Origin of the sequence: Streptosporangium sp. NPDC006930 (assembly GCF_040635605.1) — a bacterium.
Classification (GTDB): Bacteria; Actinomycetota; Actinomycetes; order Streptosporangiales; family Streptosporangiaceae; genus Streptosporangium.
This window is the reverse complement of record NZ_JBEYID010000034.1, coordinates 1-56781: the sequence shown is the minus strand read 5'-3', so window position 1 is coordinate 56781 and position 56781 is coordinate 1. Positions and strand designations below refer to the sequence as shown.

The following is a 56781-nucleotide window of genomic DNA, read 5'->3' as shown; positions in this document are numbered from 1 at the left end:
AGCGCCCGCACGCCAAGCCCGACCGCACCGAGCAGCTGCGCGTCCTGGAACGGCTGAACACCGCCGAGGCGTTCGAGACGTTCCTGCAGACGAAGTTCGTCGGGCAGAAGCGCTTCTCGCTGGAGGGCGGCGAGTCACTGATCCCGCTGCTCGACTCGGTGCTGAGCTCCGCGGCCGAGGAGCGGCTCGACGAGGCCGTGATCGGCATGGCCCACCGCGGGCGCCTCAACGTGCTCGCCAACATCGTCGGCAAGTCGTACGGGCAGATCTTCGGCGAGTTCGAGGGCAACATCGACCCGCGCAGCGCCCACGGCTCCGGTGACGTGAAGTACCACCTGGGCGCCGGCGGCGACTTCGTCTCGCCCGACGGCTCCAAGCTCAAGACCTCGGTCGTGGCCAACCCCTCCCACCTGGAGACGGTCGACCCGGTCCTGGAGGGTGTGGTCCGCGCCAAGCAGGACCTCCTGGAGCGCGGCGAGGAGGGCTTCACCGTCCTGCCGGTGCTCGTCCACGGCGACGCGGCCTTCGCGGGCCAGGGTGTGGTGGCCGAGACGCTCAACCTGTCGCAGCTGCGGGGCTACCGCACCGGCGGCACCGTGCACATCGTGGTCAACAACCAGGTCGGCTTCACCACCAGCCCGGCCAGCTCGCGCTCCAGCGTGTACGCCACCGACGTGGCCCGGATGATCCAGGCCCCGATCTTCCACGTCAACGGCGACGACCCCGAGGCCGTGGTCAGGGTCGGCAGGCTCGCGTTCGAGTACCGCCAGACGTTCCGCAAGGACGTGGTGATCGACCTCATCTGCTACCGGCGTCGCGGCCACAACGAGTCCGACAACCCGGGCTTCACCCAGCCGCTGATGTACGACCTGATCGATGCCAAGCGCTCCACCCGCAAGCTCTACACCGAGGCGCTGATCGGCCGGGGCGACATCACGGTGGAGGAGGCCGAGGGCGCGCTCCGCGACTACCAGGCCAAGCTGGAGAACGCCTTCGCCGAGACCCGCGCGGCGGCCAAGGACCCGACGGGCGAGTTCTCCCGTCCGGTCGACATGGAGACCGTCCCCTGGTCGCACGAGGACGTCAAGACGGCCGTCTCCGAGGAGGTCGTCAAGCGGATCGTGGAGACCCAGCTCAACATGCCCGAGGGCTTCACCGTCCACCCGCGCCTGCTGCCGGTGCTGCAGCGTCGCGGGCAGATGGTCGCCGAGGACCGCATCGACTGGGGGATGGGCGAGACCCTCGCCTTCGGCTCGCTGCTGATCGACGGCCACCCGGTCCGCCTCGTCGGCCAGGACTCGCGGCGCGGCACGTTCACCCAGCGGCACGCCGTGCTGGTCGACCGTGTCACGGGCGAGGAGCACACCCCGCTCAAGACGTTCAACCAGGGCACCACGAAGTTCTACGTCTACGACTCCCTGCTGAGCGAGTACGCCGCGCTCGGCTTCGAGTACGGCTACAGCGTGGAGCGGCCCGAGGCGCTGGTCGCCTGGGAGGCGCAGTTCGGCGACTTCGTCAACGGCGCCCAGTCGATCATCGACGAGTACATCACCTCGGGTGAGCAGAAGTGGGGCCAGCGCTCCGGCGTCGTCCTGCTGCTGCCGCACGGCTACGAGGGGCAGGGCCCCGACCACTCCTCGGCCCGCATCGAGCGCTTCCTGCAGATGTGCGCCCAGGACAACATGACCGTGGCCCAGCCCACGCTCCCGGCCAACTACTTCCACCTGCTGCGCTGGCAGACGCTGTCGAACCGGCACCGTCCGCTGGTGGTGTTCACGCCCAAGTCGCTGCTGCGGCACAAGGCGGCGATCTCGGCGGTGAGCGACTTCACCTCGGGGTCGTTCCGGCCGGTGCTCGGCGACACCACGGCTCCCCCGGCCGACGTCCGCAAGGTCGTGCTGGTCTCCGGCAAGCTCTACTACGACCTCGCGGCGGCCCGCGACAAGCAGGGCCGCAACGACGTGGCGATCGTCCGCCTCGAGCGGCTCTACCCGTTCCCCGGCGACCCGCTGGAGGCCGAGCTGAGCCGCTACTCCGCCGACATCAAGCTGGTGTGGGCGCAGGACGAGCCGCTCAACATGGGTCCGTGGCCCTTCCTGGGACTGAAGATGGCCGAGAATCCGGGTGTCTTCGGCGGGCGTTCGATCAAGCGGGTCTCCCGCAAGGCCAACTCCTCCCCGGCGACCGGCTCGCACTCCACCCACGAGGTCGAGCTGCAGCAGATGCTCGGCGAGATCTTCGACTAGGCGACCGACGGGTCCCAGACAGGCATCACCACGGAAGTCCCCCGCAGGAGCCCTTGCGGGGGACTTCCCCGTTGTCGCGGGCGTCACCGCGAGGGTGAACCACGGCGTCATCAGCGTCACTGAAGGAGAACGTGATGTATTTCACCGATCGGGGCATCGAGGAGCTGGTCGCGCGCCGGGGTGAGGAGGAGGTCACCGTGGTGTGGCTCGCCGAACGCCTGCGCGAGTTCGTGGATCTGAACCCCGACTTCGAGACGCCGGTGGAACGGCTCGCCACCTGGCTGGCGCGGCTGGACGACGAGGACGACTGACAAAAACACGATATATCTTGACCTTCCGGTGGACGCGACATATCGTGTTCACCAGAAGGAGGTCACGCACATGCGGCAGTGGACGATCGAGAAACCAGAGCAGCTCACCTTCGACTCCGTGAGAAAACTCAACGTGCGGATCGTGGCGGGAAAGCTGGCGGTGCTGGCCAGCGACGGCCCTCCCACACTTGAGGTCACCGAGGTCGACAGCCCTCCGTTGCTCGTCACCCACGACGACGACGGCACGCTCACCGTCACCTACAAGGACCTCACCTGGGACGGTCTGCTGGGCTGGCTTCGCCCCGGGCGCCGCAGGGCCACGCTGGCACTGACCGTGCCGAAGAACTGCCCGGTCAACGTGGGCGTGGTCTCCGCGTCCGCGGTCGTCGCCGGGTTCGAGGACCGCACCTCGGTCAGAAGCGTCTCCGGCGAGATCGTGCTCGACGGGGTGAGCGGCGAGATCAACGCCGACACCGTCTCCGGTGCCGTGGAGAGCCGCGGGCTGGTCGGAGACCTCTCGTTCAAGAGCGTCTCCGGCGAGCTGACCGTCGCCCAGGGCACACCCCGGCGGCTGAGCGTCACCACCATCTCCGGCAAAATCACCGCCGATCTAGAGCTCCCGCCGACCGGCCACGTCACGATGAACAGCGTCTCCGGCGACATCGTGCTCCGGCTCCCGTACACGGTCGAGACCGATGTCAAGATCCGTTCCACCTCGGGCAGGCTCGACACCGGCTTCGCCGAACTCGACCACTCCGTCCAGCCCGGCGCGAAGACACTGGGCGGCCGGATCGGCGGCGGCATGGCCTCACTCACGGCCAACACCGTCTCCGCCGACGTCACCCTCCTGAAGGGATCACAGGCATGAGCCCGGTCTTCGGTCACGGAAGGCTCCGGCTCTACCTCCTGAAGCTGCTGGAGGAGAGCCCCCGTCACGGCTACGAGGTGATCCGGCTTCTCCAGGACCGCTTCCTCGGCGTCTACTCACCCTCCCCCGGCACGATCTACCCGCGCCTCGCCCGTCTGGAGGAGGAGGGCCTCGTCACCCACGAGGTCGTGGACGGCAAGAAGGTCTTCACCATCAGCGACCGGGGCCGTGCCGAGCTCAACGGGCGGCTCGACGAGCTCGCCGACCTGGAGCAGGAGATCTCCGACTCCGTCCGCGACATCGCCCGCGAGGTGAAGGAGGACGTACGCGACACGGTCAAGTCGCTGCGCGAGGAGCTCACCCAGATGGCGCGCGACGTACGCCAGGGCTCCGAGCAGGACTCGCGCAAGGTCTGGCGCGAGCAGAAGACGGAGTGGCAGCGCCAGAAGCAGGAGTGGCAGCGCCAGACCGACGCGTGGAAGGACGAGTGGAAGCGCGTCTGGGCCGACGGCTTCGCCGGCGAGGGGTCACGCGCGGGAGACGCCCGGCTCGGGCAGATGCTGGCCGATTTCGTCGAGGAGGTCCGCAGGGACGCGGCGTCCGCGCAGGTCAGCGAGGAAACCCTCGCGACCGCCCAGGACGCCCTGTACGACGCGGCCCGCCGCATCCGCGAAACGCTCCGATGACCTGCGGCGGTGCCCCGTACGGCACCCGCCGGTCGTGACGTGCGGCGCCCGACGGTCTCCATAAGATGGCGGCCCCGGAGCCGGTGAGCCCCCGGCCGCCGGACTCGCCGGCCCGTGGGCCCAGCCGGCCAGGGGACAGGCCGCGCCCAGGGTTCCCCGGGTCGCCCCACGGGGCCGGGCGACCCGTGCGGCCGCCCGGACGACCCACGGGATCGGCCGGGCTCATCCCGGCAGGGTGAAGACGACCTTTCCGAACAGCTCGCCCTCGTACATCGCCGCGAAGCCCTCGCGCGCCTCGGCCATCGGCAGGACGCGGTCGATCAGCGGGCGAGTGCCGGTCTGCTCCAGGAAGCGGGCCAGCCTGCCCAGCTGGTCGCGGGTGCCCATGGTGGAGCCGATCACGGAGAGCTGCAGGAAGAAAACACGGTTCAGGTCGGCCGGAGGGACCGCGCCGCTGGTCGCGCCGGAGACCACGATCCGGCCGCCGGGGCGCAGCGCCTTCAGTGAGTGCCCCCAGGTGGCCTGACCGACGGTCTCCATCACCGCGTCGACCCGCTCGGGCAGCCGGGCACCGCTCTCGAACGCCTGGTCGGCGCCCAGTTCCAGAGCCCGCGCCCGCTTGCTCTCCGAGCGGCTGGTCACCCAGACCCGGTATCCCCCGGCCCGGCCCAGCAGGATCAGCGCGGTGGCCACTCCGCCGCCCGCGCCCTGGACCAGCACGGTCGAGCCCGGCTCAAGGCCCGCCTTGTCGAACAGCATGCGGAAGGCGGTCAGCCAGGCCGTCGGCAGGCAGGCGGCCTCCTCGAAGCTGAGCCCGGCGGGCTTGGGCACGAGGTTGCGCCGGGGCACGGTGACCCGCTCGGCGAAGGTGCCGTCGTACTTCTCCGAGAGCAGGGAGCGCTTCGGGTCGAGTGTCTCGTCGGCCCCGCTGCCGATCACCGAGTGCACGATGACCTCGTTGCCGTCCTCGTCCAGCCCGGCGGCGTCGGCGCCGAGCACCATCGGGAGTTGCTCCTCGCGGAGCCCCACCCCCCGCAGACTGAACAGGTCGTGATGGTTGAGCGAGGCGGCTCTCACCGTGACGGTGGCCCACCCGTCGGGAACCTTGGGTTCCGGGCGCTCACCGAGCGTGAGACCGTCGAGAGGATTGTCGGGATCGATCCGCGTGGCGGTTACAGCGAACATGGCCGCACCCTACGCCGTCCGCGTTGGGTCCACCGCGAACGGGGTGTCCTACGCCGTCCGTCTGATGGTTATGCCGGCCATTGTCCGCTCGACGTGTCCCTGCTCCCCCGAGGCCGCGACGTACACGCCGTCCTGGCAGGTCTCGGCGGAGAAGCGACGCCGCCGCTCGATGACGGAGAGTTCGATCGACGCGACGTCGCAGCCGGGGATCGGAGCCAGCACCAGCAGCGTCTCCCTGGCCCCGCCGAACCACAGCTGCGGCCCCAGCGGCTCACCGCGAAGGGTCTCCCCTCGCCCGGCCAGCCGCAGCGGGGGCCTGGCGTCGAGCACGAGGTAGCCGCCCTTGGTCACCCTGCCGCGCAGGTTGCGCGCCCAGAGCATCCGCTGTTCGAAGGGCATGCCGTTCTTGAGATCGCGCAGCGCCACGAACCACGGGTCGAACGCGAACAGCAGCACCTCCCCCTCGGCCGCGCTCATGGGAGGCCAGAGCGTGACCCCCTTGACCAGCCGCCGGATCATCGGTCGTCCCTGGGAGACCCCCGACGGGCCTCCCGAGGGCACGTTCAGTTGCCGGTAAGGACCGGTGTCGCCGTCGAGCCGGCCCGACATCGCGGGCCGCACCCCCAGCTTGGCGAGTCCCACCTCCACCGGGTAGCTCACCTCCGCCGCCGAACCGTCGGGGAAGACCACGTCGATGATCTCCCTGCCGCCCTCCTGGCGAAACCGCGGGTGAAGCACGTTCGGGACCTGCTCCGCGACGACGCCCGCCCGCGTGGGCACCGACTGCGGCGGGGGCGGCGGAACCACGTCCGGCTCCCGGCCCGTCAGCAGGTTCCACGCCACGAGTGCGACCAGCGCCGCGCCGGCGATCCAGCGCCACGGACCCCCCTGGGACCTCGCCTCGATGATGTCGTGCTGCCCACCGGCCACGTCTTCGGCCGCCTCCTGCGGAAGGTACGGTTCTCGGCCCCATCTTCGGGGCCCGGCGGTCTCGGCACCCGTGTCAGTACCGTCACGAATCAGAGTCGATACCCACGGGGAAGGTGCCGCCGCACCGCCGGGTCACCCGGCCCGCCGCGTCCGGCGCCCCGACGTCTGTGTTCCGGTGCCCGATGCACGACCTCCGAGCCCGTGTTGCGGGGGCCGATACACGAGAGCGGGACTTCGACGTCCGAGCCTGTGCTCCGAGGTCCGATGCACGAGGGCCGGGGGCCGTGTTCCGGGGTCCGTGGTGCGACATCCGTGTCGCGGGACCCGTGTTCCAATATCGCTCTCGCGCCCGCGAGAACCCTGTACCGTCTCCCGGAAAATGACCATGAGAAGCCGTGACACAGCACCAAGAAGGTCACTTCGCTCCACGGCCGGAAGATACCGGAGTTACTTGAGAAGCTCTCGGTAATCGCTGTTACCGATGGTGCCGGCGATGTCCTAGCGACCACCACACAGCCATGGTGAGCTGCGGAAATGCCTATTCGTTAAGTTATAACAAATAGCTATTTAAATAACGAGACAGCATCGGATGGAACCGACCGAGACTTTTTCCCGTCAATTCCTGCCGAGTGCTCGATCCAGTCAGTAACGTTCCGATCGTTTTCCCGGCGAGGAGAAGTCCCGTCTCCCCGCTGAGAACGAAAGGAGCTTCATGAATTCCCGAGCACGGCGCCTCACGATCCCCCTCACCGGTGTTCTCATGATCGCCGGAGTGATCGGCGCCACCACCGGTGCCAACGCCGGTACGGCCCCCAAGGACGTGGTCAGTTCCGCCGCCTCCGAGACGGCAGGCGAGGCCACCGCCTTCTGGTCGCCCGAGCGCATGCGCAAGGCCACCGACGCCACCGGCGACGTCGACCTGAGCGTCAAGGGCGGCAGGTCCTCCAACGCCGCGGGCCCCGACGGCCCCGGCGGGTCGGTCCCGCCGATCGGCGCGGAGGGCGCCAAGTCCGCCAAGAGCAAGCAGGTGAACCTGCCCAACACCGTCGGGCGCATCTTCTTCACCCTGCCCGGCGCCAACCCTGCGGATCCGAAGAGCTGGAAGTACTGCTCAGGCAGTTCGGTCCAGGGCAAGTACCGCAACGTGGTCGCCACCTCCGCGCACTGCGTCTACGACGTGAAGACCAACCAGTTCTACGACAACTGGATCTTCATCCCGTCCTACTGGGACGGCAACCAGGCGTGGGACGGCAAGAACCCCTACGGCATCTACGCGGCCAAGTGGTTCAACGCGCACGACGACTTCGTGGTGAAGGAGGACTACGACTACGACTACGCCTTCGTCAACGTCCACTCCGGGTTCAAGGTGAACTGGGAAAAGGACAAGGACGGCAAGTGGCAGCCGATCATCAAGAACGTCGGCCGTCTCGGCGACAACGTCGGCGGGCAGGGCTTCGCCTGGAACCAGAAGGTGAAGAACTCCGTCTTCTCCTTCGGCTACCCGGCCGGCCTGCACCCCGACGGCGACAAGCCCTTCTCCGGCCGCACGATGAAGTGGTGCTACGGCACGACCGGCGCCATGCCGGCCGCGCCGAAGTACAACGTCCAGGAGCACGTCGGCTTCAAGTGCGCCTTCACCTCGGGCGCGAGCGGCGGCCCCTGGCTCTACAAGTACAAGAACTCCAGCCGGACCGGCTACCTGGTCGGCGTGAACAGCATCGCCTGGGACACCGACAAGAACGACCGGTACGACAAGATCTCCTCGCCGTATTTCAACGGCGACACCTACAAGGTCTACAAGACCGCGGCCAACCGCTGGACCAGCTGACTCGCGCGCTCCGGCCGGCTGTAAGGCCATTCGGCCGGCCGGAGTGAACGAGGAGGACCCGTCCCGTACGGGTGGCGGCCGACCACGAACCCGGTCTCCGGATCGCTTCGGGGAAGGCCGCCACTTCGCCCGGGAACGTTCTATGCACGCACCGACCTCCCAAGGTTGTCCGTGAAGGCGAAGAGGGGGCCGGTGGCGGCCCGCATCGAGCAGAGGCTGCCGTAGATGCGTTCGAACCGGATGAAGCGACCGTTCCATACCCCGGTGGCGGTCACCGTGACCGGGTCGTACTCCAACGTGCAGGCCACCCCCGGCCTCGGCCTGAGCTTGCCGGGATCGCCCAGCACGTCGGTGAGCAACGCGCACGCGTGGACCGCGTCGGGATGGGTGCCGCCGAGCCGATCGCACAGCAGCAGGGCGTGGCCCAGCGCGGGCAGAGGCTTCTCTCCCCGCGCGAGGCTCAGCACGAGCACCTTGCCGCTACGCGAGGGCATTTCCCCGGGAAACGGTCTCACCGGTGCGGGCATGATCTGGGCGGGCTCGCCCGGATGGAGCGGGAGCGGTCTCCTCACCTGCGGTCCTCGGTCATCGGGCCGCACCTGCGGCCCGGGAACGGGGTCGCGAGGGGGCGGTGTGGACGCTGCGGCCGTACCCGAGAAGTGGAGAAGACCGGCGAGAGCAAGGCAAAGAAGACGCCGCATGAGATCTCCCGAGGACGTGTGACGCGGATGCCGGCTCAGCCTGCCCTCTCCCGCACTCGTGAGACGGCCACCAGCCCCGGTGTTTCCCCAGTTCATACGGTCACATGACCCGCGGCGGGGGCCCCGATCAAGATGAAGTAGATCAGACGGTCCCTGCGGGTTCCCGGTTCCATAGATTTTGTAACAAAAATATAACGGTCCAACTGACTGCCCGTTTTATAGCTTTTTAACCCATCTTTACCGAGTACGGTCACCTCTTGTCTCTTTACGCATGCGTGGGTTGCCGTCCCGAGCGACGACCCATGACAAAGAAGGAGCTTCATTGAACTCCCGAGCCAAGCGCCTCATCCTCCCCGTGGGCGGTGCCCTCGCTGCCGCCACGATGATCGGCGCCACCCTCCCCGCCACCGCACAGGCGAGCACGGCCAACCCCGACATCAAGTCGTCGGCCCTCACCCCCTCCGGTAACGCGAAGGCCATCGCGGGCTACTGGACGGCATCGAAGCTCAAGTCCGCGGCGACCTACACCGCCGACTCCACCGTCTCCGCCAAGCTGACCAAGACGGGCGCCGCCAAGGCCGCCGCCGACGGCAAGCCCGGCGTCGTCGCCCCCACCGGTGAGGGCGGCAAGAGCGCCGGCAAGTCGCGGAACGTGAACCTCCCCATCACCGTCGGCAAGGTCTTCTTCGTCGACGACAAGGGCAAGGAGCGTTGGTGCTCCGGTAGCGCCGTGCAGTCGAAGTTCCGCAACCTGGTCGCCACCGCGGCCCACTGCGTCTACGACACCGACACGAACAAGCCGTACGGCAACTTCGTGTTCATCCCCGGCTACTACCAGGGCAAGGCTCCCTGGGGCATCTACGTCGGCGCCAAGGTCAACACCCACGACGACTTCACGGTCTACGAGGACTACGACTACGACTACGCCTTCGTCAACGTCTACAACGGCATCAAGCAGCAGCCCGAGAAGGAGGTCGACTACAAGACCTTCAAGGCGCACATGGACAAGGGCGGCGTCGGCCGTGAGTCCGCCACCACGGTCGACTTCGAGGCCTACGACAAGTGGACCCAGAAGGGCGGCCTGGGCAAGGTCGAGAACGTCTCCTCCGACGACGAGGTCGGCCCCCAGTACAAGGGTGCCCTCGCCGTCGCCACCGAGACGGACAAGTGGACCTGGGAGAAGGTCGCCGGCGAGGTCTACGGCCTGAAGAACGACAAGGTCACGCTCAAGGGCAGGGACCTGCCGCAGTCCGACTGGCCCAAGGCCGGCTCCAAGCTCGAGACCCGCGTCGACCACGTCACCAAGACCGAGTACGACGCCTACAAGGGTCTTGGCTACCGGAAGATCGATTCCAAGGGCAACTACACCATCACGTACTACTTCGTGGTGAAGTACATCAAGAAGACTGCGTCCGTGAAGTACGTGATCTACCGTCACTACATCTCGACGGTGGCCGACGCGGGCCGTCTCGGCGACAACGTCGGCGGCCAGGGCTTCAGCTGGAACCAGAAGCTGGGCAAGAAGGTCTTCACGTTCGGCTACCCGACCTCGGCCCACCTCGACGGCAACAAGCCGTACTCCGGTCACACCCAGAAGTGGTGCTACGGCACGACCACCGCCGCGCCCGTCGTGGCGGCCTACAAGGCCGAGGAGCACCAGGCGATCAAGTGCGCCTTCACCCCGGGCGCGAGCGGCGGACCCTTCCTGCTGCAGTACAAGAACGCCAAGCGGACCGGTTACCTCAACGGTGTCGTGAGCCTCACGATCGACAGTGACGGCAACAAGCGCTACGACCGCGTCACCACCCCGTACTTCAACGGTGAGACGTACGGCATCTACAAGCACGCCGCCAACCTCTGGACCGGGAAGCTTCCCGCCTAGGCACAGGCTTCGTGAACGAGAAGGGGCCCGGTGCACATCGGGCCCCTTTTTCCACCTTCACGGGGTGCTTATACACCGTCAGGCACACTGATCAGATAACAGAGTAAGAGCGGATCGGTCCAACGAACTGCCCAAAACCAAGTTGATCTGGAAAAATCACCCCTTACGTCCCTGGTAGTCACCAGAAACTCCTCGGTCCCCGGAAAGGATCCCCCCCATGTCCTCCCGCGCTCGGCGGCTCACGGCCACACTCGGCGGGCTGGTCGCCGCCTGTGTGACCGCGACGTTCGCGTTCGCCGGGAGCGCGGCGGCCGCCCCGCTGTACGGGGCTCCCAACGGGATCACCTCGATCACGCTGACCAAGAGCAGCGCCGACATGAAGCGGATCGCGGAGTACTGGAGCCCTGCCAGGCTCAAGCAGGCGATGGACAACGTGCCGGCCGCGCCCGGCAATCCTCCCTCCTCCGCCTCTCCCCCTTCCGCGTCCCCCTCCTCCAGCGGCCCCTCGGGGAGCGCCACGCCGGGAAGCGCCACCGCCGCCGCGGCATCCGGCGGCGGGGAGAGCAGCGCGGCCACCGGCGGGAAGAGCTCCACCACGTCCGGGAAGGCCGCGCCGGTCGTCAAGCCCACTCTCCCGAAGAAGCGGGTCCCGTCCTCCGGCGGCTCGCCGGTGACCGTGGGCAAGGTGTTCTTCCGGATCGGCGCCAAGGACTACTGGTGCTCCGCCTCCTCCGTGGCGGCGGCCAACCGTAATCTGGTCGCGACGGCCGGGCACTGCGCCTACGACGCCAAGACGGGCAGCCAGGCCGAATACTGGATCTTCATCCCCGGCTACGACAAGGGCAACACCCCGTACGGGATCTACGTCGGCCACTCGCTCAACCTGCACGAGGACTTCGTCGGCCAAGGTGACTACGACTACGACTACGCGTTCGTCACCGTGCACGACGGCTTCAAGTGGAAGGCCGGCAAGACGTCCGGCACCTACGAGATGGAGAGCGTCGGGAGCCTGGAGGACAACGTCGGCGGGCAGGGCATGGTGACCAACCGCGGCACCGGCCTGTCCACGGTCGCCTTCGGCTATCCCGCCGCCCCGCACCCCGACGGCTACCGGCCCTACGACGGTCAACGGCTGAAGTGGTGCGACGGACGCACCATCAAGGTGAAGGCCCCCACCCGCCTGGTCGAGCAGGGCATCGCCCTGACCTGTGGTTTCACCAACGGCGCGAGCGGCGGCCCCTGGCTGATCTCCTACCGCAACGGCCTCGGCTACCTCAACGGCGTCAACAGCTTCGCCTGGGACGTCAACACCGACCGCAGGTTCGACAGGATCTCCTCGCCGTACTTCATCGCGTCGACCTACGTCGTCTACCACTGGGCCGCGACCCAGCAGGCGCCCCGACCATAACGCCGCCTTAAGAGAGACTTAAGAGACCCTTATGCGGGGTTTGCTCCGCCGATCGCTGCATAGGTTGCTTGTCGTCCCGCAGTTCCCGGACGTCCGGGAACGTTGCAGCGCAAGGAGCTCGTCTTTTGAAGCACTCTCTTCTCCCCCTCGGTGGCGCCGCAGCCGCCACCGCCCTGCTGACCACCACCCTGGTCGGCACCGCCCAGGCGGCCCCCGACTGGGCGACCGACCCGATGGCGAGGAACAACGCCTCGGCGATCTCGGTCATCAACTTCTGGGCGGCCTCGAACTTCGCCGCCCTCAAGAAGGCGACGGTCTACAACCCCGACCCCGGGGCGCCGAAGATGAAGGTCGGCGGCGGCTTCTCCCCCGACGGCAGGCCCGGCAGCGTCGGTCCGACCGGCTCGCAGAAGGGCACCCCGTCGACCGCCAAGAACGTCAACCTGCCCAGGACCATCGGCAAGGTGTTCTTCGTCGTCAACGGCGAGTACCGCTGGTGCTCGGCCACCTCGATCCAGGGCAGGTACCGCAACCTCGTCGCCACGGCCGGCCACTGCGTCTACGACCCGGGCAGCAACAGCGACACCCTCGACAAGTGGGTCTTCGTCCCCGGCTACTACCAGGGCAAGACCCCCTGGGGCATCTACGTCGGCAAGTCGGCGTGGACGCACTACGACTTCGCCAACTACGAGGACTACGACAAGGACTACGCCTTCGTCACGGTCTACAACGGCGTCGCCTTCAACGGGGTCAGGCAGGTCACCAAGCGTGAGTACAACGGGTTCAGCGGACCCAAGTGGTCACGTGGCTCGCGATACCACATCCTGCTGTCGAAGGACGTCGGCCGTCTCGGCGACAACGTCGGTGGCCAGGGTTTCACCTGGAACCAGAGGACCGGCAAGACCGTCTACGCCTTCGGCTACCCCACCGCCCCGCACCCCGACGGCAACAAGCCCTACAGCGGCGTGACGCCCAAGTACGTGTACGGCAAGACGTCGGGCAAGGAGTACGTCTCCGCGGCGCACAAGGTCGAGGAGCACGTCGGCCTCAAGGGCGCCCTCACCCCGGGCGCCGACGGCGGACCGTGGATCTCGCAGTACAGCAGCTCCACGCGCCTGGGGCTCGTCAACGGCGTCACCAGCCTGTTCGGCGACCAGGACCAGAACGACCGCTACGACCTCATCACCTCGCCGTACTTCGACGGCGAGACCGCCGACATCTACCGCAAGGCCGCCAACGTGTGGTCCGGCAGGATCGTCGGCCCGAACGGCGAGCTCTACAGGTGACTCGTATCTCCTGAGGGGCTCTCACCCTCCTGACCATTCGCGGGACCCGGCGCGCAGCGCCGGGTCCCGCACCCGTTTTCCGGGGCCGAAAAGCGTTTCCCGGGGGGATCCGGAAGTTTCTCCGACCGGATGTGAGCGCGTTAGACGTGCCCACCCCGAAATCGGTGCCACCGATCCAGTGTGATCTGCATCACATGTCGATCATGACTCACCTCGACAGGTCGATCACCCCCCATCAGTCACTTTCGCCTCACGATCACCCCTACCTGCGGAAACAGTCTGATCCCACCTCAACCGCAACATCAGCATCAGAGGCGTCTAAACATCACGAAACGGTCTCGGCCCGCCAGGTCCGCCTCTTCCCCCTCGAACCGGCTTCCGGTGTTCAAGATCTGCGCTGTATGTTTCTGGCAATCCCTTTACTGAGGTTTGGGACGCAAGAGGCGTTCCACATCAGACCAAGGAGTTTCCCTTGAAGCGCATCCTCCTCCCCGCCGGTGGCGCCGTTCTGGCCACCGGTCTGCTCGCCGCCGGTCTGGCCGGCACCGCCAACGCCGCCCCGGACTGGGCCTACGACACCATGGCCAAGGACGCTCCGGCCGCGGTCGACGTCGCCAAGTTCTGGCTCGCGGCCAACGGCGTCACGAACAACCTGGCCAAGGCCACCCCCTACACCTGGGAGACCAAGGCCACGCCGAAGCTGAACGCCGGTGGCGGCTACGTCGCCGACGGCAAGCCCGGCGAGGTCAAGCCGACCGGTGAAGAGAAGAAGGCCGCCGCGAAGGTCAAGAACATCAACCTGCCGAAGTCCATCGGCAAGGTGTTCTTCGTTGACTCCAAGGGCGCGCTGAAGTGGTGCTCGGCCACCTCGATCCAGTCGCAGTACCGCAACCTGGTCGCCACGGCCGGCCACTGCGTCTACGACGACAAGGCCGACGCCAGCGTCATGGACAACTGGGTCTTCGTCCCCGGCTACTACCAGGGCAAGACCCCGTGGGGCATCTACGTCGGTAAGACGGCGTACACGCACTACGACTTCGCCAACTACGAGGACTACGACCGCGACTACGCGTTCGTGACCGTGTACAACGGTGTCCAGATCGGTGGCGGCACCGCCAAGGAAGTCAGCCAGAAGGACTACGAGGCCTCCACCGGCGCGAAGTTCGCCAAGGACGTCGCGATCTCCGAGGCGGAGTACAAGAAGACCGTCGACCTGCACGGTGGCGAGACCGCCGCCGCGTGGGCCAAGGCCGAGACCGTCAAGGACCCGGTCGGCCCGAACTACCCCGGCGCCGTTCTGACGCTGCAGGAAGTCTCCAAGGACGACTACGACAAGGCCCCCAGCGCTCACGGCACCAACGGTGCCAAGGCTCACTGGGCGACCAAGGTCGAGCACGTCACCAAGGCTCAGTACGACGCCTACAGCGGCCCCGGCTACCGCAAGATCGATGGCAAGGGCAACTACACCATCACCCACTACTACCTCAAGTTCTGGGTGAAGAAGACCGACATCAAGTCGTACTACAAGACGGTCTTCTACGTCATCGACGGCTTCATCAAGGACACCGGCAAGCTCGGTGACAACGTCGGTGGCCAGGGCTTCACCTGGAACCAGAAGCCGCAGCAGACGGTGTTCGTGTTCGGCTACCCGGCCGACGCGCACCCCGACGGCAACAAGGCCTACACCGGTGTCACGCCGAAGTGGACCTACGGCAAGACCAACGCGCAGAAGTACGTGCAGGCTGCCACGAAGGTTGAGGAGCACGTTGGCCTCAAGAGCTCCTTCACCCCCGGCGCCGACGGTGGCCCCTGGCTCGCCAAGTACAGCAACGCCAAGCGCCTGGGCTACGTCAACGGTGTCACCAGCCTCTTCGGTGACCAGGACAGCAACGGTCGCTACGACCTCATCACCTCGCCGTACTTCGACGGTGAGACCGCGGCCATCTACAAGAAGGCCGCCGCGGTGTGGTCGGGCTCGATCGTCAAGTAGTAGTAGCTCCCTGACGATCACCCGGGCCTGAGGGTCCAAACCTCAGACCCACAGCAACACCAGCTCCACCCAAAGCATCACCCGAGGGGGCCCGGCACCAGCCGGGCCCCCTCGGCCATTCCCCACCGGGATGCGTCGCGGAATCGGCGACCGTTCCACACATACGTCGAAGGGCCCGGCATGTGCCGGGCCCTTCGACGTTGTCGGGATGCCGTCCAGTCGCGGGTGTCGTCCATCGGAATTCCTGGCGGTGCCGGGTCCGACGGGTTCCCGGAGATCGCGGATGTTCCCTCGCGACGTCTCACGCGTCCTTGGACGGTGATCATCCCGCCTCCATGCCGCCAGATCGCGTTCTCAGACGGGACCAGATCCTCCAAGCCGGAAATCCCGTCCTGCGGCCAAGGTCCGACAGCGAAAGGATCAAGCCCTCACGGGAGGCGCGAGAAGGGAGGGGTTTTCCGCATGCGTTTCGCGTGCCGTCCGGCCCGCCCGAGAGCCCGGATCCCGAATCGACGGCTCTTTAGACGCGGTTCCCGCGGAATCGGTGCCATCAGATTGATGTGATCTGCGTCACATATGCTTGGTAACGGAATGTGTCCGATCAGTCACAACACATCCGTCACTTCAACAACAAGATTACGACCATCTGCACAAACCTATAGATCTCCAGCATTGGCTTCACGGGAGTCCAAACATCACAGAATGGCATCGAAACGATCAAGGAAGTCTTTGATCCCCAAACCGGCTTCCGGTGTTCAAGATCGGCGCTGTATGTTTCTGGCAATCCCTTTACTGACGCATGGGACGCAAGAGGCGTTCCACATCAGACCAAGGAGTTTCCCTTGAAGCGCATTCTCCTCCCCGCCGGTGGCGCCGTTCTGGCCACCGGTCTGCTGGCCGCTGGTCTGGCCGGCACCGCCAACGCCGCCCCGGACTGGGCCTACGACACCATGGCCAAGGACGCTCCGGCCGCGGTCGACGTCGCCGAGTTCTGGCTCGCGGCGAACGGTCACACGAACAACCTGGCCAAGGCCACCCCCTACACCTGGGAGACCAAGGCCACGCCGAAGCTGAACGCCGGTGGCGGCTACGTCGCCGACGGCAAGCCCGGCGAGGTCAAGCCGACCGGTGAAGAGAAGAAGGCCGCCGCGAAGGTCAAGAACATCAACCTGCCGAAGTCCATCGGCAAGGTGTTCTTCGTTGACTCCAAGGGCGCGCTGAAGTGGTGCTCGGCCACCTCGATCCAGTCGCAGTACCGCAACCTGGTCGCCACGGCCGGTCACTGCGTCTACGACGACAAGGCCGACGCCAGCGTCATGGACAACTGGGTCTTCGTCCCCGGCTACTACCAGGGCAAGACCCCGTGGGGCATCTACGTCGGTAAGACGGCGTACACGCACTACGACTTCGCCAACTACGAGGACTACGACCGCGACTACGCGTTCGTGACCGTGTACAACGGTGTCCAGATCGGTGGCGGAACCGGCAAGGCCGTGTCCAAGGACGAGTACGACAAGTTCACTGGTCCCAAGGTCGTCAAGACCAGCGAGATCACCAAGGCCCAGTACGAGGAGTGCAAGGACTTCAACGGGAAGGAGACCTCCGACTGCTACGCCAAGGAGGAGTCCTCCCAGGTCCTTGTCGGCCCGGACTGGAAGGAAAAGATCGACGGCGTTTGGTACAAGGCCGTCAAGGTTCAGGACGAGGTCACCAAGGCTCAGTACGACGCCGCCCCCAGCGGTGAGGGCCAGGGCTACAAGGACTACTTCGTCACTGAGCACGTCACCAAGGCCGTCTACGACGCCTACACCGGCCCCGGCTACCGCAAGATCGATGGCGTGGGCAACTACACCATCACCCACTACTACCTCGAGAAGTGGGTGAAGGAGTCCAAGACCACGAAGTACCTCAAGGACACCTTCATCATCGTCGAGGGCTTCATCAAGGACACCGGCAAGCTCGGTGACAACGTCGGTGGCCAGGGCTTCACCTGGAACCAGAAGCCGCAGCAGACGGTGTTCGTGTTCGGCTACCCGGCCGACGCGCACCCCGACGGCAACAAGGCCTACACCGGTGTCACGCCGAAGTGGACCTACGGCAAGACCAACGCGCAGAAGTACGTGCAGGCTGCCACGAAGGTTGAGGAGCACGTTGGCCTCAAGAGCTCCTTCACCCCCGGCGCCGACGGTGGCCCCTGGCTCGCCAAGTACAGCAACGCCAAGCGTCTGGGCTACGTCAACGGTGTCACCAGCCTCTTCGGTGACCAGGACAGCAACGGTCGCTACGACCTCATCACCTCGCCGTACTTCGACGGTGAGACCGCGGCCATCTACAAGAAGGCCGCCGCGGTGTGGTCGGGCTCGATCGTCAAGTAGTAGTAGCTCCCTGACGATCACCCGGGCCTGAGGGTCCAAACCTCAGACCCACAGCAACACCAGCTCCACCCAAAGCATCACCCGAGGGGGGCCCGGCACCAGCCGGGCCCCCCTCGGCCATTCCCCCACCGAATCCGGTCTTCTCGCAGAAGGCTCCCCGAGCGTGCAGACGACAGCCGGCCTCTGAGAGAACGCCCCTCCCTCTTCACGAGAACCTCCTCACGAGGGCCGCGCCAAAGGGACGGCGCTCAGTGAAGAGAAGATCGAGCTCAGGCGGAGTCGAGCTCCCCCACCCGCTCGTTCAGCTCCACCACCGGCCGCTCGGCGGCGTAAGGCTCCAGCCTGCGCCGCAGGTCGGCGACGTACGACCGCGTCCTGGCCGATTCCAGGCCCTTCGCCAGCTCCAGCGCCTCCACCGCGACAGAACAGGCCTCCTCCAGCTCCCCCGAGGCGAGCAGCCCGGCCGAGAGCAGCGACAGGTTGAACATCCGCCCGCGTACGTAACGCCCGTCCATCTCCAGCGAGCGTCTCGCGTGCCCTACCGTGCCCGGCCCGTCGCCCAGGTCGCGGAAGCAGTGCGCGACCTTCGCCGCCAGGTAGGCCTCGTCGAAGTAGGCGATCCAGTCGGGCTCGTGGCCGGCCCTGCGCCGGTCGAAGGAGAGTTCGGCCTCGTGGAGGGAGCTCGCGCACGCCGCGCGGTCGTCCAGTGCCGCGTGCGCGTGGGCCTCCAGCACGTGCGTCTCGGCGAGCAGCGCGAAGATCCCTGCCCGCCGGGCCGAGAGTTGCGCCGCCCTGGCCAGGTCGAGCGCGTGAGCGGGCTGTCCTATGTATATGGCCTGGTGGCTCATCCCCGCGAGGATCTCACCGCCGAGCCCGTGGTCGCCCGCCCCGCGCGCCAGGCGCAGCGCCTGGATCAGGTAGCGCTGGGCCAGGCCGTGCTGCTCCAGGTCGTAGGCCATCCATCCGGCCAGCCGGGTCAGCTCGGCGGCGGCCGACGCCAGCGCCTTTCCGGTGTTCTCGGCGTACGAGCCGTCGGCGAGGAGCGGCGCGACCGACGTGTCTAGATATTTCACGACGGCGGGCCGAACCCTCCCGCCGCCGAACCTGTTGTCCAGCTCCCCGAAAGACCGGGTGACCTCCCGGATCGCCGCGATGTCGTCCATGCCGACGCGCCGGTTGCCCTGCCCCTCGGGGCGGCCCTCCAACGGAAGGGTGAGCCAGCGCACCGCCCCGGCGGACCCGGCCCCGATCGCGAAGGTGGAGTCGAGCAAGAACCTGCGTCTCTCCACGTCCCCGCGCCACAGTGCTGTCACGGTCGAGATTCCCTCCTGCCACGTGTGGTCGAACTCCTGCCCGAGGTCGAGCGGCGTCAGAACGGCCGACAGGCCGAGATCCTCGGGGCTCATGGCCCTGCCGAGCCGGAGCGCGAAGATCTCGGCGAGCAGCCCCGTGACCGGGTCCCTCGGCCGCTGGCCCGCGATCCAGCGCAGCACGGAACTGTGGTCGTACCTCAGACCGGACAGGCCACGAGCCGCGCCGAGATCGTTGAGCCGGCGTGCCAGTCCTTTGTGGGTGAAGCCCGCCTCGGCGATGAGCCTCTGGAGTAGTCGGTTGGGCTCGCGTTCCATAGCTCCCCTCACCGCGAGAACCGCTTGGATGCCGACAACGCGCGCGATCCGGCCGTGCGCGCAGCGGCCACCTGATGCACACCTTACGCACATAGGTAACTGAGAGCTCTTTTTATAGCACGATCCGTGACGAACGTCGGGGTTTCCGGAAAGCACGGACGCCCCTCGCCGTTCGGGCGAGGGGCGTCGGTGATCGCGCTGCCTGTGAGGTGTCCCGTGGAGCCGAGCGACCCCTCCGACGAGGTGCCCCCGGAGGCGGGCGACCTCTCCGATCCGGGAACCGTTCCGGGAACCGTTCGTGACCTGTGCGGTGTCTCCTAGAGGCGGGCGACCCCGTCGGCACGGGCCTGCGCGGCGACAGCGGCGACGACCGCCGGAGCCACGCGCTCGTCGAACGGGCTGGGAATCACGTAGTCGGAAGAGAGGTCGTCGTCCTCGACCACCCCGGCGAGCGCCTCGGCCGCGGCGACCTTCATGTTCTCGGTGATCGTGGTGGCGCGCACGTCGAGCGCCCCGCGGAAGACGCCGGGGAAGGCGAGCACGTTGTTGATCTGGTTGGGGAAGTCGGAGCGGCCGGTCGCGACCACCTGCGCGTACTTGCGCGCGATCTCCGGCCGCACCTCGGGAGTGGGGTTGGACAGCGCGAAGACGATCGACCCCGAGGCCATCGACGCGATCGCCTCCTCCGAGACCGTCGAGCCCGACAGTCCGACGAACACGTCGGCCCCCGCGAGCGCCTGCTCGGTGGAACCGCGCAGGCCCGACCGGTTGCTGTCGCGCGCCAGGGCCTCCTTCACCGGGTTGAGCCCGTCGCGGCCCTCGTGGATGAGCCCCTTGGAGTCGGCGACCGCGATGTCGCCGATGCCGGCGTTGAGGAGAATCCTGCTCACCGCGATCCCGGAGGCGCCGGCTCCGGCGACCACGACCCGCAGGTCTCCCAGCGAGCGGCCGGTCAGCCGTGCGGCGTTCTTCAGCGCGGCCAGCGCGACGATCGCGGTGCCGTGCTGGTCGTCGTGGAAGACGGGGATGTCGAGGATCTCGCGCAGGCGCGACTCGACCTCGAAGCAGCGGGGCGCGCTGATGTCCTCGAGGTTGATCCCCCCGAAGGAGGGGGCGAGCCGGACGATCGTCTCGACCAGCGCGTCCACGTTGGTGCAGTCGAGGCAGATGGGCACCGCGTCGACGTCCGCGAACTGCTTGAACAGCAGCGCCTTGCCCTCCATCACCGGCATGGCGGCGGCGGGCCCGATGTCTCCGAGGCCGAGCACCGCGGTGCCGTCGGAGACCACTGCGACCACGTTGGAGATCCAGGTGTAGTCCTTGGCCAGCTCGGGCTCGTCGGCGATCGCGCTGCAGACCCTGGCCACACCCGGCGTGTAGGCGAGTGCCAGGTCGTCGGCGTCACGGACCGGGACGGTGGAGCGGACCTCCAGCTTGCCGCCGCGGTGCAGGGCGAAGGCCGGATCCAGATCGAGGGCATCGAGAGATTCGAGAGAGACGGAGGATGGCATGACGGCCACAGCGACCCCTGTAGTTCATGTCAGACAGACGGATGTTTCCTTCGGAGGCGGCCGGAGGAGCCGTCCCGGGCTTCTGTAGCCGCTCGGGGCCTGCTCACTGGGCACGGTCGCCAGGAGGGGTACGGGGGTCACCCGTTGCTCGATTGTGCCACATGTTGAGACTGCCTCCACTGGAGGAAGTCCACTCACTTTCGCCGTCCGGGTGTTAGCCTCACCACATCGTGTAATACTCGAAATCCATGCCGCCTCTTACATTGACGGATCCCCAGATGGACCTCACCTCCTACGCGGAGCTGGCCGTACTACTGATCAACAGCCCCGACCGGCTCACCGGCCTCGAAGGGCTGCGTCTGCTTCTGGAAGAGGGCGGCCGCTACCGGCCGGGCTGCCGAATCACCAGGAGTGATCTGGAGGCCCTGCGCGACCTGCGCGAGGAATTGCTGATCGTGTTCGAGACCGCGGAGGCCGGCGACGAGGAGGCGGTGGTCGACCGGCTCAACTCGCTGCTCATCCACCACCCGGTCCAGCCGCAGATCTCCGGTCACGACGGCGAGCGCTGGCACCTGCACCTCACCGAGGGAGGCCGGATGGCCGACCAGTACGCGGTGGGAGCGGTGATGGGACTCGCCACCATGATCACCGACCTCGGCGTCGACCGGCTCGGCCTCTGCCAGGCGCCGCCCTGCCGCAGGGCCTATCTCGACACCTCCTCCAACCGGTCGCGCCGCTACTGCTCCGAGCGGTGTGCCAGCCGGGCCAACGTCGCCGCCTACCGTGCCCGCCAGAAGGTCGTCAGGTAGAGCTACCTGGCCCGCCAGAGGCCCGGCCAGTAGCGCAGCACCACCCGGCCGACGATCGACGACGCGGGCAGCGCCCCGAAGTCCCAGCTGTCGCGCCGCCCCGGCGCGCGCTGATTGTCGCTCTCCAGCCACCACCCGCCGTCCGCCTCCCACGCGGCGCGCTTGACGATGAGCACGGCGGGGTCGGACGGCAGCCGGGCGACGACCAGGTCACCGGGCCGCACGACCGCGCCGCGCCGCACCCAGAGCCAGTCTCCCGGTCGCAACGCGGGCAACATCGACTCACCCGCGACACGGACTCTCATCGAGCGTAACCCCCTCCCACGCGGGCATTCGGAGACGAGTAAGGTCGTTAACCGGACCATTCTGAACCTGGCATCAAGGAAGGATTTCCGATGCTCGCACGACTTATGCGCCCCAAGCACATCGCCTCCGCGCACTGCGACCTGCCCTGCGGTGTGTACGACCCGGCCCAGGCCCGCATCGAGGCCGAGTCCGTCAAGGCCATCATGGAGAAGTACGCAGGAAACGAGGACCCGGTCTTCCGCTCCCGCGCGCTCACCATCAAGGAGGAGCGGGCCGAGCTGGTCAAGCACCACCTGTGGGTGCTGTGGACCGACTACTTCAAGCCCCCGCACCTGGAGACCTACCCGCAGCTGCACCAGCTGTTCTGGGAGGCCACCAAGCTCGCGGGCGCGGCCGGCGGCAAGGGCACGGTCGACGTCGCCAAGGCCGACGAGCTCCTCGGCAAGATCGACGACATCTCCAAGATCTTCTGGGAGACCAAGGCCGCTTAAAACCCTCACAACGATGTTGTGAGAGGGCACCGGTGATCCGGATCGAGGAAACGTCCCCGGGACACCCCTTGATCCGGATCGGGGCCCGCGAGGAGGCGTCATCGCCGTCACGGCGTCCGGGTCGCGACGCCCGGTCGTCCAGCAGGCCGAACACCGGCGCGCCGGCGCGTCCGGTCACCGCCCAGGACCGCGATGCGCCAGGGCCGTCATTAAAAACAGTGCCCTTTTTGCGTATCTTCAGGGGCTCTTGATGGTGGCAAATCGCCCCGATCGCGAGTCCAAGCGGGCCAACCACCGTCTCAGGGCTGTAGGTTGCAGTCAGCGACTCTGCGAGGAGGAACGTGACCGAACACACCGAGGCGCCCGCGGTCGGCATGGGCGGGATCCGTGACGTGGTGAGCGTCCGGCTGCCGGCGACGAGCGCCTATCTGTCCGTGCTGCGTACGGCGACAGCCGCACTCGCCGTACGGCTGGACTTCACGCTGGACGAGATCGAGGATCTTCGGATCGCGGTCGACGAGGCGTGTGCGATGCTGCTGACCCAGGCTGTTCCCGGCACAGATCTGACCGCCGAGTTCGAGCTCACCGGGCAGCTGATGAAAGTGCGGGTCGAGGTCAGCACAGTGGGGAGCACGCCTCCGAAGCGCGACGACTTCGCGTGGATGGTGCTCACCGCCCTGGCTGACGATGTGGATGCCGTAACCGACTCCCCCGACCGTATGGCGATCGTCCTCCGCAAGCGCCGAGGCGCGGCGAGGCCGGCGTGACGGAAAGGACTCGTGCCATGGCCGCCAGCGACCACGCGGTGCCCGACCGGGTGCGTGCGCGCCTGCTCTTCGCGGAACTGGTGGAGTTGACCTCCGACGACCCGCGGCGTCAGCGCATTCGCGACGAGCTCGTCGAGCTCCACCTTCCCCTCGTCGAATACCTCGCCCGCCGGTTCCGCAACCGGGGTGAGTGGCTGGACGACCTCACCCAGGTCGCGACCATCGGGCTGATCAAATCGATCGACCGCTTCGATCTCGGCCGCGGGGTGGAGTTCTCCACCTACGCGACCCCGACGATCGTGGGCGAGATCAAACGCCACTTCCGTGACAAGGGCTGGGCGGTCCGCGTGCCGCGCCGCCTGCAGGAGCTCAAGCTCTCGCTCACCAAGGCGATCAGTGAGCTCTCCCAGCGGGAGGGGCGCGCGCCGACCGTGGCCGAGCTGGCCGCGTTCCTGAAGATGAGCGAGGAGGAGGTGCTCGAAGGGCTGGAGTCGGCCAACGCCTACTCCACGGTCTCCCTCGACGCGCCCGACTCCGGCGACGACGACGCGCCGGCGGTGGCCGACTCCCTCGGGATCGTGGACGACTCCCTGGAGGGTGTCGAATACCGCGAGTCGCTCAAGCCCTTGCTGGAGCGGCTGCCCCCGCGTGAGAAGCGGATCCTGCTGCTGCGTTTCTTCGGCAACATGACGCAGTCTCAGATCGCCACCGAGCTCGGCATCTCCCAGATGCACGTGTCCCGGTTGCTCGCCAGGACCCTCGCCCAGCTCCGGGAGGGTCTCACCGTCGACGACTAGCGAGAGGGCTGGTCGTGGTCTCCGTAGAGGGCGTGTGTCGTCGGCGGGGACAGCAGCGTGACCAGTCCGATCACCGCGAGGACGATCAGCGAGACGCCGATCACCCGCTGGTCGGACTGGATCATCGTGACCGAGACCGGGATGGCGAAGATCTGCGTCAGCACCCCCGGGCTCCGCGACCATCGCTCCGAGTGGAGCATTCCCCAGCCGACCCAGAGCAGGGCCGCGCCGATGATGATCCCGAACGCGGCGACGGCGATCGAGGTCATCAGGTCGGACGGCCGGCCGATCACCGTCTCCACTCCGGCGTAGCCGCCGAGGAGCAGGACGGTCGCGCCTTCCAGCGCCATGACGGCGGCGGCGACGGTGAGGGTCATCGGACGGTTCGACACGGGGCAACCCTATCGTCGGGTATGGCCGCCCGGCCCTTCCCCCACCCCGGCCCCGCTCCTCGTCCTCCCTCCCCGCGCATCAGGCTTCTCCTTCCGCCGCCTCAGCCCGGTTTCCGGCGGATACGCTGAGGTCATGCGCGCGATGCTCCTGGTGAATCCGAAGGCGACGACGACCAACCAGCGAACCAGGGACGTTCTCATCAGAGCGCTGAGCGCGACGATGAACCTCACCGTCGAGGAGACGGCCTACCGGGGGCACGCGATGCGGCTCTCCCGCAAGGCGCACGCCTCCGGCTACGACGCGGTGGCCGTGCTGGGGGGTGACGGCACCATCAACGAGGCGGTGAACGGGCTGCTCGACCCGGTGGACGGCAAGGCCGGCGACGAGGGCAGCTCGATCGACAGGCCCGCGCTGCTCGCGATCCCCGGTGGCAGCGCGAACGTCTTCGCGAGGGCCCTGGGCCTGCCGAACGACCCGGTCGAGGCGATGGGGGCGATCCTGGAGGCGATCCGCGACGACCGGAGACGGACCGTCGGACTCGGTCAGGCGATCTGGGGTGACCACAGTAGATATTTCACGTTCTGTAGTGGTCTGGGGTACGACGCCGAGGTGATCAGGGCGGTCGAGGGGATGCGGGGCACCGGCCGCAAGGCGACACCCACCCGCTATGTGAACACCGCGTTACACCACTATCTGTCGACCGACAAACGTCACCCGCCGATGACCGTCGAGGGCCCCGACGTGCCGCGGACCGGCGGCATCTTCATGGCCGTCGTCTCCAACACCTCCCCGTGGTCCTACATCGGCCCTCGGCCGGTCTCCCCGACCCCGTGGGCGAGCTTCGAGACCGGGCTCGACCTTCTGGGCCTGCAGCGTCTCGGCCTGCCCTTCATGCTCCAGCTGATGCCCCAGATCCTCGGTGAGCGCGACACGCTGCCGACAGGTCGCCACCTGGTGCAGCTCCACGACGAGAAGGAGTTCACCCTGAGCGCCGGGCGCCCCGTGGCGTTCCAGCTGGACGGGGACTACTTGGGAGAGGTCGAACGAATAACGTTCCGCTCTATCCCCGACGCGTTACAGGTCTTGGTCTAATCGGTTACGTGCGAGCCTGTGTGACGCATCCGACATCCATTTCAGGCAAAACGTTCCCCCAAACCTCTTGCGTGTACTAAGCGTGGCTGACAATCTCAAGATGACGTCGGAACGTAGGACCTTTGAGCGGCCACCTCGCTCCCAGGCCACCGGCGATCAAGCGGGCAGTCCCCCGACCCGGATCACGGGCCGGGGATCCGTTCGCGCTGATTAGTGAAACTCTTCACAAAGTGAGCCGCCGGAGCCGACGCAAGGGCTCCTCTTACGAAGGAGTGGACGCATGGACTGGCGCCACCGAGCCGCCTGCCGTGACGTGGACCCCGAGCTGTTCTTCCCGATCGGCAACACCGGCCCCGCCCTGATGCAGATCGAAGAAGCCAAGCAGGTCTGCGGTACGTGCAGCATCAGCGAAGCATGCCTGAAGTGGGCCCTGGAATCCGGTCAGGACGCCGGTGTCTGGGGCGGCCTGAGCGAGGACGAGCGACGCGCGCTCAAGCGCCGCACGGCTCGTGCCCGCGCCCGCGCGAGCGTCTGACCCCTCCGCGCCGATCCTTCCGTCTCCCCCGGCCGGGTGACGAGCACGTCCCCGGCCTGGTGAGCCCTCTTTTCCGTCCCGGGCGACAAGCACGTCCCCTCGCGAGAACGCGACCCGACGCGCTCCCCCTCCCCCGCTCACACCGCGGGGAGGGGGATGCTCAGGCTCACCTCGGTCCCGCCACCCTGGCGCGGCTCGATGGCGAGACGCCCGGACAGCTCACCCACCACCAGGGTACGGACGATCTGCAGGCCGAGACTGGTGGCCTGGTCGAGATCGAAGTCCTCCGGCAGCCCGCTGCCGTCGTCGGACACGATCACATCCAGCCGCTCGGCCCCGCGTGACACGATCACTTGGAGCTTGCCCTGACGCTGCGCCAGCCCGTGCTGAACCGCGTTCTGCAGCAGTTCGGTGAGGACCATCGCGAGCGGCGTCGCGATCTCCGAGCGCAACACCCCGAACGCCCCGATCCGGGACGGCACCACCTGCGCCTCGGGCGCCGCGACCTCCCCCGTCATCGCGATCACCCGGTCGGCGATGTCGTCGAAGTCGACCTGCTCCTCGGGCGTGTGCGAGAGCGTCTCGTGCACGATCGCGATCGACCCGACCCTGCGCACCGCCTCCTCCAGCGCCTCCCTGCCCTCCGGCAGCTGCATCCGCCTGGCCTGGAGCCGCAACAGCGCGGCCACGGTCTGCAGGTTGTTCTTCACCCGGTGGTGGATCTCCTTGATGGTGGCGTCCTTGGTCATCAGCTCCCGCTCGCGGCGCCGCAGCTCGGTCACGTCCCTGATGAGCACCAGCGCGCCGATTCTCCCGCCGCCGACGACCAGCGGGATCGCCCGCAGCTGCACGACCGTGCCGCCCGACTCCACCTCCGTCTCCTTGGGCTCCCGCCCGCTCGCGACGAGCATCAGGTTCTCGTTGATGGGCTCGTCGGAGTAGCAGAGCGTCGCGGTCGTACGGCCCAGCTCCGCGCCGACCAGGTCGGCGTTGAGACCCAGCCGCCGGTAGGCCGACAGCGCGTTCGGCGAGGCGTACGTGACACGGCCCGCCCGGTCGAGCCTGAGCAGCCCGTCGCCCACCCTCGGCGAGCGGACCAGGATCGGCTCGGCGCCGGAGAACGGGAAACGGCCCTCGGCCACCATCTGGGCCAGGTCGGAGGCGCTCTGCAGGTAGGTCAGCTCCAGGCGGGAGGGGGTGCGCGCGGAGGAGAGGTTCGTCGAGCGCTGGATGACGCCCAGGAAGTGGTCGGCCCGCCGCACCGGGATGGTCTCCTCGCGGACCGGCACCCCGCTCGACCAGTCGGGATCGCCCTCGCGGCAGATGCGCCGCTCGTTCCAGGCGGTCTCCAGGAGCGGCCTCTCCCCCGCCGACGCCGTCATGCCCACGATGTCGTCGTGGTAGACCGTCGGCCCCGTGGTGGGCCTCATCTGCGCGATCGCGATCCAGCCGGTGCCCTCCTTCAGGGGGATCCACAAGATCAGGTCCGCGAAGGAAAGGTCGGCGAGAAGCTGCCAGTCGGACACCAGCGAGTGCATCCACTCAAGGTCCGCATCGTCGAGCGCGGTGTGACGAACCGCCAGGTCGCTTAGAGTCGGCACCCGTGCATCATGCGTTCTTTGCAGGCCCGAACGCGAATCGGGTGAGTCCGGCTGGAAAGATGCCGCCTATGGAGCAGACCCCCGATCCGCTGGCCCGGTTCCGCACGGCGGCGGCCACGAGGGAGACGGCGGGGTTGCGGCGGGTCCTGCGCGCCCGCACACCCGACGACGACGGCCTGATCGACCTGGCCTCCAACGACTACCTCGGCCTGGCCAGGGACGAGCGGCTGATCGAGGCGGCCGTGGAGGCCACCCGCGCCTGGGGCACGGGCTCCACGGGCTCCCGCCTGGTCACGGGCTCCACGGCCCTGCACGCGCGCCTGGAGACGCGTCTGTGCGCCTTCACCGACGCGCGGGGCGCCCTGGTGTTCTCCTCCGGCTATCTGGCCAACCTGGCCGCCGTAGCGGCCCTGGGCAGGGACGCCCTGGTGGTCTCCGAGGCGGGCAACCACGCCTCCATCGTGGACGCCTGCCGGCTGTCGCGCTCACGGGTCGTGGTCACTCCGCACCGGGACACGACGGCCGTGGAGAAGGCACTCGCCGACCGGGACGAGGAGCACGCGATCGTGGTCACCGACGCGGTCTTCTCCGTGGACGGCGACCTGGCACCGCTTGAGGAACTGCACGCGGCGACGGCGCGCCAGGGCGCGCTGCTGATCGTCGACGAGGCGCACTCGATCGGGGTCGTCGGCGCTCGCGGGCAGGGTGCGGTGCACGCCGCGGGGCTCGCGGCCGAACCGGGTGTTGTGAGAACGATCACACTGTCGAAATCCCTGGGATCGCAGGGTGGAGCAGTGCTCGGCGCGCCCGAGGTTATCCAGACCCTCGTGGACACGGGACGCTCGTTCATCTTCGACACCGGGCTCGCACCGGGCAGCGTGGCGGCGGCACTCGCCGCCGTCGATATCCTTCACCATCAGCCCGAACTGCCCGGACTTGTCCGGACCAGGGCGAGGGAGCTGGCCGCGATGGCCCGTGACCTCGGCCTGGAGACCGGCGATCCGGCGGGCGCGGTCGTCCCCATCGTGCTCGGCCCGCCCGAGACCGCGCTTCGGGCCGCCCTCGTCTGCGCGGAACACGGGGTGCGCGCCGGATGCTTCCGGCCGCCTTCGGTGCCGGTCGGCCGCTCTTGCCTGCGGTTGACGGCACGGGCCAATCTGAGTTCCGATGATCTAGCGGTGATCCGGGGTGCACTCACCGCCGTGGCCGAGATGAAGGTGACCATGTGAGCGACGACTCCCCGCGGATCCCGAAATACTACGACGTCAAGCGCAGCCTGCTCAGCCTCACCAAGAGCCTGCCCGCAGGCAGCGCCCTGCCACCGGAACGGGCCCTCGCGGTCCGCTTCGAGACGTCGCGCACGACCGTGCGCCAGGCCCTGTCCGAGCTCGTGGTCGAGGGCCGCCTGGTGCGCATCCAGGGCAAGGGGACGTTCGTCGCGCAACCCAAGGTCGCCCAGGTCCTTCAGCTCACCTCCTACACCGGGGACCTGCGGACCGTCGGCCTCGAACCCGACACCAAGATCCTCGACATCAGCTACGTCACCGCCGACGAGGCGCTCGCCCGCCGCCTGGCGATCAACGCCGGCGGCCGCGTGCTGCGCCTCCACCGGCTGCGCCTGGCCAACGGCGAGCCGATGTCGATCGACACCACCCACCTGTCGGCCCGGCGCTTTCCCCGCCTCAGGCGGGAGCTGGAGATGCACTCCTCGCTGTACGAGACGCTGTACAACGCGTACAACGTGCGGCTGACCGACGCCGAGGAGATCATAGAGACCGTGCTCGCCACCCCGTACGACGCGCAGGTGCTCAGTGTGGACGTCGGCCTGCCGATGCTCCTGCTCACCCGGCACGCCTTCGACGCGGACGGCAACCCGGTCGAGTGGGCCCAGTCCCTGTACCGGGGAGACCGCTACAAGTTCATCACCCGCCTGCGCCGCCCCTGAGGCACACCGGTCCCGCGTACCCCGGCGCCGTTCCGTGCCCGCGCACGGCGACGTCCGCTCCCCTGAGGCGCGCGCCCGCACCGCCCGCGCGCCTCTCCACCGCCCCCACCGCCTCTTCACCACCCGCGCCGCCCGCCCCGCACCGCCTTTTCTGCGTCCACCCCGCCTAAGGTGAGACAGGTGAGCATTCTCGTGGTCACCGGGACCGACACCGGGGTGGGGAAGACGGTCGTCACCGCGGCGGTGGCCTCGCTCGCCAGGGAGCGGGGCTCCTCGGTCGCGGTGGTGAAGCCCGCGCAGACCGGGGTGTCCGGCGCCGACCCCGGCGACGTGGACGACGTCATCCGGCTGTCCGGAGTGGGGACGACCTTCGAGCTGGCCAGATATCCCGCCGCGCTCTCCCCCGCCGCGGCGGCCCGCCTGTCCGGCCTGCCACCGGTCTCCGTCGCGCGGGCCGCGGCCCGGATCGAGGAGCTGGCCTCCTCGCACCGGCTGGTGATCGTCGAAGGTGCGGGCGGGCTGCTCGTCCGCTTCGACGAGGAGGGTGCGACCCTCGCCGACCTCGCCCGCGCGCTCTCGGCACCGGTCCTCCTGGTGGTCAGGGCCGGGCTCGGCACCCTCAACCACACCGCGCTGACGCTGGAGGCGATGGCCCACCGAGGGCTGGAGCCCGCCGGGGTGGTGATCGGCTCCTGGCCCGCCGAGCCCGGCCTCGCCGAGCGGAACAACGTGGCGGACCTGGAGATGCTGGCCGCCCGGCCGCTGGCGGGCGCCCTCCCCGAGGGAGCCGGGCTGCTGGAGCGCGACGCCTTCGCCCGCGCGGCCCGCGCGGGGCTGGGTCCCACGCTGGGGGGCGGCTTCGACCCCGCTTCCTTCCGGGCCACCCTTAGGCTTTCCCCGTAGCCGAAGCCGCGGCCCATCTCCCCGCTGGAGGTATCAGATGAGCGACATCCTCGAGATCGCCCGGACGCAGGTGCTTGAGGAGGGCCGTGGGCTCGACGCCGCGCAGGCGCTCCGTTGCCTGGAGCTTCCCGACGACCGTCTCGACGAGTTGCTCGCCCTCGCCCACGAGGTGCGGATGAAGTGGTGCGGCCCGGAGGTGGAGGTCGAGGGCATCGTCTCCCTCAAGACCGGCGGCTGCCCGGAGGACTGCCACTTCTGCTCGCAGTCCGGGCAGTTCTCCTCCCCGGTCCGCGCCGTCTGGCTCGACATCCCCTCGCTGGTCGAGGCCGCCAGGGAGACCGCGGCGACCGGTGCCACCGAGTTCTGCATCGTGGCCGCCGTACGGGGCCCCGACCGGCGCCTGATGGACCAGGTCCGCGAGGGGGTGAAGGCGATCCGCGAGGCGGTCGACATCAACGTGGCGTGCTCGCTCGGCATGCTCACCCAGGAGCAGGTCGACGAGCTGGCCGAGATGGGCGTGCACCGCTACAACCACAACCTGGAGACCGCGAGGTCGCACTTCGAGAAGGTCGTCACCACCCACACCTGGGAGGAGCGCTGGGACACCTGCCTGATGGTGCGCGAGGCCGGGATGGAACTGTGCTGCGGCGGCATCGTGGGGATGGGCGAGACCCGGGAGCAGCGGGCCGAGTTCGCCGGCCAGCTCGGCGAGCTGGCGCCCGACGAGGTCCCGCTGAACTTCCTCAACCCGCGCCCCGGCACCCCCTTCGAGTCCTTCCCGCTGCTGGAGGGACCGGAGGCGCTCAGGACGATCGCCACCTTCAGGCTCGCGCTGCCCCGCACGATCCTGCGCTACGCGGGTGGCCGCGAGCTGACCCTGGGCGACCTGGGTACCCGTGAGGGCATGCTCGGCGGCATCAACGCGATCATCGTCGGCAACTATCTGACCACCCTCGGCCGTACGGCCGAGGCCGACCTCGGCCTGCTGGTGGACCTCAAGATGCCCATCAAGGCGCTCTCCGACACCCTCTGAGACCCCCTCGGAGCCTCGCGCGGGCTCGCGGAGATCACCCTCACCCTCAACCTGTTCGGGAACATCTCGGAGCCTCGCGCGCGGGCTCGCGGAGACGCGAAGGTCCCCGCGAGCCCGATCTCACCCGGCCACTGCCGAACTCCCGCCGGTTCTCGCCTTACCTCGTAGGGTCCGCACTCCGCCTGTACCGGACTCCCCGCCGATCTCCGTCCCGCCACGGTGGGTCCGCGCTCCGGCCCGTACCGAACCCCCGTCGCCCCCGTACGGTGCCCGCCACCAGGCGTTGGGCGGTTCGATTCCCGACAGACACGATATGTGCCGGCCGCATTAGGCGATGGGATCGGGGCAGGGGGAACAATCCCTGTCCGGCTAAGTGACTGACTGGTAGGTTGCGCGATATGGAGTCTCCCAAGCACGCAGGTGACATAGCGGTCGCCGTCTCCAAGGCATATGGCATCGAGACCATGTTCACCCTGTCCGGCGGGCACATCTTCCCGCTTTACGACGGTGCGGTCCACGAGGGAATGCCCATCTTGGACGTACGCCACGAGCAGAGTGCCGTCTTCGCCGCGGAGGCGACCGCACGGCTGACGCGCAAACCCGGGCTGGCCGTGCTCACCGCGGGGCCCGGCATCACCAACGGCGTCAGCGGGGTGGCCACCGCGCACTTCAACGGCTCCCCCGTGGTGGTCATGGGAGGCCGTGCCCCGCAGTCGCGCTGGGGGTCGGGCGCGCTGCAGGAGATCGACCACCCGCCGCTGTTCGCCCCTATCACCAAGCTGGCCTTCACCGGCTCCGGTGCCGACTCCATCGCCCAGGACGTGGAGATGGCCTTCCGTACGGCCCTCGCCCCGCACCGCGGCCCCGTCTTCCTCGACTTCCACATGGATCACCTCTTCTCGGCCGCGCCCCCGCTTGAGGAGGCCCCCGAGACGCTGACCCCGTCCCCGCTGGAGCCCGACCCCGACGCACTCGCCTCGATCGCCCAGCTGATCGCCGAGGCCCGGCACCCGGTGCTGGTGCTCGGCTCCGACGTGTGGATGGACCGCGCCGAGGAGGTCGCCAGAAGCTTCGTCGAGGAATACCGCCTACCGGTCGTCCCCAACGGCCAGGGCCGCGGCATCCTGCCCGCCGGTCACGAGCTGCTGGTCACCCGGGCGAGAGGAATGGCGTTCTCGCAGGCCGACCTGGTGATCGTGGCGGGCGCCCCGATCGACTTCCGCCTCGGCTACGGCTGGTTCGGCGGCAAGGACGGCGCCCCGCTCGCCAAGGTCGTGCACCTGGCCGACGCGCCGTCACAGCTGACCACGCACATGGATCCCGTCGCCGTCGCCGCCGGCGACCTCTCGCTGCTCTTCTGGAGCCTCGGCGCGGCCTGTGCCAACGCGGGCGTCTCCCCCAAGACCTACGCGCCCTGGGTGACGCAGCTGTCCGAGGCCGCCTCGGCCGCCATCGTCGCCGACGTCGACCTGCTGGAGTCCGCGTCCGACCCGATCCACCCGATGCGCATCTACGGGGAGCTGGCCAAGGTCCTCGCCGACGACGCCGTGGTGATCGGCGACGGCGGCGACTTCGTCTCGTACGCGGGCAAGTACGTCGAGCCGCGCCAGCCGGGCAACTGGCTCGACCCGGGCCCGTACGGCTGCCTGGGCACGGGCCTGGGCTACGCCATCGCCGCCAGGATCGCCCGTCCCTCCTCGCAGGTGGTGCTGCTGCTCGGCGACGGCGCGGCCGGCTTCTCGCTGATGGACGTCGACACGCTCGTGCGGCACCGCCTGCCCGTCGTGATGATCTGCGGCAACAACGGCATGTGGGGCCTGGAGAAGCACCCCATGCAGATGCTCTACGGCTACGACGTGGCCGCCGAGTTGCAGCCCCAGTGCCGCTACGACCAGGTGGTCACCGCCCTCGGCGGCGGTGGCGAGCTCGTCACCGACCCCTCGGAGATCGGCCCGGCCCTGCGCCGCGCGTTCGACTCCGGTGTTCCCTACATGGTCAACATCGCCACCGACCCCTCGGTGGCCTATCCCCGGCACACCACGGGCATCTGAAGGAGCGTCACCGGGCTCGCACACGAAGGACCGAAGGGGTCTCCCGTGGGCGAGCCCGTCGTCACACCACCCGAAATCAAGGCTCGCCCGTCGTCACCGCGCGAAGCCGGTGTGCCGACACACGACCTTGCCGGGGAGATCAGACCCGGAGGGAGCCGGTCACCCGGTCGTGATACCCGGTCAACGTTCGGAGACGGGCCGCTAGGACTTGCCCGTCGACGTCGGGGTGGGCGTCGGCGGGCAGGGGACGGGGGCGATGATGATCTCCACCGGCTTGGACGGGTCCCACATCGTGTCCGCGCCGGGGAGGGACTCGACCACCTCGGTGCAGTGCTCGGGTTTGACGTCGGCGCTGTAGGTGCGCTTCACCTTGAAGCCCGCCTGTTTGAGCGTCGCCTCCGCCGCCTCCGGCTTCATGCCGACGGTGCCGGGCACCCTCTTCTTCGGCAGCGGCGTCGGGCTCGGGGTCGGTGTGGGGGTGGGAGTCGGTTTCGGCGTCTTCGTCACCGTCGGGGTGGGGGTCGGCGTCCCCTCGTCCTCCTCGGCGGGCTTCGGGCTGGGCCGCCTGGTCGTCCGCGTCACCGTCGGGGTGGGCGAGGGCGTCCTGCGGGTCTTCACCGCCGACGGCTTCGTCTCGTCGACGGTGGGCGTGGCCACCGGCGGCTGCCCCAGGGAATTCGCGGCCTCCTTGGAGGCCGCCATCCCATTGATCGCCACCGCGACGAGACCCGCGCACATCACGACCGCGACCGCCGACGACGCGACCAGCACACTCCTGCTCCTCGGCTTCTGCGCGCCGCGGCGCCCGCGACCCTGCGCGACCGCCTCAGATCCCACCGTCGGCGAGGTGGAGTGCTGCGCGCTCCCCTGCCAACTACCGGTCGGAGGCTGGGCGCCCTGCCAGTTTCCCGCAGGGGCCTGGGCTCCCTGCCAACCTGTCTGCGGAGCGGCCGGTCCCTGCCCCTGCCCCTGCCAGCCGGTCTGTTCCTGCGGGCCGCCCTGGGGGGCCTGGGTCTGCCAGCCGGTCTCCGGCGGCCCCGCCTGCCGCGCGGACGCCGACAGCGTGTCGCCGCCCTCCGCACCGAAGGCGGCCTGTCTGGCGGCGGCGCTCATCGCCGCGGCGCTGGGGAAGCGCCGGGCCGGATCCTTGGCGAGGGAGCGCTCCACAAGTGCCCTCACCGCGGGCGGAACGTCCGGCGGCAGCGGCGGCGGCGTCTCGCGGATGTGCTTGAGCGCGATCGTGACGGGCGTGTCGCCGTCGAACGGACGCTGCCCGGCCAGGCACTCGTACGCCACCACGCCCAGCGCGTAGATGTCGACGGCCGGTGTCACGGGTGCGCCCTCGGCCTGCTCGGGCGCGCAGTAGGCGGCGGTGCCGAGCACCATGCCCGCGTCCGTCAGCCGGCTGGCGGAGTCGGACCTGGCGATGCCGAAGTCGGTGAGCACGAGCGTGCCGTCCGACCGCACCAGCAGGTTGCCCGGTTTGATGTCCCGGTGGACGATGCCCTGGTCGTGGACCGCCTGCAGTGCCGAGGCCGCCTGGGCGATGAGATCCATCGCGGCCCCGGGGGCGATGCGCCGCAGCCGCCCGAGCAGGCGGTCGAGCGGCTCGCCGTCGACGAACTTCATCACCAGGTATGCCGTCGCCCCCGCGCCGGGCACCTCGTGAACCCCGTAGTCGTACACGTCGACGACCCCGGGGTGGTTGATCGTCGCCATCGCCCTGGCCTCGCCCTGGAAGCGAACCAGGAAGCCCGGGTCGTCGGTACGGCCGGGAAGCAGCACCTTCACGGCGACGGTGCGAGCCAGGACGATGTCCTCGCCCTTCCACACCTCGCCCATACCGCCGGCCCCAATGCGGGTGCTTAGGCGATACCGCCCCGCCAGCGTCGTGCCTTGGGCCACCATGGCTCCCCCGTAACCCTCTTCACTCCTACCTCAGAGCTCTCCAACAAAGCGGATCCGCGTCGCGGCACCATCACGGCGCTGTAACGAAACCCTGCATGCCGCATGGCTCACAAACGAGATGCGTGCCGTAGCATCGCACAAAACCCGGCACTTTTAGGTGTACTTATCCACCTTGCAGGCTCTTGCGCCCAAAGCCACCCGAAAATCACAGAGGAAACAATCAACGCGGGCGCCACGGCGTCACCCCAAGACATCCGGGACGAACTCCGCAAAATCCTACAAGGCTCGGCAAAGAACATGTGAGTCGGGGTGAAGCCGAGCGGCGTCAACCGCTCGTGGTGCCGTGTTCGGCGCAGCGCGCGGACCAGCCGCCGGGGGTCACCTGCACCACCATCCGGCGGCGGCAGCGAGAACAGTAGCGGGGTGGCTCCATCGCGCGGGCCGACAGACACGCGGCGTGGTCGGCCTCGCCCTCCGGGCGCCCGCAGTGATCGCAGTACGAGGTCACGAGACCAGACCCTATGCTGACGCGCATGACGCTCGCTCCCGGTCTGCAGGCACGGCTGCTCATCATGGTGGAAACCGAGGACACCGCGACAAAGGTCGGCAGCGGTGACGTCCCAGTACTCGCCACCCCCCGCCTGCTCGCCCTCGCCGAGCGGGCCACCGTCCAGGCGGTCGCGGGTGACCTGGCCCCGGGCCAGACCTCCGTCGGCACCCGCGTCTTTCTGGAGCACCTGGAGGCCAGCCCGGTCGGCACGCATGTCGAGATCACCGTCGAGCTCACCGAGGTCGACGGGCGCCGCCTGGTCTTCGGCTTCACCGCCCGCGACCGGACGTCCGTCGTCGCCTCGGGAACGATCGAGCGCGTGGTCGTCGACCGTGAGCGCTTCCTCGCCCGGCTCGCCCGCGACGGCGGGACTACTCGATAACGGCGATCAGGTCGCCCTCCTGGATGACGTCGCCCTCGGCGACCTTCAGCTGGGAGATCACGCCACCGTCCTCCGTCAGGACCGGGATCTCCATCTTCATCGACTCAAGGATGACCAGGGTGTCACCGTCCTCGACGGGGTCACCCTCGGACACGAGGACCTTCCAGACATTCGCCACCATCTCAGCGCGGATCTCGGCCACCGGAAACTCCCATCGTTCAACGTCTCTCAACTGTGTCAGAAAAAGCTGATCACGCCCGCCTAGGAGGGCACCAGTCCCGAGTCGTAGTTTCCGTCGACGAACTCCTGCCGCTCCAGCGGCCCGGCGGGTCACTCCTCGTGTCCCGCACGCGGAAACGCGCCACGGCCTCGCGGGCGCCCGCGTCGACGTGGCCCCGCGCGAGTGCCTCGTCGGTCTTCCGTGGCGAACGACGGGCCTGCGTCCAGCGAGGTCTAGAGCCGGTGGATCGGAGCCAGCCTGTCGATCACACGGGCCATCGCCTCGACGACCGTCGGGTCATACTCCTGCCCCACCCCCAGACGGAGCCGTTCGAGGGCGGCGCCCGCCCGGTCGCGGTCGCTGGAACCGCCGACGAGGTCGTCGTAGGCGTTGGCCGTCTTGATGATGCGGCTCGCCATCGGAGACGCCTCCGCGCAGGTGTCGCACTGGCGGCGGACGATCTCGGCCACCCGGTCGAGCACCCCGGTCTGCCTGATCACCTCCGCTCCCAGCTCGGCGATGCGCCGCGCCTGCTCGGGGTCGGTGAGGACCGTCGCACCGCCGGGAATGGGATCGCGCAGCGACAGCTGGCCGATGTCGTGCATGAGCGCGGCGTACTCGAGCTCCAGCAGCTCGGGCTCCGCCATGCCGAGCTCCCGCCCCACCGCCACCGCCAGACGGCTCACCCGGCGGGAGTGCCCCGGCTCGACGTACCCGCCGACCTCGGTGACCCGTGACAGCGCCCGTACGGTCTGCAGGTAGGTGGCCCTGATCCCGGCGTACTTGCGGAAGGCGACCTGGGTGACGAGCAGCGGCGCCGCGAAGACCAGCAGCGCGGTCATGCCCATGCTGTGCGAGGCGAGCGCGAGCAGGATGCCGGAGGCGGCGACGGCCGCTCCCAGCGGCGCGGCCATCCGCAGCTCGTCGCGGACCGCCACCTTGAAGGCGGCACGCACCTGCTCGGCCCGCAGCATGGCGGCGAGCAGCACGTCGACCATCACCATGAGCAGGATGAGCAGGGCCATCACGCCGAGCGCGGGCCACCAACCGCTCTCCCCTCCCCCCGCGAGGTCGGACAGCGGCCCCGCCAGCGGCCGGTAGGCCAGCGCCAGCAGAGCACCGGTGAAGAGCCTGCGCGCCATCCCGTCCAGCTGGGGCGGGCGACCCACCGCGAGGTGCGGCAGCGCCCCCGCCACCATGCCGACCGACAGCACCGCGACGACCTGCAACGCCGAATGCCGGGTGGGGACACCCCCCATGTCCAGCAGGAGCGTGTAACCGAGCGCGGCCGCCGCGCCGATCGGGGCCACCTCCCTGTTGCCGGGCATGGTGAGCCTGACCAGCTCGCCGATCGCGATCAGCGCGCCGAAGGCGACGGCGAGCTGAGGGTCGAGCAGGCCGGTCGCGGCCGTGTGCGCCACCCCGGCCACCGCCACGAGTCCCGCCGCGCAGATCAGCAGGAGCTGGCCCGAGTCGAGCGTCCGGAGAACGCGGCCGGCGCCGGAGCCGTTCATCGCTCGGACACCACCGTTCATCGCTCGGACACCACCTGGATGGGCATGGTCGGGTCGTCGTGGTCCTTCGCGGTCGTCTCCGTCACGTCGGCCGGGGGCGTGACGACCGTGCGCGGCGGCTCCCAGCCGTGACGGTCGACGGCCTTGACGAACGCCACCACCATCACCGGGTCGAACTGGGTGCCGGCGCCCTTGCGCAGCTCGGTCATCGCCACCTCGCGCGAGCGGGCGTTGCGATAGGAGCGGTCGGAGGTCATCGAGTCGAAGGCGTCGGCCACCGCGATGATCCTGGCGAACTCCGGGATCTCGTCGCCCGCCAGCCCCATCGGGTAGCCCTTGCCGTCCTGCCGCTCGTGGTGGTGCATGATCCCGGCGAACGCCTCGTCCAGGAAGTCGATGCCGCGCACGATCTCCAGCCCGCGCATCGGATGGAGCTGGATGGCCGCGAACTCCTCCTCGCTGAGCGGGCCGTCCTTCTGCAGCACCTTGGTCGGCACGCCCAGCTTGCCCACGTCGTGGAGCATCCCCGCGTAACGGATCGCGCGCAACCGCTCCGATCCCATGCCGATCTCCTCGGCGATCATGCCTGCGGCCTTGGAGACGCGGGTGCAGTGGCCACGCGTGTAGTAGTCCTTGGTCTCCACGGCCTGGCAGAGCGCGGCGATCGTCGCGTCGTAGGAGCGCTGCTGCGCGAGATACTGGCCGAAGGCCCAGCGGGCCACGAAGAGCGGGAGCAGCACGAGCACCGCGGATATCGAGTTGACCGTGGCCCACAATCCGGCGATCAGCAGGCCGAAGGTGGCGTAGCCGAAGTAGGAGACCATGAACTGTGCCACGTCCCGCCGCGGCACCTGGTCGGCCTGACCGGTGAGCTTCAGCACGAGCGCGATCAGCACGAAGTTGAGGGGCACGAAGACGGCCGCCGCGCCCGCGAACGGCACGATGATGTCGTCGAACTCGGCGACGGTCGGCACCCCCGACCTGCCGCCGAGCCACACGTAGACCCGGCCGGCGACGTAACCGCAGATGGCGAACTGGGCACTGTTGAACAGCCGCTTCACCAGTGGCAGGCCGGGCCGCACGCTGAACATCGCCGTCATGCCGACCAGCGCCGCTCCCTCCGGGCCGAGCAGCACCACCGCGGCGAGCACGGCGGAGAAGCTGACCGACACCGCGGCCTGCCGGACGTGCAGCAGGGTGGGCACCGACTCGCACACCAGGAACAGCAGGGCCAGGACCATGAGGTTGGACCAGTCGAGCAGATCCAGCCCGCCGTCCGAGACCACGTTGTATCCGAGCAGCGCGAACGCGGCTCCGATGACAAGGATCAGATAGACCTTGGCAAACCACGGCAGTCCACGCAAAGCGGCCACCTTAGGGTTCCTAAAGGGCGCGTGCTCAGGTCCAGGAAATCCCAGGAAAGACTGAGGTGACCGTTTCCTTCAACATGCGCTGCCTCCACGTTGATTTCGCACCCAGGCTATCGAAGCGAACCTGATCAGGAGGGCGAGACGGCCAATCGCAAGCAAAGCGTAATCAAGCAATCACTGTAGGCCATGAATATCCGGAGTATCGGGTTCCGGAGCCGCGCCGGTGATCGCGCCGCCCACACGGGCGGGCACGCGGGACCCTTCGCGTCACGGGCTCGCGAGCCTGCTCCTCGCCCAGTCGACGGTGCTCTTCAGACCCACGGCCAGCTCCGTCTGGGGACGCCAGCCGAGCCCCTCGAACGCGGGGGCCGGGTCGACGGCCATCGCGGGGAGGTCGCCCAGGCGCGCCGGGGCCTCGCCCGGCTCGTCGGCGACACCCGCCGCCTCCGCGATCAGGGAGTGCAGCCTCCGGTCCGTGGTCTGGACTCCGGTGCCCAGGTTGAACCGGCCGCCGCCGCCCTCGGTGCCGCAGGCGCGGGCGAAGCCGTCCACCACGTCGTCGATGAAGATGTAGTCGCGGGTCTGAGTGCCGTCGCCGTACACCACCGTGGGGGTGCCGTTGAGCAGCGCGTCGGTGAAGATGGCGACCACCCCCGCCTCGCCGTCGGGCGACTGGCGCGGGCCGTAGACGTTGGAGAGCACCAGGGTGGTGTAGTCGATGCCGTGGAGCGCCTTGAACGTGGCCAGGTAGGTCTCCGCGCTCAGCTTGGAGGCCGCGTACGGGGAACGCGGGTCGGTCGCCGCGCCGCCGGGGACCGGGATGACCGCCGGCCTGCCGTAGACCGCGACCGAGGAGGCGAAGACGACCTTGCGGGCGCCTCCGCGGTGGGCGGCCGTCAGGACCGACGCGGTGCCCTCGACGTTGAGCCGGGCGTCATGGACCGGGTCGGCGACGCTCTTGCGCACGCTGATCTGCGCGGCGAGGTGGCAGACGACCTCGGGCCTCCACTCGGCGGCGAGGCCGATCAGGGCCGGGTCGCGGATGTCCATCATGTGCAGGGCGAACAGGGGATTCCTCGCGGCGCCGACCAGGTTGCCGCGGTCGCCGCCCGACAGGTCGTCCACGACCGCCACTTCGTGCCCGTCGGCCAGCAGCCGGTCGACGAGGGTGGATCCGATGAAACCCGCCCCGCCGGTCACGAGTATGCGCATGGTGAACCCCCATTGTCGTATGGCCAAGGCCGTACGACAGATCCTAGGAGGTCAGCGAGCCAGTTCGGAGCGCACCTGGTCGATACGGCTGAGCACCTTCGCCCTCAGGTCGGCCGAGACCTGGTCGCAACCGCAGTGTTTGGCGACGAGCTGCTTGACGACCTGCTCCAGGCCGTACTCCTCCAGGCAGGGGTGGCACTCGTCCAGATGCACGCGGATCTCGGCGCAGTTGCTCTCGTCGAGCTCACCGTCGAGGTAGGTGTAGACCTTGTCCAGGACCTCGCGGCAGTCGGTGTCGTGGTGGTCGCCGCAGCTCACGCGATCACCCCGCCCTTGGCCGAGAGGCCCGTGCCGACGGGTTCGTCGTTCCTGTCTCGCGCACTCACTTCGCACCTTCCGCGGGAACCAGGCCACGCTCGCGGGCGTAGTCCTCAAGTTGGGTCCGCAACTGGCGGCGGCCACGGTGCAGCCGCGACATCACGGTCCCGATGGGGGTCCCCATGATGTCGGCGATCTCCTTGTACGGGAAGCCCTCGACGTCGGCGAGGTAGACCGCGATGCGGAACTCCTCGGGAAGCGCGGCCAGCGCCTGCTTCACGTCGGTGTCGGGGAGGTGCTCAAGCGCCTCGATCTCCGCCGACTTCAGCCCCGCCGAGGTGTGCGACTCGGCCCTGGCGAGCTGCCAGTCCTCGATCTCCTCGGCGCCCGACTGCTTGGGCTCCCGCTGCTTCTTGCGGTAATTGTTGATGAAAGTGTTCGTCAGGATCCGGTAAAGCCACGCCTTGAGGTTCGTGCCTTGCTGGAACTGGTGGAAGGACGCGAAGGCCTTCGCGAAGGTCTCCTGAAGAAGGTCCTCGGCGTCCGCGGGGTTCCGGGTCATCCGAAGCGCGGCGGAGTAAAGCTGGTCGAGATAGGGCATGACATCCCGCTCGAACCGTGTGCTCCGCTGCTCCAGAGTCTCCTCGTCTGTCGCAGGGACCTGACCCACCCCCTTAAGATCGCCGGAGTCCTGCTGACGCGGGACACCGTACTGAGCGGAGAATACCCGCTCGACGGGGATAGACCGATCACCGGGGCGGGTGACGGGTTCGATCAAGGCGAGCATCTGCTTGCCAACCTCCGAAAGGATCGTGCGTTGTCCGCTTGCAACACACCCGCACCGCCATCTGTTCCCGCAAGATAGAAGGTGACGAACGACCCGGTACGGGGAAAAAGAAGATACGTACCGGCAGGTAGTTGAAAGACCACCGGATCCTCCCGACGCCAGGAGCTGCTTGTGCTGCCCATCCCGGCCGAAGAGCTGAACGGCTCAGGTGCGCTCGGGCCGTACTGGACCTTTTACCACGCGGTCGTGACCGAGCAACTGAGCCGATGGCTGCCGGAAAAACCGTCCACCGTCCTCGACATGTCCTGTGGGGACGGCCGCTGGGGTGTCCAGGCGGCGAAGTCGGGGCATCGGGTGGTCGAGGTGGTCGACTTCCGCAGGCCCGCGGACGGCCAGCCGCCGCACGACATCTCCAGGGTGAGCCAGGTGCGTGCCGACGACCTGCGCTTCCTGCCCGACAGCAGCGTGGACGCCGTGCTCGCCGAGGAGCGCGCGATGTCGGTGGAGCTCATGGCCGAGTCCGCGGTCGACGACATCGCCCGGGTCCTGCGTCCCGGCGGCCGTGCCCTGGTCTGCGTCGACTCCCTGGTGCTGGGGATGGCGATCCTCGCCGAGCAGAACTACTGGGCCCATCTGCGCCAGACCGGCGAGGTCATGCTCGTGCCCTGGCCCGACGGCAGCATCACCCGCTGCTTCAGCAGCGCACAGCTCCGCGAGCTGCTCACCGACGCCGGGCTGGAGGTCGAGTGGGTACGGCCCCGCACGGTGCTGTCCCCCTCGACGGTCGACCACGTGCTCGCCTCCGACTCCAGCGCGCTCACCTGGCTGGTCAACACCGAGCTGGACACCCATCCGGACGACGACGACACGGTGGGCATCCACCTGGTGGCCAGCGCCCGGCGCCCCTAGCGGGGATCCGTCTAGCCCTCCTTCAGGGGCTCGACGAGCTCGGGGCTGTTGTTCCGCACCGAGTTCACGGCGGTGGAGACCGGGTGGATCTCCAGGCCCGTGGAGCCCGCCGAGATCAGGAACCCCTTCGCGTCGGGCACCCCCGGGTCGAGCCACTCGCCCCAGCGGTCGCGCTCGATCAGCATCGGCATGCGGTCGTGGACCCTGCCCGCCTCGTCCACGGCGTCGGTCGTGATGATGGTGCAGGTCACCAGCCACGAGAGCGGGTCGTCGTCGGCGCGGCCCCGGTCCCGCCAGAACTCGTACAGTCCCGCCATCGCCATCACGCCGCCGTCGGCGGGGCGGACGAAGTAGGGCTGCTTCTTCGGCTTCCCCTTGGCGTCCTTCTCGTCCAGCACGGCCCACTCGTAGTAACCGTCCGCGGGGATGAGGCACCTGCGCTCGGCGAACGCCTTGCGGTAGGCGGGCTTCTCGGCCACCGTCTCCACCCGCGCGTTGATCATCTTGGATCCGATGGACGGGTCCTTCGCCCAGGCGGGGACGAGTCCCCAGCGGACCACGCGGAGCTGCCGGATCGGCCGGTCACCCGGCGCCGACTTCGGCACCCGGCTCATCACCGCGTACACCGGTTTCGTGGGCGCGACGTTGTAGTCGGGCCCGAGTTCCTCGTCGGCCGCTCCGTCGAGCTCGACCTGGAACTCCTCCAGCAACTCCTGCTTGCCCCGCGCAGACGCGTATCTCCCGCACATACCTCCACTTTGCCACGCCGCGACACGCCGGGACGTTCCCGACCCCGTTTTCCGATCTTGTCGCCCTCCGGCCCGCCCTCACCCGAGCCCGGCCGTCCCTCCGTCCCCGTCGTCCCTGTCGTCCCCATCGTCCCATCCGTCCCCACGGCACGCACGGGCGGCGCGAGGCGGGCACCGGTAGGCTTTTGCCCATGTCCGCTCCGCTGTGGCCCGCGCCGACCGCGACCGAACCCGTCCGCGCGACCGTCCCCCTGCCCGGCTCGAAGTCCGTGACCAACCGTGCGCTCCTGCTCGCCGCGCTGGCCGACGGACCGGGAACGGTACGCCTGGCGCTGCGCAGCCGCGACGCCGACCTGATGGCGAACGCGCTGCGGACGCTGGGCGCGACGATGGTCCCCTCCAACGAGAGCGCCTCCAGCGTCGACTGGGCGATCACGCCCGGCCCCGTCACCGGTGGTGCCCGTATCGACGTGGGGCTGGCCGGCACGGTCATGCGCTTCGTGCCGCCGATGGCGGCGCTCGCCGAGGGCGAGGTCTTCTTCGACGGCGACCCGCACGCCCGCAAGCGCCCGATGGGCCCGATCCTACGCGCGCTGCGCGCCCTCGGCGCCGAGGTGACGGGCGACGCGCTGCCGTTCACCGTACGAGGACCGCTGGCGGGCGGCGAGGTGAGGCTCGATGCCTCGGGCTCGTCGCAGTTCCTCTCCGGCCTGCTGCTCGCGGGGGCGCGCTTCGAGAAGGGCGTGACGGTGCGCCACGAGGGCCCGCCGATCCCCTCTCAGCCGCACATCCAGATGACCGTCCAGATGCTCAGGGAGTTCGGCGTCGTGGTGGACGACTCCGAGCCCGACGTCTGGCGGGTCGAGTCCGGCCCCATCGGGGCGCGGGACTTCACCGTGGAGCCCGACCTGTCCAACGCGGCGCCCTTCCTGTGCGCCGCCATGGTGACCGGCGGCACGGTCACCATCCCCGCATGGCCCGCACGGACGACCCAGCCTGGCGACCAGCTTCGTACGCTGCTGGCGGACATGGGCGCCTCGGTGGAGCACACGCCCGAGGGACTGTCGGTCACCGGCACCGGGCGGATCGTCGGCATCGAGGCCGACCTGCGCGACGTGTCCGAGCTCACCCCGACGATCGCCGCGCTCGCCACCCTGGCGAGCTCACCCAGCAGGATCGGCGGCGTCGCCCACATCCGTGGGCACGAGACCGACCGGCTCGCCGCCCTCGTCGCCGAGATCAACGGCCTCGGCGGTGACGCGAACGAGACCGAGGACGGTCTGGAGATCAGGCCCCGCCCGCTCACCGGCGGGGTGTTCCACTCCTACGCCGACCACCGGATGGCGACCGCCGGAGCGGTGATCGGGCTGGCCGTGCCGGGCGTCGAGGTGGAGGACATCGCCACCACGGGTAAAACCCTTCCCGAGTTCGCCGCCATGTGGGCGGATATGCTGCGCGGCGCGCGGTGAGGGGCGAGCGGCCGGTAGGCCCCGCGGTCCTCCTCGGGGACGCGCCGGGCCGGAGAAGGCGGAGAAACTGAGAAAGCGCGAGTACGACGAGGACGACGTCAGGGTCAGGCCGGGAAAGGGATCCCGGCCCCGGACCCGGATTCGCCCTGCCCACGAGGACGCGGTCGCGGCGTTCGTGGTCGCCGTCGACCGCGGGCGCTACACGTGCCTGGTCGAGTCGGCGGGTGAGAAGGGCCGCCGCCGTAAGAAGGACCAGGCCGAGGGCGCCGCGATGAGCGGCAGGGTCGTGGTCGCCATGAAGGCGCGCGAGCTCGGCCGCAAGGGCATCGTGGTCGGCGACCGGGTGGCCCTGGTGGGCGACGTCTCCGGCATGGCCGACACGCTCGCCCGCGTCGTGCGGGTGGAGCCCCGCGCCTCCATGCTGCGCCGCTCGGCGGACGACACCGACGACACCGACGGCATCGAGCGTCCGGTGGTCGCCAACGCCGACCAGCTCGTCATCGTGACGGCCCTGGCCGATCCGCCGCCCAGGCCCCGCATGATCGACCGGATGCTGGTCGCGGCCTTCGACGCCGACATCGATCCGCTGCTCTGCCTCACCAAGTCCGACCTCGCCGCACCCGACGAGCTCGTCTCGCTGTACGACCCCCTCGGGGTCCCGTACGTGGTGGTCCAGAAGGGCGGTGGCCTGGAAGAGGTGCGAGAGCGTCTGAAGGGCCGGATCAGCGTGCTCGTCGGCCATTCGGGGGTGGGCAAGTCGACGCTGGTCAACGCCCTGGTCCCGGACGCCAACCGGGCCGTCTCACACGTGAACGCGGTGACCGGCCGGGGCCGTCACACCTCCACCTCGGCCGTCGCCCTGGAGCTGCCGGAGGGCGGCTGGATCATCGACACCCCCGGGGTGCGCAGCTTCGGGCTCGCCCATGTCTCGGTGGAGACGGTCCTGGCGGGCTTCCCTGACCTGGTCGAGGGCACCGTCCAGTGCCCGAAGGGCTGCAACCACCTCTCCGACGAGTGCGCTCTGGACGCCTGGGTGGCGGCCGGGCACGCCGACCCGGTCCGGCTCGCCTCCCTGCGCCGCCTGCTCGCCAGCCGCGAGGGCTCCTCCGACGACGACCAGTCCTGAGGACGCGCCGGTGACCGCCCCGGGAGGCGAGGCGGACCGGCGACGAGCGTGCGCCGCGACGTCAAGGGGTGCGACGCGTCAGTGGTTCAACCGGAAGGCCCAGGCGACGGTCATCTCGGACACGAGGGTGCCGTCGGCGGTCCTGATCTCGACGGCGACGTCGAACTCGGGGCGCTCCCCCGCGTCCAGTGTGGCCACGACCTCCTCGCGGGACGCCCGGAGGCGGGCCTCCGCGACGACCTCGCCCTTCGCGAGCTTGAGGTAGCGGATCGCCGCGCTCTTGGCCAGCGGGGTGGCCCGTGACAACTGGTCGCCGAAGGTGGAGAGCATCGCGGCGCCGGAGGCCGTCTCCGCGACGCTGAACAGGGCTCCGGCGTGCGGACCTCCCACGTGGTTGTGCAGCTCCGCCCGGTCCGCCATGCGGGCGACGGCGAAGCCCGGTTCCACCTTGTCGAACGAGATGCCCAGCGTCCTGGCGAACGGGACGCTCTGCAGCATGAAGTCACCCACGTCAAAGGTCATACCGGAATGCTACTCGCGAGTAACACCGATGCCAACGGATGTTTCACGTGGTATCCCGGCCTGGTAGGACGCGACACGATTGTTCCGCTTGCTCCCCGATCTCCGCCATTCGGCCGTCGACACGATAGCGTTGACGCCCGTGACGGGTTACAACGACGATCTTCGCCTCGCGCACGTCATGGCCGACGCGGCCGACGATCTGACCATGCGCCGGTTCAAGTCCATGGATCTGCGCGTGGAGACCAAACCCGACCTCACCCCGGTGAGTGACGCCGACCAGGCAGCGGAGGAGGCGATCCGCGCCGCCCTCGGCCGGGCCCGGCCGCGCGACGCCGTCATCGGCGAGGAGTTCGGCGCGAGCGGCCACGGAGAGCGCTCCTGGATCATCGATCCGATCGACGGCACCAAGAACTACGTGCGCGGAGTGCCCGTCTGGGCCACGCTCATCGCCCTGATGGACCGGGGCCGCGTCGTCGTGGGCCTCGTCTCCGCCCCCGCGCTCGGCCGCCGCTGGTGGGCGGCCCGCGACAGCGGCGCCTGGACCGGCAAGAGCCTCACCAAGGCCACCAAGTGCCAGGTCTCCTCCGTCACCCAGTTGGAGGACGCCTCGTTCTCCTACTCCAGCATCGGCGGCTGGGAGGAGGCCGGGAAGCTCGACGCGTTCCTCGACCTGAACCGTTCCGTCTGGCGTAGCCGCGCCTACGGCGACTTCTGGTCACACATGCTGGTCGCCGAGGGCGCGGTCGACGTGTCGGCGGAGCCGGAACTCTCCCGCTGGGACATCGCGGCGCTGACCGTGATCGTCGAGGAGGCGGGCGGCATCTGGACCGACCTGTCCGGCGTTCCCGACGTCGACGGCGGCAGCCTGTTGTGCAGCAACGGCTCCCTGCACGGCGAGGTCCTCAAGCGCCTCGGCGACGGGCCGCTCACCCTCCCCGCCTAGCGGTTCGCCCCCTCTCACCCTCCCCGCCCAGCGGTTCGTCCCCCTCCCCGCCGACCGTCCTCTGGCGAGGGGCGCGGGGGGCGCCCACCCGCTCGCAGGACCGCCGCCTCTCCGATCGGGAGCGTGCACCCGCGGTTCCGTTCAAGCGCCGCGTCGCGGATCCGGCCGCGTTACCTTCCGCCGGATGTCGGGAAGATGAACAAAGCGGCAAGTCCGGAAGATCCCGGCCTGAGCCGGGAACGTTCCCGCGACGCGGCCTCCTCGCCGGGGCACGCCCGGACCTGGGAGTCCCCGACGCCCCGCTCACCGGGCGTACGGGAGCGGAAACCGAGATCGAACTCCCGTCGACGCATCGGTATTCACATCCGTGGGCCTACCTCTTCCGGCCCCGGTCATGGCTCGTTTCATCTCCGTTCACTTTGCCCCACTTTTATCGAAGTCATCGAGAACGGATCTCACTACGGAGAAGGAACATACCGTGACCAGTGGACAGCGCCGCCTCAGCGCGGTGGCGACGGCCGCGCTCGTCGTATCGCTCGCGGCCGCGTGTGGTGGCGACGCCAAGCCCAACAGTGACGGCAGCACCACCGCCGCCACCAGCGCCTCCTCTGCCGACGCCGGGGCCGGCGCGGCCCTGAGCGGCGAGGTCAAGATCGATGGCTCCAGCACCGTGGCCCCCCTCACCCAGGCGGCCTCCGAGCTCTTCGGCGAGGAGCAGCCGCAGGTGAAGGTGCCGGTCGGCACCTCGGGCACCGGCGGCGGCTTCGAGAAGTTCTGCGCCGGCGAGACGGACATCTCGAACGCCTCTCGTGCGATCAAGGACGAGGAGAAGGCCGCCTGCGAGGCGAAGGGCATCAACTTCACCGAGCTCACGGTGGCCGTCGACGCGCTGACCGTGGTGGTTCCCAAGGAGAACGACTGGGCCACCTGCCTCACCACCGACCAGCTCAAGAAGATCTGGGAGCCGGCCGCCGAGGGCAAGGTCCAGACCTGGAAGGACGTCGACGCCAAGTTCCCGGCCGAGCCGCTCAAGCTCTACGGCCCCGGCACCGACTCCGGCACCTTCGACTACTTCACCGACGAGATCAACGGTGAGGAGGGCGCGAGCCGCAAGGACTACAGCCCGAGCGAGAACGACAACGACATCGTCACCGGTGTCGCCGGCGCCAAGGGTGGCCTGGGCTACTTCGGCTTCACCTACTTCGAGGAGAACGCCGACAAGCTGAAGGCCGTGGAGATCGACTCCGGCGAGGGCTGCGTGGCCCCGAGCGTCGAGTCGGCCCAGGGCGGCAAGTACACCCCGCTCGCCCGCCCGCTGTTCGTCTACCCCTCCGCCACCGCGGTGAAGCGGCCCGAGGTCGCGGCCTTCCTCGACTTCTACGCGGCCAACATCCACGCGATCGCCACGGACGCGAAGTTCATCCCGCTCAACGCCGAGCAGGAGGCCAAGCTCAAGGCTGACATCACCACGCTGAAGAGCGCCGGCTGATGTCGGCTCAGCACCGCACGACCGTTCCAGGGACCCCGGCGTCCCTGGCGCGGTCGCGCCCGCGTTACGGCGAGTCCGTCATCAAGGTCATTCTCCTGGCCGCGGCGATGGTGTCGGTGGCGACCACGATCGGCATCGTCATCGCGCTCCTCGAACCGACCATCGAGTTCTTCGCTTCGGTGAGCTTCGGGGAGTTCTTCGGCTCCACCGACTGGGGTCCGCTGTTCAACCCGCCGGCGTTCGGCGTGTGGCCGCTCATCGTCGCCACCGTGGAGATCACCCTGATCGCCGTCGTGGTCGCCGTCCCGCTCGGACTGGCCTCCGCGATCTACCTGTCGGAGTACGCCTCCCACAGGACCCGCAAGATCTTCAAGCCGGTGCTCGAGGTCCTCGCGGGCGTCCCGACGGTGGTCTTCGGCTTCTTCGCCCTCACCTTCGTCACCCCGCTGCTGAGGGACCTCTTCCCCTTTCTGGAACTGGACGGCAAGAACGCGCTCGCCGCAGGCCTCCTGGTCGGCGTGATGATCATTCCGATCGTCGCGTCGCTGTCCGAGGACGCGATGGCCGCGGTGCCGAACGGTCTGCGCGAGGGCTCCTACGCCCTCGGTGCCTCCAAGATGCTCACCTCGGTGCGCGTCGTCGTCCCCGCCGCGTTCTCCGGCATCGTCGCCGCCGTCATCCTGGCGATCTCCCGGGCCGCGGGCGAGACGATGATCGTCGCGATCGCCGGCGGTTTCAAATCCGTCTTCACGCTCTACCCGGGCGATGAGATGTCCACGATGGCGGCCTTCATCGCCCAGGCCGGCTCCGGTGACGCCTCGGTCGGCTCGATCGCCTACAAGACCATCTTCGCGGTGGGTTCCCTGCTCTTCGTGATCACCTTCGCGATGAACTACCTCAGCGCCCGCATGGTCCAGAAGTATCGCGAGGTCTACGACTGATGGCCATCCTCTCCACCCCGCGCTCGGCCGTACAGCTGGCGAGCAAGGGGCGCCCCCTCAAGGAACACCTCTTCCGCATCGCGCTGCTGGCCAGCCTCGCGATCGCCCTCCTGTTCCTGGTCATGCTGCTGGTATACGTCGTCGAGGAGGGCTGGCCGCGGCTCAACTCGATGCTGTGGGAGAACCAGCCCTCGATCCGCCGCCCGGAGACCTCCGGTATCCAGTCGGGCATCTTCGGCACCCTGTGGATCATCGGGCTCACCGCGCTCATGGCCCTGCCCACCGGCATCCTCGCGGCGATCTACCTTGAGGAGTACGCCGACAGGACCAAGTGGTACAACAAGCTGATCGAGCTGAACATCTCCAACCTGGCGGCCGTTCCCTCGATCGTCTACGGCATCCTCGGACTGGGCATCATCGCCCGCTGGATGCAGTTCGGCTTCACCGTCATGACCGGCGCGGTCACGATCTCGCTGCTCGTACTGCCCATCGTGATCATCTCCGCCCGCGAGGCGATCCGCGCGGTGCCGCCGTCGATCCGCGAGGGCTCGCTCGCACTGGGCGCCACCCAGTGGCAGACCATCTATCGGCAGGTGCTCCCGGCATCCATCCCGGGCATCGCGACGGGCTCGATCCTGGCACTCTCCCGCGCGATCGGCGAGGCCGCCCCGTTCCTGATGCTCGGTGCCGCGACGCTCGTCCGGTTCAACCCCGAGGGCGTCTGGAGCAGCTTCACCGTCCTGCCGCTGCAGATCTACAGCTTCATCAGCCGCCCCCAGGAGGAGTTCGCCATTCTCGCCGCGGCGGCGATCGTGATCCTGCTGGCGATCCTGCTCCTGATGAACTCCGTCGCCATCTGGCTCCGTAACCGCTATCAGAAGCGCTGGTGAGGTAAGAGATGTCCGAGATTGGAATTTCCGTGCCGAACGTGAACGTGCGCGGACCCGAAGTCCCCCGCACCATCGAAGCCCTCGACCCGGTCTTCACCGTCTCCGACCTCAGCGTCTTCTACGGCGACTACGAGGCGGTGCGCGGGGTCAACCTGACCATCGGCAACCGCGAGATCACGGCCATGATCGGCCCCTCCGGCTGCGGCAAGAGCACCGTGCTCCGCTGCTTCAACCGGATGAACGACCTGATCCCCGGCGCCCGCGCGGTCGGCGAGATCCGGTACCACGACGAGAACCTGTACGGCGACCACGTGGACCCGATCGAGGTCCGCCGCCGGATCGGCATGGTCTTCCAGAAGCCGAACCCCTTCCCCAAGTCGATCTACGACAACATCGCCTACGGTCCGCGGGTCAACGGGACCAGGGGCAACATGGACGAGATCGTCGAGGAGGCGCTCACCAAGGCCGCGCTCTGGGACGAGGTCAAGGACAAGATCAAGCAGAACGCGCTCTCCCTGTCCGGCGGACAGCAGCAGCGCCTGTGCATCGCGCGGGCGATCGCGGTGAAGCCCGACGTCATCCTGATGGACGAGCCCTGCTCGGCCCTGGACCCGATCGCGACCACCAAGATCGAAGACCTGATGCAGGAGCTGACGCGCGACTACACGATCGTCATCGTCACCCACAACATGCAGCAGGCCGCCCGCGTCTCGGACCGCACGGCCTTCTTCACCGCCGAGGTGGACGAGGACGGAGTGCGACACGGCCGTCTGGTGGAGTTCGACGAGACGAGCCGCATCTTCACCAATCCCAGCGACAAGCGGACCGAGGATTACATCACCGGCCGCTTCGGCTAACCCCACATTGGAGGATCCTGGTGATCCAGCCGCAGACGGCACCAGAGGTGGACGGGGACACACGGACGGCGCCCATGCTGCTGGTGGCCGATCCCGAGGCGGCCATGGTCCACGACCTGGCCACGGCCCTGGAACGCGAAGGCTTGCAGGTCATGGGCGTCACCGACGGCGCCCAGGCCCTGTTGCAGGCCGGAGCGCTGCGCCCCGACGTCGTTCTCGTCAGCGCCTCGCTGCCGGTCATAGGGGCGGTGGAGTTCGTCCGCGCGGTACGGCTGACGCGGGCGATCCCCGTCCTGCTGGGCGTGGGCGACGGTCACGCCCAGCAGGCCGTCCAGGCGCTGGCGGCCGGAGCCACCGCGTGCGTGGCCCGGCCCTACCGGGTGCCCGAACTGCTTCCCCTGATCCACTCCGCCTTCAACGGCGAGTCCGGGACCCGCAGGGCACTCGCGGTCGGCAGGGTGGAACTCGACGTCAACGCCTACCAGGTCAAGGTCGACGGCAGGATCGTCCACCTGCCGCTGCGCGAGTTCGAGTTGCTGCACTACCTGATGCGCAACGCGCACCGCACGGTGACGCGGGAGCAGATCATGCGGCACGTCTGGCACTCCACCGACACGACCTCGACCAACACCATCGCGGTGCACGTCAAGCGCCTCCGCGCCCGCCTGGGCGACACCGACGACCGGCTGATCCAGACCGTGCGAGGAGTGGGATACCGGCTGGTCGACAGGACGACGTAACGCCTGCCTCCCGCGGGTCGCGAAGGCGCTCGGCTCAGTTCGCGGCCGCCTCGCAACCGAGCCCGCCCCTGAAGGCGGCCATGAGGCGCTCGGCCACGCCCTCGACCCTTGCGATGCCCGTCTCCATGCTCGGGCTGTCATCGGTGAGGACGGCCACCGCGTAGTCGTGCCCGTGCCCGCGGATCAGCCCGGCGCTCGCGACCGCCCAGCGCCCGTTCGCCGCGTGCCGCAGCCAGCCGTTCTTCAGTGACACCTGGTCGCCCTCGCACGCCCCCGCGCTGATCCCCCACCTCTGCTCGGGCGTCACCCTTTTCATCAGTCCGAGCGCCCTGCGGCGTTCCGCGGGAGCCAGCGGACTCTTACCGGTGGCCAGAGCCCTGACCAGCCGGATCTGGTCCTCCGCGGTGGTCTGCGCGACGCCCCAGCAGTACTGGGCCGCGCACCCCCCGCTGGGGGTGTAGGTACGTTTGAGACCGAGCCTGCGGTTCGCACCGGCAAGGCCGGACTCCAGCCCGATCCGTTCGTACAGCCGGTCGGCCGCCTCGTTGTCGCTGAAGCGGATCATGTTTCTCGCGTCGGACCTGGCCCGCTCACCGAGCCGATGCCAGCGCGTCCCGAGCAGTAGTGCGGTCAGGATGCTCACCTTGGAGGTGTTGGCCGACGGCAGCTGCAGGGCCTGATGGTAGTGGTAGCGCCGGCCGGTGCCCAGGTCGCTCACCGAGGCGGCGGTTCTGCCGCCGTACCCGGCGAGATACACGTCGAGGCTCCGGCCGAGCTCCTTGGGGAGGATCCTCGGTGAGCGGGCGGCGCGTAACCGTCCTGAGTCGTGAGCTGCCCCGGCGCCGGGGAAGACGGGCGCCGGGACCACGGCCAGGAACGGCACGGCAGGAGGGCTCGGCGACGGCGCGACAGGGGCGGCCTGCCGCGCGGGGGAGGGCAGCGGCATGCTCACCGGTGTCAGGCCCTGGCACGTGCTGCAGGCGGCGGCCTGCGTGGTGACCAGCAGGACAGCGGCTGCGGCCACCCGTTTCCTTACTCCCATCCTCCACCCCAACCGTCTCCCCCATTACATGACGATCGGGATATATCCCACTACACATAGCAATAAGACGATCAAGCGAAATCTAGTCTGAAACAGGGCGTGCGCTATAGAACATCCCGCCGGACCGATGCCCGCTCTTAGCGAACGTCCGCGATTAGCCGGGTGATGACCTCGTCATCGCAGGTCGCCCAGAAGTCCCCGACGACGTCCTCAAGATGCTCCAGCGACTCCGCCCGGAAGAGTACGTCCTGATATTTCGTGATGTCGTAGTGCGTAGTGCCCATGGCGGCGATGTCCAGCGGGCGGATGTCCATCCCCCGGAACTCCTCGATCTCCCCGTACGAGGACAGGATGCCCGCGCCGTACGCCCGCAGCTCGCCCTGGTCCGTCATCACGCCGAACTCCATCGTGAACCAGAAGATCTTCGAGATGAACTCCAGCGCCCCCTTGCTCTCGACCCGCCGGGCCGCCGCTCCCGCCAGGCGGTAGAGCCGCGAGTAGCGGTCGGAGGCCAGCGCGTTGGCGTGCCCGATCACCTCGTGGATCACGTCGGGCTCCGGCGTGTACAGCGGCGTGGAGTGGTGCCGGATGTACTGCGTGGAGTGGAAGAGCCCGTCCGCCAGGACACCGTAGAAATCCCTGAGCGGCACCAACCCGGCGGCCGGGACGTAGCGGAACCCGGTCAGCGGTTCCAGCAGCTCGCTCACCTCCTGGAGCTGCGGGATGCGCTCGGCGGGCAGCCCGAGCCGATCGGCCGCGCGCAAATACTCGACGGTCGCGTACTTGTGGTGTTTCAGGCCCAGCTCCCGGCTGACCAGGGCCCACACCTCGTGCTCCTGGTCGGTGTACTCGGCTGTCGGGATGGGCGTACCCGGCACGTACTCCATGGCGAGCGCGGCGATCGCGTTGCGGCGCGCGCGGTAGACCGGATCGGCGAAACCGGGATGACCGGTGCCGAGCTCGACCTCGATCGAGCCGTCGTCACGGGTCGCCACCGGTGCGAAGTACTGCGCTTCCTCGAACATAAATGAAATGACAGCAATATCCGGAAACGTTGGCAAGAGCAGCCAGTTGTACTGGGCGATCCGCACAGAAACGTACCGTGGCACCTCGTCTATGCTGGTCGAATCGCCCAATCTCACAAGGACCCGAGGAGATGTCGATCGACGAGCTGGACGGCCGCCTCCTGGTCACCATGCGCGCCAACCCGCGCATCGGCCTGACCGAGCTGGCCCGCCTGCTCGGCGTGGCCCGGGGCACCGTGCAGGCCCGCGTCGAGAAGCTGATCGCCCGCGGTGTCATCGCCGACTTCGGCCCCACCGTCACCCCCGAGGGCGCCGGATACCCGATCCTCGCGTTCGTCTCACTGCAGATCGCCCAGGGGCGCCTGGACGAGGCCGTCCAGGCCCTGGAATCACTTCCCGAGATCCTGGAGGTGTACGGCACGAGCGGCCAGGCCGACCTGCTCTGCCGGGTGGTCGCCCGCAGCACCCCCGACCTCCAGGAGATCATCGCCCGCATCCTGGCCTCGCCCGCGGTCCAGCGGACGGACACCACGATCGCCCTCTCCATCCAGGTCCCCTACCGGATCGAGCCCCTGCTCCGCGCCGCCTCCGGCGCCTGAGGCCGCTCGCTCTCCCCTCCTGCGACTTTGCTTCAGCCGAGGACGTCCGCGACGTCGTAGATGCCGTGAGCTCGCGCCCGTGATCCCCTCTGCGGCCCTACTTCCCCTCGGTGGGCCGGGAGATGGGTCATCGGCGGGCCTCAGGCGTCCGTAGACCGGCGAAGACGATGGCCAGCGTGCGACGCCTCAGGTCGTCGTCCCAGCCCGCGTGGAGTGCCCCCTGACATATGCCGGTCAGCAGGGCGATCACCTCGTCGAGACGGACGTCCTCACGAACCGTACCGGCCTCCTGGGAGCGGACCAGAAGCGTCTCGATCCCGTCGCGCAACACCCGCACCGAACTCGCGACCTGGAGGTCGACACCTGTCTCGGCCAGGAGACCGACGACCGTCCTCTTCCGCGCCGCCTGCTCGACCATACGGGCGACGAAGGTGAACAGCGCTTCCCCAGGAGCGTCATCGTCGGCGAGCACGGCCATCTCCCCGTCCAACCTGCTCAAGAGGCCTTTCATGATGGCCTGAAGCAGAGCCTGCTTCGTCGGGAAGTGCTTGAAGACCGTGCCGATGGCCACCCCCGCACGGGCGGCGACCTCCTCGGTCGACGCGGAGGTGCCCTTCTCGGCGAAGACGGCCTCGGCGGCGGCGAGGATGCGGTCGCGGTTGCGCTGGGCGTCCGCACGCAACGGCCTGGCGCCACCGGACGCACCCGTCTCACCCGCCGAAGGATTCGTGGTGGTCATCCAGCCAGTCTTCCTTGTCCTCACCCCTGCCGCCTGCCCGTCTCGATGTTCGCCCCCTGCCGGCTCTGCTCGTGCCCACGAAGTGCGGCGTCCTCGCGCGCGAGGTACGGCGTTGACAAAGTGAGTCACCACTCATGATTATAAAGATGAGTTTCCACTCACCTTAGTGGCCACAACGGCCGTCACGAAGGGATTCACCATGACCGAATCCACCCTCGCTCCTGGTCCCCGCGAGATCTTCGAGCGCGTGCGGCGACACTGGCTGGAGAACCTCGGCGGCTTCGGGAACGAACTGGCCGAGAACGCCGTCGTCGAAATTCCCTTCGCGCCACCTGGCATGGCCGGGCGACACGAGGGGAAGGAGGCGTTCCTGCTCTTCTCCGGCCCTGAACAGGCCGCCTTCGCCAACCGGTTCGCCTTGGACGAGGTCCGCGACGTGGTCGTTCACGAGACCACCGACCCCGAGGTCATCGTCGTCGAGTACGAGCTCGCCGGCAGGGTCCTCGCCACCGGCCGGCAGGCGTCTTCCCCCTTCATCGGGGTTCTCAGGGTGCGGAACGGGAAAATCGTCAACTGGAGGGAATACCAGAACACCCTGGCCATGATCGAGATCATTGGACAGCCACAGCGAACCTGACGGTCACCTCCGGTAACACCCGTGAAGCGAAAAGGGCTTCCGTCTCACGGCGAGCCCCTTCCCCTCACAAAGGCCCGGGAGCTCCCCTGGAGCCCTTGCCCCTACGCGCCTGCCGGCCCGGAACGCGGAGGCTCGGGAGCCCTGGCCTTCAACGCCTGGAAGTCCGGAACACCGCCAGAGCGCCGCTGAAAAAAAGGGGGGCCGTGAAAGCACGAAAGGGCCCCCACCACATGGTGGGAGCCCTTTTCGTAAAAGATTGTCCGGCGGTGACCTACTCTCCCACAC

Annotated in this window: 54 protein-coding genes (1 of these 54 only partly in view); 33 read left to right on the top strand and 21 right to left on the bottom strand. The window is 68.6% G+C overall.

What is annotated here, in order from left to right; genetic code table 11:
• The 4 genes from ABZ664_RS37130 to ABZ664_RS37115 form a co-directional block, all read left to right on the top strand.
• Window positions 1-2246, top strand: the 3' portion of a protein-coding gene (locus tag ABZ664_RS37130) for a multifunctional oxoglutarate decarboxylase/oxoglutarate dehydrogenase thiamine pyrophosphate-binding subunit/dihydrolipoyllysine-residue succinyltransferase subunit (RefSeq protein WP_362521497.1). Its footprint begins 1510 nt before the window's first position; 2246 of the gene's 3756 nt are visible here — the last part of the coding sequence; the start codon falls outside the window, past its left edge; it ends in the stop codon at window positions 2244-2246.
• A gap of 134 nt (window positions 2247-2380) precedes the next feature.
• Window positions 2381-2557: a DUF6104 family protein gene (locus ABZ664_RS37125; protein ID WP_329094229.1), complete on the top strand. Its 177-nt coding sequence runs from the start codon at window positions 2381-2383 to the stop codon at window positions 2555-2557.
• 70 nt (window positions 2558-2627) lie between these two features.
• Window positions 2628-3425, top strand: coding sequence for a DUF4097 family beta strand repeat-containing protein (locus tag ABZ664_RS37120; RefSeq protein WP_362521450.1), 798 nt, complete (start codon window positions 2628-2630; stop codon window positions 3423-3425).
• Window positions 3422-4111, top strand: a complete 690-nt coding sequence (locus ABZ664_RS37115; protein WP_362521446.1) for a helix-turn-helix transcriptional regulator — start codon at window positions 3422-3424, stop codon at window positions 4109-4111. Before ABZ664_RS37120 ends, ABZ664_RS37115 begins: the two co-directional genes overlap by 4 nt.
• Window positions 4112-4333: 222 nt before the next feature.
• Here ABZ664_RS37115 and ABZ664_RS37110 read toward each other — a convergent pair whose 3' ends face one another.
• Entirely contained in the window at window positions 4334-5296 is a 963-nt protein-coding gene (locus tag ABZ664_RS37110) for a zinc-binding dehydrogenase (RefSeq protein ID WP_362521443.1), read from the bottom strand.
• A 48-nt stretch (window positions 5297-5344) separates the two neighbouring features.
• Window positions 5345-6226 (bottom strand): hypothetical protein, encoded by an 882-nt coding sequence (locus ABZ664_RS37105; RefSeq protein WP_362521439.1) that lies wholly within the window; start codon window positions 6224-6226, stop codon window positions 5345-5347.
• A gap of 712 nt (window positions 6227-6938) precedes the next feature.
• On the opposite strand from ABZ664_RS37105, the gene ABZ664_RS37100 reads away from it, so the two are divergent.
• The gene (locus ABZ664_RS37100; RefSeq protein ID WP_362521436.1) at window positions 6939-8054 is read left to right on the top strand and encodes a serine protease; all 1116 of its coding nucleotides are present in this window, start codon (window positions 6939-6941) and stop codon (window positions 8052-8054) included.
• A gap of 140 nt (window positions 8055-8194) precedes the next feature.
• On the opposite strand, the gene ABZ664_RS37095 is transcribed toward ABZ664_RS37100, so the two are convergent.
• Entirely contained in the window at window positions 8195-8548 is a 354-nt protein-coding gene (locus tag ABZ664_RS37095; RefSeq protein ID WP_362521433.1) for an SSI family serine proteinase inhibitor, read from the bottom strand.
• 529 nt (window positions 8549-9077) lie between these two features.
• On the opposite strand from ABZ664_RS37095, the gene ABZ664_RS37090 reads away from it, so the two are divergent.
• The 5 genes from ABZ664_RS37090 (at window position 9078) to ABZ664_RS37070 (ending at window position 17696) form a co-directional block, all read left to right on the top strand.
• Window positions 9078-10637 (top strand): hypothetical protein, encoded by a 1560-nt coding sequence (locus ABZ664_RS37090; protein ID WP_362521430.1) that lies wholly within the window; start codon window positions 9078-9080, stop codon window positions 10635-10637.
• A gap of 217 nt (window positions 10638-10854) precedes the next feature.
• On the top strand, window positions 10855-12045 hold the full coding sequence (locus ABZ664_RS37085) for a hypothetical protein (RefSeq protein WP_362521427.1): 1191 nt from the start codon (window positions 10855-10857) through the stop codon (window positions 12043-12045).
• Between the two features lie 125 nt (window positions 12046-12170).
• Window positions 12171-13331, top strand: coding sequence for a hypothetical protein (locus ABZ664_RS37080; protein WP_362521421.1), 1161 nt, complete (start codon window positions 12171-12173; stop codon window positions 13329-13331).
• A 472-nt stretch (window positions 13332-13803) separates the two neighbouring features.
• A complete protein-coding gene (locus ABZ664_RS37075; protein ID WP_362521418.1) occupies window positions 13804-15321 on the top strand; it encodes a hypothetical protein in 1518 nt (505 codons plus the stop codon).
• 842 nt (window positions 15322-16163) lie between these two features.
• A complete protein-coding gene (locus tag ABZ664_RS37070) occupies window positions 16164-17696 on the top strand; it encodes a hypothetical protein (RefSeq protein ID WP_362521415.1) in 1533 nt (510 codons plus the stop codon).
• A 269-nt stretch (window positions 17697-17965) separates the two neighbouring features.
• Here ABZ664_RS37070 and ABZ664_RS37065 read toward each other — a convergent pair whose 3' ends face one another.
• Both ABZ664_RS37065 and ABZ664_RS37060 read right to left on the bottom strand, forming a co-directional pair.
• Window positions 17966-19324: a hypothetical protein gene (locus tag ABZ664_RS37065; protein ID WP_362521412.1), complete on the bottom strand. Its 1359-nt coding sequence runs from the start codon at window positions 19322-19324 to the stop codon at window positions 17966-17968.
• Between the two features lie 317 nt (window positions 19325-19641).
• Window positions 19642-20835 (bottom strand): NADP-dependent malic enzyme, encoded by a 1194-nt coding sequence (locus ABZ664_RS37060; protein ID WP_362521493.1) that lies wholly within the window; start codon window positions 20833-20835, stop codon window positions 19642-19644.
• Between the two features lie 278 nt (window positions 20836-21113).
• Between ABZ664_RS37060 and ABZ664_RS37055 the strand changes: the two genes are divergently transcribed.
• Window positions 21114-21644 (top strand): CGNR zinc finger domain-containing protein, encoded by a 531-nt coding sequence (locus ABZ664_RS37055; RefSeq protein WP_362521409.1) that lies wholly within the window; start codon window positions 21114-21116, stop codon window positions 21642-21644.
• Window positions 21645-21646: 2 nt separating this feature from the next.
• On the opposite strand, the gene ABZ664_RS37050 is transcribed toward ABZ664_RS37055, so the two are convergent.
• Window positions 21647-21949 (bottom strand): S24 family peptidase, encoded by a 303-nt coding sequence (locus ABZ664_RS37050; protein ID WP_362521406.1) that lies wholly within the window; start codon window positions 21947-21949, stop codon window positions 21647-21649.
• A 90-nt stretch (window positions 21950-22039) separates the two neighbouring features.
• On the opposite strand from ABZ664_RS37050, the gene sodN reads away from it, so the two are divergent.
• The 3 genes from sodN to ABZ664_RS37035 all read left to right on the top strand — a co-directional run bounded on the left by sodN (window position 22040) and on the right by ABZ664_RS37035 (window position 24005).
• Window positions 22040-22441 (top strand): superoxide dismutase, Ni, encoded by a 402-nt coding sequence (gene sodN, locus ABZ664_RS37045; protein ID WP_362521403.1) that lies wholly within the window; start codon window positions 22040-22042, stop codon window positions 22439-22441.
• Window positions 22442-22815: 374 nt separating this feature from the next.
• Complete coding sequence (locus ABZ664_RS37040) at window positions 22816-23208, top strand: anti-sigma factor (RefSeq protein WP_037972535.1); 393 nt, start codon at window positions 22816-22818, stop codon at window positions 23206-23208.
• Window positions 23209-23225: 17 nt separating this feature from the next.
• The gene (locus ABZ664_RS37035) at window positions 23226-24005 is read left to right on the top strand and encodes an RNA polymerase sigma factor SigF (RefSeq protein ID WP_344893659.1); all 780 of its coding nucleotides are present in this window, start codon (window positions 23226-23228) and stop codon (window positions 24003-24005) included.
• On the opposite strand, the gene ABZ664_RS37030 is transcribed toward ABZ664_RS37035, so the two are convergent.
• On the bottom strand, window positions 24002-24397 hold the full coding sequence (locus ABZ664_RS37030; RefSeq protein ID WP_362521399.1) for a hypothetical protein: 396 nt from the start codon (window positions 24395-24397) through the stop codon (window positions 24002-24004). The genes ABZ664_RS37035 and ABZ664_RS37030 overlap by 4 nt on opposite strands.
• Before the next feature lie 133 nt (window positions 24398-24530).
• On the opposite strand from ABZ664_RS37030, the gene ABZ664_RS37025 reads away from it, so the two are divergent.
• Together ABZ664_RS37025 and ABZ664_RS37020 are read left to right on the top strand one after the other, a co-directional pair.
• Complete coding sequence (locus ABZ664_RS37025; RefSeq protein ID WP_362521396.1) at window positions 24531-25490, top strand: diacylglycerol kinase family protein; 960 nt, start codon at window positions 24531-24533, stop codon at window positions 25488-25490.
• Between the two features lie 280 nt (window positions 25491-25770).
• Window positions 25771-26025 (top strand): WhiB family transcriptional regulator, encoded by a 255-nt coding sequence (locus tag ABZ664_RS37020; protein WP_350949771.1) that lies wholly within the window; start codon window positions 25771-25773, stop codon window positions 26023-26025.
• Between the two features lie 137 nt (window positions 26026-26162).
• Here the strand turns inward: ABZ664_RS37020 and ABZ664_RS37015 are convergent, their stop codons facing one another.
• The gene (locus tag ABZ664_RS37015) at window positions 26163-27626 is read right to left on the bottom strand and encodes a histidine kinase N-terminal domain-containing protein (protein WP_362521392.1); all 1464 of its coding nucleotides are present in this window, start codon (window positions 27624-27626) and stop codon (window positions 26163-26165) included.
• A 68-nt stretch (window positions 27627-27694) separates the two neighbouring features.
• Between ABZ664_RS37015 and ABZ664_RS37010 the strand changes: the two genes are divergently transcribed.
• From ABZ664_RS37010 to ABZ664_RS36990, 5 genes are all read left to right on the top strand, one after another.
• The gene (locus ABZ664_RS37010; RefSeq protein WP_362521389.1) at window positions 27695-28855 is read left to right on the top strand and encodes an 8-amino-7-oxononanoate synthase; all 1161 of its coding nucleotides are present in this window, start codon (window positions 27695-27697) and stop codon (window positions 28853-28855) included.
• The gene (locus ABZ664_RS37005) at window positions 28852-29571 is read left to right on the top strand and encodes a GntR family transcriptional regulator (RefSeq protein ID WP_350949774.1); all 720 of its coding nucleotides are present in this window, start codon (window positions 28852-28854) and stop codon (window positions 29569-29571) included. The genes ABZ664_RS37010 and ABZ664_RS37005 overlap by 4 nt, the downstream gene beginning before the upstream one ends.
• A gap of 180 nt (window positions 29572-29751) precedes the next feature.
• A complete protein-coding gene (gene bioD / locus ABZ664_RS37000) occupies window positions 29752-30474 on the top strand; it encodes a dethiobiotin synthase (RefSeq protein ID WP_362521386.1) in 723 nt (240 codons plus the stop codon).
• Window positions 30475-30511: 37 nt separating this feature from the next.
• Window positions 30512-31507 (top strand): biotin synthase BioB, encoded by a 996-nt coding sequence (gene bioB / locus ABZ664_RS36995; protein WP_350949776.1) that lies wholly within the window; start codon window positions 30512-30514, stop codon window positions 31505-31507.
• 398 nt (window positions 31508-31905) lie between these two features.
• A complete protein-coding gene (locus tag ABZ664_RS36990; RefSeq protein ID WP_362521382.1) occupies window positions 31906-33558 on the top strand; it encodes an acetolactate synthase in 1653 nt (550 codons plus the stop codon).
• Between the two features lie 201 nt (window positions 33559-33759).
• On the opposite strand, the gene ABZ664_RS36985 is transcribed toward ABZ664_RS36990, so the two are convergent.
• Complete coding sequence (locus tag ABZ664_RS36985) at window positions 33760-35466, bottom strand: protein kinase (protein WP_362521379.1); 1707 nt, start codon at window positions 35464-35466, stop codon at window positions 33760-33762.
• A 325-nt stretch (window positions 35467-35791) separates the two neighbouring features.
• Window positions 35792-36001 (bottom strand): hypothetical protein, encoded by a 210-nt coding sequence (locus ABZ664_RS36980; RefSeq protein ID WP_362521376.1) that lies wholly within the window; start codon window positions 35999-36001, stop codon window positions 35792-35794.
• Here ABZ664_RS36980 and ABZ664_RS36975 point away from each other — a divergent pair.
• Window positions 36000-36398, top strand: coding sequence for a thioesterase (locus ABZ664_RS36975; RefSeq protein ID WP_362521373.1), 399 nt, complete (start codon window positions 36000-36002; stop codon window positions 36396-36398). The two genes, ABZ664_RS36980 and ABZ664_RS36975, sit on opposite strands and share 2 nt — an antisense overlap.
• Here ABZ664_RS36975 and ABZ664_RS36970 read toward each other — a convergent pair.
• From ABZ664_RS36970 to ABZ664_RS36945, 6 genes are all read right to left on the bottom strand, one after another.
• Complete coding sequence (locus ABZ664_RS36970; RefSeq protein WP_362521370.1) at window positions 36388-36600, bottom strand: biotin/lipoyl-binding carrier protein; 213 nt, start codon at window positions 36598-36600, stop codon at window positions 36388-36390. The two genes, ABZ664_RS36975 and ABZ664_RS36970, sit on opposite strands and share 11 nt — an antisense overlap.
• 251 nt (window positions 36601-36851) lie before the next feature.
• Entirely contained in the window at window positions 36852-38153 is a 1302-nt protein-coding gene (locus ABZ664_RS36965) for an HD domain-containing phosphohydrolase (RefSeq protein ID WP_362521367.1), read from the bottom strand.
• Window positions 38150-39505, bottom strand: coding sequence for an HD-GYP domain-containing protein (locus tag ABZ664_RS36960; protein ID WP_362521364.1), 1356 nt, complete (start codon window positions 39503-39505; stop codon window positions 38150-38152). Before ABZ664_RS36960 ends, ABZ664_RS36965 begins: the two co-directional genes overlap by 4 nt.
• A gap of 264 nt (window positions 39506-39769) precedes the next feature.
• A complete protein-coding gene (locus ABZ664_RS36955; protein ID WP_362521358.1) occupies window positions 39770-40714 on the bottom strand; it encodes an NAD-dependent epimerase/dehydratase family protein in 945 nt (314 codons plus the stop codon).
• A 51-nt stretch (window positions 40715-40765) separates the two neighbouring features.
• Window positions 40766-41032 carry a mycothiol system anti-sigma-R factor gene (gene rsrA, locus ABZ664_RS36950; RefSeq protein ID WP_350949785.1) on the bottom strand — a complete coding sequence of 89 codons (267 nt, stop codon included), beginning with the start codon at window positions 41030-41032 and terminating at the stop codon, window positions 40766-40768.
• Window positions 41033-41096: 64 nt separating this feature from the next.
• On the bottom strand, window positions 41097-41702 hold the full coding sequence (locus ABZ664_RS36945; RefSeq protein ID WP_350949786.1) for a sigma-70 family RNA polymerase sigma factor: 606 nt from the start codon (window positions 41700-41702) through the stop codon (window positions 41097-41099).
• A 288-nt stretch (window positions 41703-41990) separates the two neighbouring features.
• Between ABZ664_RS36945 and ABZ664_RS36940 the strand changes: the two genes are divergently transcribed.
• Entirely contained in the window at window positions 41991-42728 is a 738-nt protein-coding gene (locus ABZ664_RS36940; RefSeq protein WP_362521350.1) for a methyltransferase domain-containing protein, read from the top strand.
• Window positions 42729-42739: 11 nt separating this feature from the next.
• Here the strand turns inward: ABZ664_RS36940 and ABZ664_RS36935 are convergent, their stop codons facing one another.
• Window positions 42740-43477, bottom strand: a complete 738-nt coding sequence (locus ABZ664_RS36935; protein WP_362521343.1) for an SOS response-associated peptidase — start codon at window positions 43475-43477, stop codon at window positions 42740-42742.
• A gap of 191 nt (window positions 43478-43668) precedes the next feature.
• Between ABZ664_RS36935 and aroA the strand changes: the two genes are divergently transcribed.
• Both aroA and rsgA read left to right on the top strand, forming a co-directional pair.
• Entirely contained in the window at window positions 43669-44946 is a 1278-nt protein-coding gene (gene aroA / locus ABZ664_RS36930) for a 3-phosphoshikimate 1-carboxyvinyltransferase (RefSeq protein WP_362521340.1), read from the top strand.
• 67 nt (window positions 44947-45013) lie between these two features.
• The gene (rsgA, locus tag ABZ664_RS36925) at window positions 45014-46072 is read left to right on the top strand and encodes a ribosome small subunit-dependent GTPase A (protein ID WP_362521490.1); all 1059 of its coding nucleotides are present in this window, start codon (window positions 45014-45016) and stop codon (window positions 46070-46072) included.
• A 78-nt stretch (window positions 46073-46150) separates the two neighbouring features.
• On the opposite strand, the gene ABZ664_RS36920 is transcribed toward rsgA, so the two are convergent.
• A complete protein-coding gene (locus ABZ664_RS36920) occupies window positions 46151-46594 on the bottom strand; it encodes a DUF4442 domain-containing protein (protein WP_362521333.1) in 444 nt (147 codons plus the stop codon).
• 139 nt (window positions 46595-46733) lie between these two features.
• On the opposite strand from ABZ664_RS36920, the gene hisN reads away from it, so the two are divergent.
• The 6 genes from hisN to ABZ664_RS36890 all read left to right on the top strand — a co-directional run bounded on the left by hisN (window position 46734) and on the right by ABZ664_RS36890 (window position 52454).
• A complete protein-coding gene (hisN, locus tag ABZ664_RS36915; RefSeq protein ID WP_362521330.1) occupies window positions 46734-47537 on the top strand; it encodes a histidinol-phosphatase in 804 nt (267 codons plus the stop codon).
• A 478-nt stretch (window positions 47538-48015) separates the two neighbouring features.
• Window positions 48016-49026 carry a PstS family phosphate ABC transporter substrate-binding protein gene (locus ABZ664_RS36910; RefSeq protein ID WP_362521323.1) on the top strand — a complete coding sequence of 337 codons (1011 nt, stop codon included), beginning with the start codon at window positions 48016-48018 and terminating at the stop codon, window positions 49024-49026.
• Window positions 49026-49967 (top strand): phosphate ABC transporter permease subunit PstC, encoded by a 942-nt coding sequence (gene pstC / locus ABZ664_RS36905; protein ID WP_362521319.1) that lies wholly within the window; start codon window positions 49026-49028, stop codon window positions 49965-49967. The genes ABZ664_RS36910 and pstC overlap by 1 nt, the downstream gene beginning before the upstream one ends.
• Window positions 49967-50857: a phosphate ABC transporter permease PstA gene (gene pstA / locus ABZ664_RS36900; protein ID WP_362521312.1), complete on the top strand. Its 891-nt coding sequence runs from the start codon at window positions 49967-49969 to the stop codon at window positions 50855-50857. The genes pstC and pstA overlap by 1 nt, the downstream gene beginning before the upstream one ends.
• Window positions 50858-50901: 44 nt before the next feature.
• The gene (gene pstB / locus ABZ664_RS36895) at window positions 50902-51714 is read left to right on the top strand and encodes a phosphate ABC transporter ATP-binding protein PstB (protein ID WP_362521487.1); all 813 of its coding nucleotides are present in this window, start codon (window positions 50902-50904) and stop codon (window positions 51712-51714) included.
• Window positions 51715-51734: 20 nt separating this feature from the next.
• Window positions 51735-52454, top strand: a complete 720-nt coding sequence (locus ABZ664_RS36890) for a response regulator transcription factor (protein WP_362521309.1) — start codon at window positions 51735-51737, stop codon at window positions 52452-52454.
• A gap of 34 nt (window positions 52455-52488) precedes the next feature.
• Here the strand turns inward: ABZ664_RS36890 and ABZ664_RS36885 are convergent, their stop codons facing one another.
• Together ABZ664_RS36885 and ABZ664_RS36880 are read right to left on the bottom strand one after the other, a co-directional pair.
• Window positions 52489-53478 (bottom strand): serine hydrolase, encoded by a 990-nt coding sequence (locus ABZ664_RS36885; protein ID WP_362521306.1) that lies wholly within the window; start codon window positions 53476-53478, stop codon window positions 52489-52491.
• Window positions 53479-53633: 155 nt separating this feature from the next.
• Window positions 53634-54521: a phenylalanine 4-monooxygenase gene (locus ABZ664_RS36880; RefSeq protein WP_362521301.1), complete on the bottom strand. Its 888-nt coding sequence runs from the start codon at window positions 54519-54521 to the stop codon at window positions 53634-53636.
• Window positions 54522-54652: 131 nt separating this feature from the next.
• Here ABZ664_RS36880 and ABZ664_RS36875 point away from each other — a divergent pair, with 131 nt between their 5' ends.
• The gene (locus ABZ664_RS36875) at window positions 54653-55120 is read left to right on the top strand and encodes an Lrp/AsnC family transcriptional regulator (RefSeq protein WP_362521293.1); all 468 of its coding nucleotides are present in this window, start codon (window positions 54653-54655) and stop codon (window positions 55118-55120) included.
• A 127-nt stretch (window positions 55121-55247) separates the two neighbouring features.
• Here the strand turns inward: ABZ664_RS36875 and ABZ664_RS36870 are convergent, their stop codons facing one another.
• Window positions 55248-55859, bottom strand: coding sequence for a TetR/AcrR family transcriptional regulator (locus tag ABZ664_RS36870; protein ID WP_362521290.1), 612 nt, complete (start codon window positions 55857-55859; stop codon window positions 55248-55250).
• Window positions 55860-56058: 199 nt separating this feature from the next.
• On the opposite strand from ABZ664_RS36870, the gene ABZ664_RS36865 reads away from it, so the two are divergent.
• Window positions 56059-56496, top strand: coding sequence for a nuclear transport factor 2 family protein (locus ABZ664_RS36865; RefSeq protein WP_362521283.1), 438 nt, complete (start codon window positions 56059-56061; stop codon window positions 56494-56496).
• Window positions 56497-56781: the final 285 nt, after the last annotated feature.

What these genes read in the sequence shown, in the direction of transcription:
- ABZ664_RS37125 (WP_329094229.1), top strand. Translation starts at nt 2,381, where the DNA reads ATGTATTTCACCGATCGGGGCATCGAGGAGCTGGTCGCGCGCCGGGGT.
- ABZ664_RS37120 (WP_362521450.1), top strand. Translation starts at nt 2,628, where the DNA reads ATGCGGCAGTGGACGATCGAGAAACCAGAGCAGCTCACCTTCGACTCC.
- ABZ664_RS37115 (WP_362521446.1), top strand. Translation starts at nt 3,422, where the DNA reads ATGAGCCCGGTCTTCGGTCACGGAAGGCTCCGGCTCTACCTCCTGAAG.
- ABZ664_RS37110 (WP_362521443.1), bottom strand. Translation starts at nt 5,296, where the DNA reads ATGTTCGCTGTAACCGCCACGCGGATCGATCCCGACAATCCTCTCGAC.
- ABZ664_RS37100 (WP_362521436.1), top strand. Translation starts at nt 6,939, where the DNA reads ATGAATTCCCGAGCACGGCGCCTCACGATCCCCCTCACCGGTGTTCTC.
- ABZ664_RS37095 (WP_362521433.1), bottom strand. Translation starts at nt 8,548, where the DNA reads ATGCCCTCGCGTAGCGGCAAGGTGCTCGTGCTGAGCCTCGCGCGGGGA.
- ABZ664_RS37085 (WP_362521427.1), top strand. Translation starts at nt 10,855, where the DNA reads ATGTCCTCCCGCGCTCGGCGGCTCACGGCCACACTCGGCGGGCTGGTC.
- ABZ664_RS37065 (WP_362521412.1), bottom strand. Translation starts at nt 19,324, where the DNA reads ATGGAACGCGAGCCCAACCGACTACTCCAGAGGCTCATCGCCGAGGCG.
- ABZ664_RS37060 (WP_362521493.1), bottom strand. Translation starts at nt 20,835, where the DNA reads ATGCCATCCTCCGTCTCTCTCGAATCTCTCGATGCCCTCGATCTGGAT.
- ABZ664_RS37055 (WP_362521409.1), top strand. Translation starts at nt 21,114, where the DNA reads ATGGACCTCACCTCCTACGCGGAGCTGGCCGTACTACTGATCAACAGC.
- ABZ664_RS37050 (WP_362521406.1), bottom strand. Translation starts at nt 21,949, where the DNA reads ATGAGAGTCCGTGTCGCGGGTGAGTCGATGTTGCCCGCGTTGCGACCG.
- sodN (WP_362521403.1), top strand. Translation starts at nt 22,040, where the DNA reads ATGCTCGCACGACTTATGCGCCCCAAGCACATCGCCTCCGCGCACTGC.
- ABZ664_RS37040 (WP_037972535.1), top strand. Translation starts at nt 22,816, where the DNA reads ATGGGCGGGATCCGTGACGTGGTGAGCGTCCGGCTGCCGGCGACGAGC.
- ABZ664_RS37035 (WP_344893659.1), top strand. Translation starts at nt 23,226, where the DNA reads ATGGCCGCCAGCGACCACGCGGTGCCCGACCGGGTGCGTGCGCGCCTG.
- ABZ664_RS37025 (WP_362521396.1), top strand. Translation starts at nt 24,531, where the DNA reads ATGCGCGCGATGCTCCTGGTGAATCCGAAGGCGACGACGACCAACCAG.
- ABZ664_RS37020 (WP_350949771.1), top strand. Translation starts at nt 25,771, where the DNA reads ATGGACTGGCGCCACCGAGCCGCCTGCCGTGACGTGGACCCCGAGCTG.
- ABZ664_RS37010 (WP_362521389.1), top strand. Translation starts at nt 27,695, where the DNA reads ATGGAGCAGACCCCCGATCCGCTGGCCCGGTTCCGCACGGCGGCGGCC.
- bioB (WP_350949776.1), top strand. Translation starts at nt 30,512, where the DNA reads ATGAGCGACATCCTCGAGATCGCCCGGACGCAGGTGCTTGAGGAGGGC.
- ABZ664_RS36990 (WP_362521382.1), top strand. Translation starts at nt 31,906, where the DNA reads ATGGAGTCTCCCAAGCACGCAGGTGACATAGCGGTCGCCGTCTCCAAG.
- ABZ664_RS36985 (WP_362521379.1), bottom strand. Translation starts at nt 35,466, where the DNA reads ATGGTGGCCCAAGGCACGACGCTGGCGGGGCGGTATCGCCTAAGCACC.
- ABZ664_RS36975 (WP_362521373.1), top strand. Translation starts at nt 36,000, where the DNA reads ATGACGCTCGCTCCCGGTCTGCAGGCACGGCTGCTCATCATGGTGGAA.
- ABZ664_RS36980 (WP_362521376.1), bottom strand. Translation starts at nt 36,001, where the DNA reads ATGCGCGTCAGCATAGGGTCTGGTCTCGTGACCTCGTACTGCGATCAC.
- ABZ664_RS36965 (WP_362521367.1), bottom strand. Translation starts at nt 38,153, where the DNA reads ATGAACGGTGGTGTCCGAGCGATGAACGGCTCCGGCGCCGGCCGCGTT.
- ABZ664_RS36955 (WP_362521358.1), bottom strand. Translation starts at nt 40,714, where the DNA reads ATGCGCATACTCGTGACCGGCGGGGCGGGTTTCATCGGATCCACCCTC.
- ABZ664_RS36935 (WP_362521343.1), bottom strand. Translation starts at nt 43,477, where the DNA reads ATGTGCGGGAGATACGCGTCTGCGCGGGGCAAGCAGGAGTTGCTGGAG.
- aroA (WP_362521340.1), top strand. Translation starts at nt 43,669, where the DNA reads ATGTCCGCTCCGCTGTGGCCCGCGCCGACCGCGACCGAACCCGTCCGC.
- ABZ664_RS36920 (WP_362521333.1), bottom strand. Translation starts at nt 46,594, where the DNA reads ATGACCTTTGACGTGGGTGACTTCATGCTGCAGAGCGTCCCGTTCGCC.
- pstC (WP_362521319.1), top strand. Translation starts at nt 49,026, where the DNA reads ATGTCGGCTCAGCACCGCACGACCGTTCCAGGGACCCCGGCGTCCCTG.
- pstA (WP_362521312.1), top strand. Translation starts at nt 49,967, where the DNA reads ATGGCCATCCTCTCCACCCCGCGCTCGGCCGTACAGCTGGCGAGCAAG.
- ABZ664_RS36880 (WP_362521301.1), bottom strand. Translation starts at nt 54,521, where the DNA reads ATGTTCGAGGAAGCGCAGTACTTCGCACCGGTGGCGACCCGTGACGAC.
- ABZ664_RS36875 (WP_362521293.1), top strand. Translation starts at nt 54,653, where the DNA reads ATGTCGATCGACGAGCTGGACGGCCGCCTCCTGGTCACCATGCGCGCC.
- ABZ664_RS36870 (WP_362521290.1), bottom strand. Translation starts at nt 55,859, where the DNA reads ATGACCACCACGAATCCTTCGGCGGGTGAGACGGGTGCGTCCGGTGGC.
- ABZ664_RS36865 (WP_362521283.1), top strand. Translation starts at nt 56,059, where the DNA reads ATGACCGAATCCACCCTCGCTCCTGGTCCCCGCGAGATCTTCGAGCGC.